Annotated in this window: 38 protein-coding genes; 29 read left to right on the forward strand and 9 right to left on the reverse strand. The window is 56.5% G+C overall.

Annotated elements, in window-relative coordinates:
• The coding region (locus ACW14G_RS11140) for a YebC/PmpR family DNA-binding transcriptional regulator (RefSeq protein ID WP_455648595.1) at positions 1–699 on the forward strand (699 nt) is incomplete at its 5' end.
• Positions 700–831: 132 nt separating this feature from the next.
• Here the strand turns inward: ACW14G_RS11140 and ACW14G_RS11145 are convergent.
• The gene (locus ACW14G_RS11145; protein WP_419057202.1) at positions 832–1236 is read right to left on the reverse strand and encodes a hypothetical protein; all 405 of its coding nucleotides are present in this window, start codon (positions 1234–1236) and stop codon (positions 832–834) included.
• Between the two features lie 330 nt (positions 1237–1566).
• Here ACW14G_RS11145 and atzF point away from each other — a divergent pair, with 330 nt between their 5' ends.
• The 4 genes from atzF to urtA are packed head-to-tail and all read left to right on the forward strand — an operon-like array spanning position 1567 to position 9006.
• Positions 1567–3369 (forward strand): allophanate hydrolase, encoded by a 1803-nt coding sequence (atzF, locus tag ACW14G_RS11150; protein WP_249022270.1) that lies wholly within the window; start codon positions 1567–1569, stop codon positions 3367–3369.
• Positions 3362–6994, forward strand: a complete 3633-nt coding sequence (gene uca, locus ACW14G_RS11155) for an urea carboxylase (RefSeq protein ID WP_249022269.1) — start codon at positions 3362–3364, stop codon at positions 6992–6994. Before atzF ends, uca begins: the two co-directional genes overlap by 8 nt.
• Positions 6991–7689, forward strand: coding sequence for a GntR family transcriptional regulator (locus tag ACW14G_RS11160; RefSeq protein ID WP_249022268.1), 699 nt, complete (start codon positions 6991–6993; stop codon positions 7687–7689). Before uca ends, ACW14G_RS11160 begins: the two co-directional genes overlap by 4 nt.
• A 45-nt stretch (positions 7690–7734) precedes the next feature.
• Positions 7735–9006 carry an urea ABC transporter substrate-binding protein gene (gene urtA, locus ACW14G_RS11165; RefSeq protein ID WP_223803982.1) on the forward strand — a complete coding sequence of 424 codons (1272 nt, stop codon included), beginning with the start codon at positions 7735–7737 and terminating at the stop codon, positions 9004–9006.
• A 234-nt stretch (positions 9007–9240) separates the two neighbouring features.
• On the opposite strand, the gene iutA is transcribed toward urtA, so the two are convergent.
• On the reverse strand, positions 9241–11442 hold the full coding sequence (gene iutA, locus ACW14G_RS11170; protein WP_167577341.1) for a ferric aerobactin receptor IutA: 2202 nt from the start codon (positions 11440–11442) through the stop codon (positions 9241–9243).
• Positions 11443–11915: 473 nt separating this feature from the next.
• Here iutA and urtB point away from each other — a divergent pair, with 473 nt between their 5' ends.
• The 9 genes from urtB to ACW14G_RS11215 all read left to right on the forward strand — a co-directional run bounded on the left by urtB (position 11916) and on the right by ACW14G_RS11215 (position 22103).
• Positions 11916–13445: an urea ABC transporter permease subunit UrtB gene (gene urtB / locus ACW14G_RS11175; RefSeq protein WP_249023361.1), complete on the forward strand. Its 1530-nt coding sequence runs from the start codon at positions 11916–11918 to the stop codon at positions 13443–13445.
• On the forward strand, positions 13445–14521 hold the full coding sequence (urtC, locus tag ACW14G_RS11180) for an urea ABC transporter permease subunit UrtC (protein WP_455648596.1): 1077 nt from the start codon (positions 13445–13447) through the stop codon (positions 14519–14521). The genes urtB and urtC overlap by 1 nt, the downstream gene beginning before the upstream one ends.
• Positions 14514–15305, forward strand: coding sequence for an urea ABC transporter ATP-binding protein UrtD (gene urtD / locus ACW14G_RS11185; RefSeq protein ID WP_163447161.1), 792 nt, complete (start codon positions 14514–14516; stop codon positions 15303–15305). Before urtC ends, urtD begins: the two co-directional genes overlap by 8 nt.
• A 1-nt stretch (position 15306) precedes the next feature.
• On the forward strand, positions 15307–16005 hold the full coding sequence (gene urtE / locus ACW14G_RS11190; RefSeq protein ID WP_271458580.1) for an urea ABC transporter ATP-binding subunit UrtE: 699 nt from the start codon (positions 15307–15309) through the stop codon (positions 16003–16005).
• A 577-nt stretch (positions 16006–16582) separates the two neighbouring features.
• A complete protein-coding gene (locus ACW14G_RS11195; RefSeq protein ID WP_419057204.1) occupies positions 16583–17257 on the forward strand; it encodes a helix-turn-helix transcriptional regulator in 675 nt (224 codons plus the stop codon).
• Between the two features lie 88 nt (positions 17258–17345).
• Entirely contained in the window at positions 17346–17840 is a 495-nt protein-coding gene (locus tag ACW14G_RS11200; protein ID WP_271458578.1) for a fimbrial protein, read from the forward strand.
• A 64-nt stretch (positions 17841–17904) separates the two neighbouring features.
• Positions 17905–18573, forward strand: coding sequence for a fimbrial biogenesis chaperone (locus ACW14G_RS11205; protein ID WP_419057205.1), 669 nt, complete (start codon positions 17905–17907; stop codon positions 18571–18573).
• Between the two features lie 26 nt (positions 18574–18599).
• Positions 18600–21089 carry a fimbria/pilus outer membrane usher protein gene (locus ACW14G_RS11210; RefSeq protein WP_419057206.1) on the forward strand — a complete coding sequence of 830 codons (2490 nt, stop codon included), beginning with the start codon at positions 18600–18602 and terminating at the stop codon, positions 21087–21089.
• Between the two features lie 6 nt (positions 21090–21095).
• Positions 21096–22103: a fimbrial protein gene (locus ACW14G_RS11215; protein WP_419057207.1), complete on the forward strand. Its 1008-nt coding sequence runs from the start codon at positions 21096–21098 to the stop codon at positions 22101–22103.
• An 87-nt stretch (positions 22104–22190) separates the two neighbouring features.
• Here ACW14G_RS11215 and ACW14G_RS11220 read toward each other — a convergent pair whose 3' ends face one another.
• Both ACW14G_RS11220 and ACW14G_RS11225 read right to left on the reverse strand, forming a co-directional pair.
• Positions 22191–22682 carry a winged helix-turn-helix domain-containing protein gene (locus ACW14G_RS11220; RefSeq protein WP_271458574.1) on the reverse strand — a complete coding sequence of 164 codons (492 nt, stop codon included), beginning with the start codon at positions 22680–22682 and terminating at the stop codon, positions 22191–22193.
• Between the two features lie 271 nt (positions 22683–22953).
• Positions 22954–25212, reverse strand: coding sequence for an FAD-dependent oxidoreductase (locus ACW14G_RS11225; protein ID WP_419057208.1), 2259 nt, complete (start codon positions 25210–25212; stop codon positions 22954–22956).
• A 62-nt stretch (positions 25213–25274) separates the two neighbouring features.
• Between ACW14G_RS11225 and ACW14G_RS11230 the strand changes: the two genes are divergently transcribed.
• A complete protein-coding gene (locus ACW14G_RS11230) occupies positions 25275–25967 on the forward strand; it encodes an IclR family transcriptional regulator (protein WP_223803986.1) in 693 nt (230 codons plus the stop codon).
• Here the strand turns inward: ACW14G_RS11230 and ACW14G_RS11235 are convergent.
• The 3 genes from ACW14G_RS11235 to ACW14G_RS11245 all read right to left on the reverse strand — a co-directional run bounded on the left by ACW14G_RS11235 (position 25939) and on the right by ACW14G_RS11245 (position 29621).
• A complete protein-coding gene (locus ACW14G_RS11235; RefSeq protein ID WP_167576613.1) occupies positions 25939–27270 on the reverse strand; it encodes an MFS transporter in 1332 nt (443 codons plus the stop codon). The two genes, ACW14G_RS11230 and ACW14G_RS11235, sit on opposite strands and share 29 nt — an antisense overlap.
• A gap of 449 nt (positions 27271–27719) precedes the next feature.
• Positions 27720–28610, reverse strand: coding sequence for a dihydrodipicolinate synthase family protein (locus tag ACW14G_RS11240; RefSeq protein WP_249022264.1), 891 nt, complete (start codon positions 28608–28610; stop codon positions 27720–27722).
• Positions 28611–28733: 123 nt separating this feature from the next.
• Positions 28734–29621: a MurR/RpiR family transcriptional regulator gene (locus ACW14G_RS11245; protein ID WP_163447182.1), complete on the reverse strand. Its 888-nt coding sequence runs from the start codon at positions 29619–29621 to the stop codon at positions 28734–28736.
• Between the two features lie 321 nt (positions 29622–29942).
• Here ACW14G_RS11245 and ACW14G_RS11250 point away from each other — a divergent pair, with 321 nt between their 5' ends.
• The 5 genes from ACW14G_RS11250 to ACW14G_RS11270 all read left to right on the forward strand — a co-directional run bounded on the left by ACW14G_RS11250 (position 29943) and on the right by ACW14G_RS11270 (position 36288).
• The gene (locus ACW14G_RS11250) at positions 29943–31433 is read left to right on the forward strand and encodes an MFS transporter (RefSeq protein ID WP_167576609.1); all 1491 of its coding nucleotides are present in this window, start codon (positions 29943–29945) and stop codon (positions 31431–31433) included.
• A gap of 50 nt (positions 31434–31483) precedes the next feature.
• Complete coding sequence (locus ACW14G_RS11255) at positions 31484–32173, forward strand: N-acetylmannosamine-6-phosphate 2-epimerase (RefSeq protein WP_163447184.1); 690 nt, start codon at positions 31484–31486, stop codon at positions 32171–32173.
• Complete coding sequence (nanK, locus tag ACW14G_RS11260) at positions 32170–33045, forward strand: N-acetylmannosamine kinase (RefSeq protein ID WP_249022263.1); 876 nt, start codon at positions 32170–32172, stop codon at positions 33043–33045. Before ACW14G_RS11255 ends, nanK begins: the two co-directional genes overlap by 4 nt.
• A complete protein-coding gene (gene nanQ / locus ACW14G_RS11265) occupies positions 33042–33509 on the forward strand; it encodes an N-acetylneuraminate anomerase (protein ID WP_249022262.1) in 468 nt (155 codons plus the stop codon). The genes nanK and nanQ overlap by 4 nt, the downstream gene beginning before the upstream one ends.
• Positions 33510–34062: 553 nt before the next feature.
• On the forward strand, positions 34063–36288 hold the full coding sequence (locus ACW14G_RS11270; protein ID WP_419058229.1) for an inverse autotransporter beta domain-containing protein: 2226 nt from the start codon (positions 34063–34065) through the stop codon (positions 36286–36288).
• 82 nt (positions 36289–36370) lie between these two features.
• Here ACW14G_RS11270 and ACW14G_RS11275 read toward each other — a convergent pair whose 3' ends face one another.
• Together ACW14G_RS11275 and hpaR are read right to left on the reverse strand one after the other, a co-directional pair.
• Complete coding sequence (locus ACW14G_RS11275) at positions 36371–37639, reverse strand: MFS transporter (RefSeq protein ID WP_163447191.1); 1269 nt, start codon at positions 37637–37639, stop codon at positions 36371–36373.
• Between the two features lie 306 nt (positions 37640–37945).
• On the reverse strand, positions 37946–38359 hold the full coding sequence (gene hpaR / locus ACW14G_RS11280) for a homoprotocatechuate degradation operon regulator HpaR (RefSeq protein WP_064547751.1): 414 nt from the start codon (positions 38357–38359) through the stop codon (positions 37946–37948).
• Positions 38360–38623: 264 nt separating this feature from the next.
• On the opposite strand from hpaR, the gene hpaG reads away from it, so the two are divergent.
• The 9 genes from hpaG to ACW14G_RS11325 all read left to right on the forward strand — a co-directional run.
• Positions 38624–39901, forward strand: a complete 1278-nt coding sequence (hpaG, locus tag ACW14G_RS11285; RefSeq protein WP_249022260.1) for a 4-hydroxyphenylacetate degradation bifunctional isomerase/decarboxylase — start codon at positions 38624–38626, stop codon at positions 39899–39901.
• A complete protein-coding gene (gene hpaE, locus ACW14G_RS11290) occupies positions 39898–41364 on the forward strand; it encodes a 5-carboxymethyl-2-hydroxymuconate semialdehyde dehydrogenase (protein WP_163447195.1) in 1467 nt (488 codons plus the stop codon). Before hpaG ends, hpaE begins: the two co-directional genes overlap by 4 nt.
• A gap of 1 nt (position 41365) precedes the next feature.
• Positions 41366–42217 carry a 3,4-dihydroxyphenylacetate 2,3-dioxygenase gene (hpaD, locus tag ACW14G_RS11295; RefSeq protein ID WP_167576595.1) on the forward strand — a complete coding sequence of 284 codons (852 nt, stop codon included), beginning with the start codon at positions 41366–41368 and terminating at the stop codon, positions 42215–42217.
• A gap of 9 nt (positions 42218–42226) precedes the next feature.
• A complete protein-coding gene (locus tag ACW14G_RS11300) occupies positions 42227–42607 on the forward strand; it encodes a 5-carboxymethyl-2-hydroxymuconate Delta-isomerase (protein ID WP_249022259.1) in 381 nt (126 codons plus the stop codon).
• 174 nt (positions 42608–42781) lie between these two features.
• A complete protein-coding gene (gene hpaH, locus ACW14G_RS11305; RefSeq protein WP_163447201.1) occupies positions 42782–43585 on the forward strand; it encodes a 2-oxo-hept-4-ene-1,7-dioate hydratase in 804 nt (267 codons plus the stop codon).
• A 15-nt stretch (positions 43586–43600) separates the two neighbouring features.
• Positions 43601–44392 (forward strand): 4-hydroxy-2-oxoheptanedioate aldolase, encoded by a 792-nt coding sequence (hpaI, locus tag ACW14G_RS11310; RefSeq protein ID WP_163447312.1) that lies wholly within the window; start codon positions 43601–43603, stop codon positions 44390–44392.
• Positions 44393–44494: 102 nt separating this feature from the next.
• Positions 44495–45871, forward strand: a complete 1377-nt coding sequence (hpaX, locus tag ACW14G_RS11315; protein WP_167576591.1) for a 4-hydroxyphenylacetate permease — start codon at positions 44495–44497, stop codon at positions 45869–45871.
• Between the two features lie 12 nt (positions 45872–45883).
• Complete coding sequence (hpaA, locus tag ACW14G_RS11320; RefSeq protein WP_249022258.1) at positions 45884–46774, forward strand: 4-hydroxyphenylacetate catabolism regulatory protein HpaA; 891 nt, start codon at positions 45884–45886, stop codon at positions 46772–46774.
• 263 nt (positions 46775–47037) lie between these two features.
• A partial coding sequence (locus ACW14G_RS11325; protein WP_455648597.1) for a 4-hydroxyphenylacetate 3-hydroxylase N-terminal domain-containing protein occupies positions 47038–48130 on the forward strand: 1093 nt, incomplete at its 3' end.

Genomic DNA, 48130 nt, shown 5'->3' on the forward strand with positions numbered 1-48130 from the left:
AATATTGTTGCTAAAAAAACGGCTAAAGACGGTGCAACGTCTAAAGTATATGCAAAATTCGGTGTGGAAATCTATGCCGCTGCTAAACAAGGTGAACCTGATCCAGAATCAAACTCATCTTTAAAGTTCGTTATTGAACGTGCGAAACAAGCTCAAGTTCCGAAACACGTTATTGATAAAGCAATTGATAAAGCCAAGGGCGGCGGTGATGAAACCTTCGTACAAGGGCGTTATGAAGGCTTTGGTCCAAGTGGTTCGATGATCATCGCTGAGACGCTGACGTCCAATGTTAACCGCACGATTGCCAACGTCCGCACAATTTTCAATAAAAAAGGCGGGAATATCGGAGCGGCAGGTGCTGTCAGCTATATGTTTGACAATACCGGCGTGATTGTATTTAAAGGAACAGACCCTGACCGTATTTTTGAAATTCTGCTTGAAGCGGAAGTTGATGTTCGCGATGTAACCGAAGAAGAAGGGAACATCGTTATTTATACTGAGTCTACAGACCTTCATAAAGGTATTGCAGCGTTAAAAGCCGCTGGGATTACTGAATTCTCAACGACAGAATTAGAAATGATTGCCCAATCAGAAATTGAGCTCTCGCCGGAAGATTTAGAAATCTTTGAAGGACTGGTTGATGCCCTTGAAGATGACGATGATGTTCAGAAAGTATATCATAACGTTGCAAATCTCTAATTTTAAATTAAAAATCTGTCATGTTATGGCAGATTTTTAACTTCTTGTTCTAATAATATTTAGACGAATGTGTTAAACATAAAATAAATATCTCCCAGAAGACATTATTTTAATAGATTTTCTTAGTCTTAATTATTGTGCGGCGGCACACTTTCCCTTCACATCTCCGACAAATGCAGCTACGGCATCCTGCATGATGTTGTTGGTGTTGGTCCGGTTGATGGTCATAAACGCTTTGGTCCGATCCGTGGAAATTTGCCATGTCTGGAGAGTCAGGCACAACTCAGTGGCATATTCTCCAACCATAGCGGTGGGGCTTATTACCGTATAGGTCATCAGGCTGTCGGTTACGGATGGCGATTTTTTATCGATATTGATCGCAAACTCTTTTCCCGCAAAACCATCGTTCTTGATAGTGTACTGGTTATACTGATATGCACCTGTTCCCTGCACGTTAGTGACAACCCAGCATTCCGCACTGGCGCTGGCGCAGGTGAAAAACAGCACGGCACAAGGAAAAAAACGCTTCATTATCATTCTCAACTCCTGTTGTTATTGGCCGACAGTTTACTCTGAAACAGGCATTTTCGCATTGGCGATGTTTTTTTATATTGCAAGCAGACGCCATAACCTTCCGTTAATCCCGGAGCAGTTATTTCATAACTAATTATTTTAGCTGTTTGTTTTTCTATTTGTTTTTGCTATGACCATTGCACCGATAATGTACAAAAATGCGCCTTTACGGTGCGTTGAAATATCAGGTGAATTTCCGGGTTTTATTTTAATTCAATATAAAACAACGCATTAAATTTCTGGCATAGGCCTTGCTAATTGAATTCCATCTTGTATACCAACAGGGATTCAACGATGGCTTTTATGACCGGAAAAACGCTGGCCGGCTGGCGTCAGCATATCAGGCAAAATAGCGATGCGGTGTTCGCATTATTACAGGCGCATATTCAGTCGCTGGCGACCGACGATAACGCATGGTTAATGATTGCCAACGACGCCCAGCTACGAGCGCAGTTAGACGCATTAACGCCTGTTTACCGCAACAATCCTGAAGCGTTGCCGTTATTCGGTATTCCTTTTGCGGTTAAAGATAACGTCGATGTCGCAGGCTGGCCCACCACCGCCGCTTGCCCGGCGTTTGCCTATGTGGCAGAGGAGGATGCCACCGCGGTGGCTCGCCTGAAAGCCGCCGGGGCCATCGTGATTGGCAAAACCAATCTTGACCAGTTTGCTACCGGGCTAGTGGGCACGCGTTCACCATACGGCGCGGTGGTGAACAGTTTTAACGCCGACTACGTCAGCGGTGGATCCAGTTCCGGCTCCGCTTCCGTGGTGGCGCGCGGTCTGGTGCCGTTTGCTTTCGGTACCGATACCGCGGGCTCCGGGCGTGTACCGGCCGGGTTCAACAACATCGTTGGACTAAAGCCGACCAAAGGCTGGCTATCGGCGAAGGGCGTGGTACCTGCCTGCCGCCTGAACGATACGCTGTCGGTGTTTGCCTTGACGGTGGAGGATGCATTCGCCATCGCCACGCTGGCGGGCGGTGACGATGCTCAGGATGCCTATTCCCGTACACATCCGGCGACCACGCCCGCCGCCATGCCGTCCAGTCCGGTGTTTGCTATCCCGGAAGTGCTGAATTTCTTTGGCGATATCGACGCGCAAACGGCCTGGGAGCTGGCGCTGGATGCCCTGCATGACATCGGCGCCACCCTTAAACCGATCGACTTCAGCGCCTTTTCTCAACTGGCGGAACAGTTGTATCAGGGGCCGTGGGTGGCCGAACGCACGGCGGCCGTCGGCGAGATGCTACAGCACCCCGAACAGATGGATCCGACCGTCCACGCGATTATCGCCGCCGGGCTGAACTACAGCGCGGTGGATGCCTTCAGAGCGGAATACCTGCGCGCCGAACTGGCGCAAAAAATTCAACGCGCGTTAGGCGAGGTGGATGCGCTGGTGGTCCCCACGTCGCCGACGATCCATACCCTCGAAGAGATGAAGCAGGAGCCCGTGCGTTTCAACTCGCAGTTTGGCACCTACACCAATTTCACCAATCTGGCGGATCTCAGCGCGCTGGCGCTACCCGCGCCTTTCCGCGCCGACGGCCTGCCTGCGGGCATCACGCTGATTGCCCCCGCGTGGCACGACCGCGCGCTGGCGGATTTTGGCCTGCGCTGGCAGCAACAGCTGGCGCTGCCGCTGGGCGCCACCGGGCAGCCGCTGGCTGCGGAGGCTGGCACGCTGCCGGTCTCTTCCCGGCACGTGCGCGTGGCCGTGGTCGGCGCGCATCTGCGCGGTATGCCGCTCAACTTCCAGCTCACCACTCGCCGGGCGGTATTTGTCGAAGCAACCCATACCGCACCGCGCTACCGCCTGTACGCGCTGGCCAATACCCAGCCGCAAAAACCGGGCATTGCCCGCGCGACCAGCGGCGCGGCGATCGAGGTGGAACTGTGGGATATCCCACTGGCGCGATTCGGGGAGTTTGTCGCTGAAATTCCGGCCCCGCTGGGCATCGGCTCGCTGGAGCTAAGCGATGGTCGTTGGGTGAAAGGCTTTATCTGTGAACCGGCGGCGCTTAACGATGCCACGGACATTACCGAATTTAAGGGCTGGCGCCACTGGATTGCCCGCAAGGAGACCCCCCATGTTTAACACCGTCCTGATTGCTAACCGTGGCGAAATCGCCTGCCGCGCTATCCGCACTTTGAATCGCCTGGGGATCACCAGCGTAGCGGTTTACTCCGACGCTGATAAAAACGCCGAGCACGTCAGGCAGGCCGATATCGCGCTGGCGCTGGGCGGCGAGAAAGCGAGCGACAGCTACCTGAAAATCGACAGCATTATCCAGGCGGCGCGCGACAGCGGCGCACAGGCTATCTGGCCCGGCTATGGCTTTCTCTCTGAAAGCCTGCCGTTCGCCGACGCCTGCGAACAAGCCGGCATTGTCTTTATTGGCCCCACCGCGCAGCAGATTGGCGAGTTTGGCCTAAAACACCGCGCCCGTGAGCTGGCGGCGCAAGCCGGCGTGCCGATGACGCCGGGCACCGGGCTGCTGAATTTGCTCGATGACGCGCTGGAGGCGGCACAGCGGATAGGCTACCCGGTAATGTTAAAAAGCACGGCGGGCGGCGGGGGGATTGGCCTGACGCGCTGCGCCGATGCCGAAGCGCTGGCGCAGGGCTGGGAGAGCGTGCGACGTCTGGGCGAGCAGTTCTTCAGCGACGCGGGGGTGTTTGTTGAACGCTGCATTGACCGTGCGCGCCATATCGAGGTGCAGATTTTTGGTGACGGCAACGGCAACGTGGTGGCGCTTGGCGAGCGCGACTGTTCGCTGCAGCGGCGTAACCAGAAGGTCGTGGAAGAGACGCCCGCGCCGAATCTGCCTGCCGCCACCCGTGCGGCGCTGCTTGATGCCGCCGTGCAGCTCGGCAAGCTGGTTAACTACCGCAGCGCCGGGACGGTGGAGTTTATCTACGATGCCGGGCAAGACGCTTTCTACTTCCTCGAAGTGAATACCCGTTTGCAGGTTGAACATCCGGTGACCGAATGTGTGACCGGGCTGGATCTGGTGGAGTGCATGCTGCGCGTGGCGGCGGGGGAAACGATCGACTGGGCGCGCATGGCGAAAGCGCCACAGGGGGCTGCCATCGAGGTGCGTATTTATGCCGAAAACCCGCTGAAAAACTTCCAGCCAAGCCCCGGCGTGCTGACGGAAGTGGTCTTCCCGGACAACGTACGCATTGATACCGGCGTGGCCACCGGCAGTGAAGTGTCGGCATTTTATGACCCGATGATCGCCAAACTGATCGTCCACGCCGACACCCGCGAAGCCGCGCTGAGCAAACTGCATGCCGCGCTGAACGCCACGCGTCTGCACGGCATCGCCACCAACCTTGACTATCTGCGCCAGATAACCGCCAGCGAAGCCTTTATCAGCGGCACCGCGTGGACGCGGATGCTCGATAACGTGGTCGCGCGCTCATCGGTGATTGAGGTGCTTCAACCCGGCACCTGGAGCAGCGTGCAGGATTATCCCGGCCGCCAGGGCTACTGGGATATCGGCGTACCGCCGTCCGGGCCGATGGACGATTTTGCTTTCCGCCTGGCGAACCGTATTGTCGGCAACCACGAATCGGCGGCGGGGCTGGAATTCACCCTGCAAGGGCCGGTGCTGCAATTTCACAGCGATGCGCTGATTGCGCTGACCGGTGCCGACTGCCAGGCGCTGCTCGATGGTGAAGCGGTCGCGATGTGGCAACCGGTGTCGGTCAAGGCCGGGCAAACGCTGGCGCTGGGGCGTGCGCAGACTGGATGCCGCGCCTATCTGGCGGTACGTAACGGCCTCGACGTGCCGGAGTACCTTGGTAGCCGTTCCACCTTCGCCCTGGGGCAGTTCGGTGGTCACGCCGGGCGGACGCTCAGGGTAGCCGATCAGCTGCCGATCTCGCGCCCGGAACTGGCGGCCTGCACCACGCCTGCGCCCATTAGCGAGGCTAAAACGCTGTCGCCTGCGCTGATTCCTGCCTACGGTGAAGTCTGGCGCATCGGCGTGCTTTACGGGCCGCATGGCGCGCCGGATTTCTTCACCCCGGAATCCATCGACGAATTCTTCGCCAGCGATTGGCAGGTGCACTATAACTCTAACCGCCTCGGCGTGCGGCTGGTAGGGCCGAAACCAAGCTGGACGCGGCCAAACGGCGGTGAAGCGGGGCTGCATCCGTCCAACGTTCATGACTGTGAATATGCCATTGGCGCGATTAACTTCACCGGCGACTTCCCGGTGATCCTCACCCGCGACGGCCCCAGCCTCGGCGGGTTTGTTTGCCCGGTGACGATCGCCAAAGCCGAATTGTGGAAAGTGGGGCAGGTGAAGCCGGGCGACCGCATTCGCTTCTACCCGATGAGCGTGGAAGACGCGGTGGCGCGTGAGAAGGCAATGGATCGCAGCATTGAGACGCTGCAAACCAGCGTGCTGCCGACCTTTGCCATGCCGTCGCTGGCCGACCGCGACGGTGTGTCCGCCGCAAGTCTGGTGTCACTGCCGGCCACCTGCAATATCCCCGCCATCGTTTACCGCCAGGCGGGGGACAATTACATCCTGATTGAGTATGGCGAAAATGTGCTGGATCTGGCGCTACGCCTGCGTGTTCACGTGCTGATGGCCCATCTGCGCGAACGGGCTCACCCCGGTATTAAAGAGCTATCACCCGGCGTACGTTCGCTACAGGTGCGTTACGACAGCCGCGACATCAGTCAGCAGGCGCTGGTGACGCTGCTGCTGGAGCTGGAAACGCGTATTGGCGACGTCAGTCAAATGACGGTGCCGTCACGAATCGTGCACTTGCCGATGGCCTTTGAAGACAGCGCCACGCTCGATGCCGTCAGCCGCTACGCCGATACCGTTCGTGCTAGCGCCCCCTGGCTGCCGAACAACGTGGATTTTATTCAACGTATCAACGGGTTGCCGAACCGCGAAGCGGTAAAAGAGACGATATTCGACGCCAGTTACCTGATCCTCGGGCTGGGAGATGTTTATCTTGGCGCGCCCTGTGCGGTGCCGGTGGATCCACGCCACCGTTTGCTCAGTTCCAAATACAACCCGGCGCGCACCTTCACCGCCGAAGGCACCGTCGGCATCGGCGGTATGTACATGTGCATCTACGGCATGGACTCCCCCGGCGGCTACCAGCTGGTGGGGCGAACGCTGCCTATTTGGAACAAGTTTCTCAAAAACGACCAGTTCAGCGTGGGCGAACCCTGGCTGCTGCGTTTCTTCGATCAGGTGCGCTTCTATCCAGTCAGCGAGAGTGAACTGGACAGCCTGCGCGAAGATTTCCGCGAAGGCCGCGCCGCGATTCGCATTGAAGAGACGGTCTTCGACTTCACGGCGCACCTGCGTTTCCTCGAAGAACATGCCGATGATATCGCCCGCTTCCGTCAGCACCAGTCGACGGCGTTTGACGCCGAGGTTGAGCGCTGGCAGCGCGATGAGCAACAGCCCGTCAGTGAAAGTCTGATGCCAACTGCCGAGGTGGTTGTTGACGAGGAAGCGCTACCCGTCACCGCCGATATGAACGGCAATATCTGGAAAGTGCTGGTTAACCCGGGCGATACGGTGGAAGCGGGGCAGACCTTAATCATCGTCGAGGCCATGAAGATGGAACTGGCGATTCACGCGCCGCAGGCGGGGAGGGTGAAACACATCGGCTGCCAGCCGGGCCGCCCGGTTAGCCCCGGCGATGTGCTGCTGTGGCTGGAAGAGAGGAGCGCCGCATGACGGAAAGCAACGGCAAAAAGCGCCAGGCCGGGCTGGCGGAGCGCATCTACCAGGCGCTGAAAAACGATATTTTTGATTTCCGGCTTATGCCCGGCGAGCACTTCAGCGAAAACGAAATTTCCGAGCGGATGGCGGCCAGCCGTACGCCGGTACGTCAGGCATTGTTCTGGCTGGAGCACGAAGGCTATGTGCAGGTGTACTCGCGCAGCGGCTGGCAGGTGAAACCGTTCGATTTCACCTACTTCGAGGCGCTGTACGACTTTCGCATCGTGCTGGAAATGGAGGCGGTGAAGCGCCTGTGTGCTCTGCCTGCCGAGGCCCGCCACGAGCATCTGGCGCCGCTGCTGGCTTTCTGGTGCGAAGCGCCGCGTATGGCGCCGGGTAAGGCGCTGTCACGGCAGGATGAAGCCTTCCACACCGCGCTGGTACGCGCCACCGGCAACAGCGAGATGGCCCGCGTCCATGTCGAGCTGACCGAGAAAATGCGCATCATCCGCCACCTCGATTTTACCCGCGAGGATCGGGTGGAGGCGACCTACAGCGAGCACGCGCTGGTGCTCCAGGCAATTTCGCAACAACAGACGGAAGAGGCGCAGCGGATCCTCACTGCGCATATTTCCCAGAGTAAAGCCGAGGTCCGAAAAATAACCTTACACCGGCTGCAGCAGGCACGTTTACAACCCGTTTCACCGTAGTAGCGGGCAACATTTATCACTCAATATCATTTAGGGGTTTTGGTCATGAAAAGACGTTCTTTACTGAAAGCATTTGCCCTGTCAGCCACCTTTTTGAGCATGGGCTTCTCTTTGCAGGCATACGCAGCAGACACCATTAAAGTGGGGATCATGCACTCCCTGTCGGGGACCATGGCGATTTCGGAAACGCCGCTGAAAGACGTGGCGCTGATGACCATTGATGAAATTAACGCCAAAGGCGGCGTGCTGGGCAAAAAGCTGGAACCGGTGGTGGTGGATCCGGCCTCCAACTGGCCGCTGTTTGCCGAAAAGGCGCGCCAACTGTTAAGCCAGGACAAGGCCGCGGTGGTGTTTGGCTGCTGGACATCGGTGTCGCGTAAATCGGTGCTGCCGGTATTTGAAGAGCTGAACGGTCTGCTGTTCTACCCGGTACAGTATGAAGGTGAAGAGATGTCGCCGAACGTCTTCTATACCGGCGCGGCGCCAAACCAGCAGGCGATCCCGGCGGTGGAATATATGATGAGTGAAGACGGCGGCAGCGCGAAGCGCTTCTTCCTGCTCGGCACCGACTACGTTTATCCGCGCACCACCAACAAAATTCTGCGTGCCTTCCTGCATTCCAAAGGCGTTCAGGATAAAGACATCGAAGAGGTTTACACCCCGTTTGGCTACAGCGACTATCAGACTATCGTCGCCAACATCAAGAAATTCTCCGCAGGCGGCAAAACGGCGGTGATCTCCACCATCAACGGCGACTCCAACGTGCCGTTCTACAAAGAGCTGGCGAATCAGGGCATTAAGGCAACCGACGTGCCGGTGGTGGCGTTCTCCGTAGGTGAAGAGGAGCTGCGCGGTATTGATACTAAACCGCTGGTGGGTCATCTGGCGGCGTGGAACTACTTTGAGTCCGTCAGCAACCCGGTGAACGAGAAGTTTGTCGCTGACTATCGCGCTTACGCCAAGGCGCACAAGCTGCCGAACGCCGATAGCGTGGTGACCAACGATCCAATGGAGGCCACCTACGTGGGCATTCATATGTGGGCCCAGGCGGTTGAGAAGGCGGGGACCACCGACGTGGATAAAGTGCGTGCCGCGATGGCGGGACAAACCTTCAACGCGCCAGACGGCTTTACGCTGACCATGGATGCGACCAACCACCACCTGCACAAACCGGTGATGATTGGTGAAATTGAAGATAATGGGCAGTTTAACGTGGTGTGGAACACCGATAAGCCGGTGCGCGCGCAGCCGTGGAGTCCGTACATTCCGGGGAATGATAAGAAGCCGGATACGCCGGTGAAAACGGGTGGGAAGTAAGGTTCGCTCGCGGGTAAAGGGGGCTGAGTGCCTGCCCCCTCACCCTGGCCCTCTCCCCAAGGGGGAGAGGGAACCGCACGGCGACACTTTTCCTTACGGTGAATGTTCTTGCGTATTGGCACAATCTACTCCCTCTCCCTTTTTAAGGGAGAGGGTTGGGGTGAGGGTTAACGCACAGTAATTAAAGATATTTCTGCTTTCTCCAGCTAACGCCTTCCCCCTGGGATTTGACTATCAGAACAGCACCGAATAATTCAACCCAAACGTCCGTCCACGACCTTTGTAGTCATACAGTGACGCCGGGCCGTAGCCTGGGCTGTAGTACATTGGCGCGCGCTGTCCCCACACCGTGGTGTAGTCGCGATCGAAGAGGTTTTCAATGCTGAAGCTCAGCTTGCCCACCGGTAACGCGTAGCTGCCGAGCAGGTCGACGGTGGTGTAACCCTCAATCTCATTTCCGGCTTCGTCGCGCAGTTTAAATGACGTCGTGCTCTGTACGCGCAGGCTCCATGGCTCCGGCGCCCAGCCAATATAGGCGGTAGCTTTGGACGGGCTGGCGACCTTCACGTCGTACTTCTCCCAGTTACCGTTCACCTTAGACTCGGTCTTCAGCACGTTGAAGTTACCCCCGGCGCTCCAGTCGGTATCCGGAATAAAGTAATCCACCGCGCCTTCCACGCCATAAATGCGGCGTTTGTCGTCCACCACGCTGATGGTCAGATCGTCATTAACCACGACGTTCTTATCGGACAGGGAATAATAGGCAGCAACCTGCGTCCGCAGATTGTCGCCGGTGTAACGCCAGCCAAGCTCATACGAGTTGACCTTGATCCCTTCCAGTTTGCTGCCGTCGACGCTGACGCTGTTGGTCAACGCGCGATGGCCGTTGACGGCTGTCGCATAATCACCGCGGCCGTAGTATTTCCCCGGATCGGGCAGTTCCACGCCCTGAGAGAAGTTAAACCACGTCTGCTGACGCTCGGTGAGGTGCATAAGTAGCCCGGCGTTAAACAGGAAGTTGTCGTAGTCAGTGGAGCCTCCCGGGATGGCGTCCGCGGATTTCACCGTCCCCGCGGCGATCTGCTGCTGCACAGCATAGCCAACAAAATCATCGACTTTGTTCTCGGTGTACTGATAGCGCACGCCGCCGCTCAGGGTAAAGATGTCGTTGATGTCGTAGCTGGATTGCAGGAAGGCGGCCAGGTTGCTGATGTCGTAATCCGGATAGCGACCGGTGGTGTAAATTTGCTGGTTATTCATCCCGCCTGACGCGCTGGCTTTAGGCAGGTCGAAGAACATCTGGTTGGAGGTAAAGCGTTCATGATCGGCGTCGAGGCCGTAGGTTAACTGCCAGCCGTCCAGCGGCGTACTGTTCAGCGTTAATTTGGCGCCATACTGGTTCGTGTCCTGCTGTGAGGAGGATAAGGCGGTCACTTTCTGCTGCTTGTTCACGCTTGGGAAGGGGTAAAACAGCAGCGACTCATCGCGATAGTAAACCTGGCCAACCATCTCCTGGCCGAGGAAGTCGCTGTTGGAATATTGCAGGCTGATCAGATGACGCTCGGTGCCTGGAATACGGTCGGAGTTCAGCCCGCTGCTGACGTACGGTTTGCTGCTACCGGAAATGGCTGAGAAATTTTTGCCCAGGTTTAGCCCGTAGTCATCGTCGCCCTGGCTCTTGTAGTATTGCGTCACCAGCTGTAGCTGCTGGGTTTCATCGATATTCAGCGTGCCGGTGCCCATCACATCGAGGCGGTCGGAGTACTGCAACCCGGTCTGGGTGTTGTCGAGCAGCGTGGCATCGCCGTTACCGTCATACCAGCCGCCGAATTTCTGATAGGCCACCGACAGACGCCCGGCGATATGATCATTGCCGCCGGAGACGGCGCTGGCGATACGCTCATCGTGATCTTTGCTGCTGTTAAAGCCGCTTTTTGTCCCCGCTTCAAATTCCACCTGGGTTTCCGGCTGGCCTTTTTTGGTCACGATATTGATAAGACCGCCGGTACTGCCGCCGCCGTACAGTGACGTCGCGCCGGAGATAACCTCAATGTGTTCGATATTAAATGGGTCGATAGAATCGAGCTGGCGAGAGTCGGTACGCGATGAATTGAGGCGCACGCCGTCAATGAGCACTACCAGCGGACGACCGCGCACGTTCATGCCGTAGTTGGTGCGGCTCTGGCTGCTGACATCAAGACCGGGAATTAACTGCGCCAGCGCATCTTTGAGCTCTTTGCCGCCCTGAATCTGCTGTTCCAGTTCGGCGTTTTCGATAACCCAGGTGGTTTGCGCCATCTCCGCCACGGTGCGGTTGCTGCGGTTGGCGGAGATCACCATGTTTTCGTCATCGGTGGTTTGCGCCACGGCGGGAGCCATCATGGCGAGAAGCAGAGGGTTGAGCGCCCAGAGGGTAGGCTTTTTAGTCATCATCATCATTCCTGTGCACGGGCTGACAAAGGCCAGCCCAAAAATGCGTTAAGTGAGTGAAAAGCAGCGCAGAGCCGCGAATGCGAATTGTGCGGAGAATGTTTCTTATTATCAATAATTGTTTCTGGTTTTGTTAAAATATTTTTATGCTTTACCGGGTGTTATGAACCGCTGCCATGACGCTGAGATGGGTAGCCATAAGCCAGCCATCTGGAAGGAAAAGGCGGTGATATTCTTTCCTTGTGATGGATTGCGCTAATAACGTGCGCGAATGTGCCGTTTCGGTGCGCGCGCTGACGACCTCTTCAAGTGGATTTACCGTTAAGCCTTTTATAAACAGTCTGTTAAATTTTTGGCACATGCCTTGCTAAATGAATTCCATCTTGTATACCAACAGGAATTCAACGATGACATTTCGCATCAGCACATCGCGGGCGGCGCGATGGTCGGCTTTCGCCATTCTCTTTTTCTGCGCCGCCATGCTCAGCTCCCCGGCGCGGGCTGGCGCGGCGGCCGATTTCGGACAGGCCAGCCGCAGCGAGCAGGCGCTACTGCTCCAGCATTGGGCTGTGGATCCGCAGCCTTCGCGTCTGCCGCTGCTGGAAGCCCTTAGCCATGAATCGGTGGTGAGCGACGCGCAGGGCCATTTGTTCAATGAACAGGGCGGCAAACTGGTGCCGCTCGAAGGCGAGGCCGTACCGGCGGGCAATACCAAAAAAGTGTTTATGAACAACCGCATCCGAGGACTGGTAGCCAGTGCTCTGGCCTCACATCAACTGGTGAGCGAGGACGATAAAGTCCGTCTGAACGCAGCGAAGACGCTGCAAAACAGTGCCCGGCAGGATCAGTTGCCGATGCTGACACAGCGTCTGGCCGCCGAACATGACAGCCGCGTTCATACCGCGCTGGCCATTGCTGTCGCCAACCTCCAGCTATCTGATAGCCGCGCTGAGCAGCGCCTGCAGGCGGTAAAACTGCTGGGCGAGGCCAGCGATCCACAGGTGCAGTCTAGCCTCAGCCGCTTGACGCAAGCGCAAAACGAACCGGATGCGGCGGTGCGCGCGGCGGCGGCGGACAGCCTCAAACACGTACAGCAGCGCCTGAAGTGGGGCGACTGGCTGGGGCAGGCGTTTAGCGGCATTTCGCTGGGCTCAATCCTGCTGCTTGCCGCGCTGGGGCTGGCGATCACCTACGGCCTGCTGGGGGTTATCAATATGGCTCACGGCGAAATGCTGATGCTGGGCGCGTATTCCACGTGGCTGGTGCAAGACGCCTTCCAGCGCCTGGCCCCGGAGTGGCTGGTGCTTTACCCGCTGGTGGCGCTGCCGGTCGCGTTTTTTATCACCGCGGCGGTGGGAATGGCGCTGGAGCGCACCATTATTCGTCACCTTTACGGGCGTCCTCTGGAGACGCTGCTGGCCACCTGGGGCATCAGCCTGATGCTGATCCAACTGGTGCGCGTGTTGTTTGGCACCCAGAACCTGGAAGTGGCGAACCCGGCCTGGCTGTCGGGCGGCTGGAACGCGTTGCCAAATCTGGTGCTGCCGTACAACCGTATTGCGGTGATTGTGTTTGTGGCTGGCGTGCTGGCGCTGACCTGGCTGCTGCTCAATAAAACCCGCCTGGGGATGAACGTACGCGCGGTCACGCAAAATCGTCGCATGGCCGACTGTTGCGGCGTACCGACCGGGCGCGTCGATATGCTGGCTTTTGGTCTGGGGTCCGGCATCGCCGGGCTCGGCGGCGTGGCGCTGTCGCAGCTGGGCAACGTCGGCCCGGAGCTGGGGCAGGGGTACATCATCGACTCTTTCCTGGTGGTGGTGACCGGCGGCGTGGGGCAGCTGGCGGGCACCGTGGCGGCGGCGCTGGGGCTTGGCGTACTCAACAAAGTGCTGGAGCCGCAGATTGGCGCAGTGCTGGGCAAAATAGCCATTCTGGTCTTGATCGTGCTGTTTATTCAGAAACGGCCGCAAGGATTGTTCGCATTCAAAGGGCGGGTAATTGACTGATGAGCCAACCTATTACGTTAACGATCGCCCGTCGCGCGCCGCGTCTTACCGGCTCGCTGGCGGCGTTGGTACTGGCGGCGCTGCTGGTGCTGCCTTTCTTCGCGCTACTGCCTGCGGCGCATCCGCTGGCTATCTCAACCTACACGCTGACGCTCATTGGCAAGATCCTGTGCTACGCGGTGGTGGCGGTGGCGCTCGACCTGGTATGGGGCTACGCCGGATTGCTGTCGCTGGGCCATGGTCTGTTCTTCGCGCTGGGCGGCTATGCAATGGGGATGTACCTGATGCGCCAGGCGGCGGGCGAGGGTCTGCCAGCCTTTATGTCCTTTCTGTCGTGGAGCGAACTACCCTGGTTCTGGGCGGGCACCCAGCATTTCGCGTGGGCGCTGTGCCTGATTATTCTCGTGCCGGGTCTGCTGGCGCTGGTATTTGGCTACTTTGCGTTTCGCTCGCGGATTAAAGATGTCTACTTCTCCATCATGACGCAGGCGCTGACCTACGCCGGGATGCTGCTGTTTTTCCGCAACGAAACCGGGTTTGGCGGCAACAACGGCTTTACCGGTTTTACCACGCTACTGGGCTTCCCGGTCTCCGCCACCGGTACGCGAATCGCGCTGTTTGTCGCCACGGTTCTGCTGCTGGCCGCTTCGCTGGCCATCGGCCTGTTGCTCACCCGCAGCAAGTTTGGCCGCGTGCTCACCGCCGTGCGCGATGCGGAAAACCGCCTGATGTTCTGCGGTTACGACCCGAAAGGCTTCAAGCTGTTTATCTGGACCCTTTCCGCCGTGCTGTGCGGGCTGGTGGGGGCGCTGTACGTGCCGCAGGTGGGGATTATCAACCCCAGTGAAATGTCGCCGACCAACTCGATTGAAGCCGCTATCTGGGTGGCGCTCGGTGGGCGCGGCACGCTGATTGGCCCGATTCTCGGCGCGGGGATCGTCAACGGTGCCAAAAGCTATTTCACCGTCGCCTTCCCGGATTTCTGGCTCTTTTTCCTCGGCCTGATGTTTATCCTCGTCACGCTGTTCCTGCCGCGCGGCGTGATTGGCCTGCTTAAACGGAGGAAGCATGACTGATTCACTGTTTACCCAACCGCATCTTCAGGATCGCTATCGCGATACCACCGATCCGGTGCTGGAGCTGAATAACATCAATGTCACTTTTGACGCTTTTCGCGCGCTGACCAACCTGTCGCTGAAGATTGGCGTCGGCGAGCTGCGCTGCGTGATTGGCCCAAACGGTGCGGGAAAAACCACGCTGATGGACGTGATTACCGGTAAAACGCGGCCCGACAGCGGCACGGTGACCTACGACCAGAATATCGACCTGATGGGGATGTCATCGGTGGAGATTGCCCGCGCCGGAATTGGGCGTAAATTCCAGAAGCCGACGGTATTTGAAGCGCTGAGCGTGACGGAAAACCTCGAAATCGCCCTGAAGATGGATAAGTCAGTGTGGACCTGCCTGCGGGCCAAACTCACCGGCGTCCAGCGGGATCGCATTGACGAAGTGCTGGAGCTGCTGCGGCTGACCGCGCATCGTCATCGCCCGTCCGGGCTGCTTTCTCATGGGCAAAAACAGTTTTTAGAAATCGGCATGCTGCTGGTGCAGGAGCCGCATCTGCTGCTGCTGGACGAGCCTGCCGCCGGGCTGACCGATGCGGAAACCGACTATATCGCCGAGCTATTCCGCACGCTGGCCGGTAAGCACTCGCTGATGGTGGTGGAGCACGACATGGGCTTTGTGGAAACCATTGCCGACCACGTCACCGTTCTGCATCAGGGGCAGGTGCTGGCGGAAGGCTCGCTGCGTGAAGTGCAGGCCAACGAGCAGGTTATCGACGTTTATCTGGGGCGCTGATATGTTACAGGTTAATGATTTAAATCAGTATTACGGCGGCAGCCACATTTTGCGCGGCCTCTCTTTTGACACCACGCCCGGCGAAATCACCTGCCTGCTGGGGCGCAACGGCGTGGGGAAAACCACGCTGCTGAAATGTCTGATGGGGCTGATTCCGGCAAAGTCCGGCACCATCCACTGGCAAGGTAAGCTGATTAACGCCAGTAAACCGCATCAGCGGGTGCAGCAGGGGATTGCCTACGTACCGCAGGGGCGCGAGATTTTCCCGCGTCTGACGGTCGAAGAGAACCTGCTGATGGGGTTATCACGCTTCTCCGGCAGCCAGGCGAAGGGGGTACCGGAAGAGATCTACGCGCTGTTTCCGGTGCTGCGCGAAATGAAGCAGCGACGCGGCGGCGATCTCTCCGGCGGCCAGCAGCAGCAGTTAGCCATTGGCCGTGCGTTGGCCTGTCAGCCGTCATTACTTATTCTCGATGAGCCGACGGAAGGTATTCAGCCTTCCGTGATAAAAGAAATTGGCGCCGTGATCCGCAGTCTCGCCAATCGCGGTGATATGGCGATTCTGCTGGTTGAGCAATTTTATGATTTTGCCGCCGAACTGGCGGACAATTATCTGGTGATGTCGCGTGGCACAATTATTCAACGCGGGCGCGGTGAAGACATGGAGGCGCAGGGCGTCAGACACTTAGTGGCAATTTAAAGCAAGCCAGTGGTCTGCTGTCAGCGGGCCACTTCTTTTCTCTGCAAATCATTTGTCGATTGATTACCTTTCCGCACATATCCACTGTGAAATGTTTTGTTGAAAATATTTGTTGTGAATCGCCGATTCATTGCAGAATTATTCAAAAACTACCTCTTTGGGATTATATCATAATTTGAAAATGGCCACCGATAGCACCGTGGCCCCCTCGCCAAAAAAGAGTAAAACCTGCTAAAAGCGTTGATTAATGGAATCATGAATCAGCATCATTAACGCTTAATAATCTGAAATGGTTGTGATTAACTCATTGATATTTAAAGATTAATATCTTAATTGATATGTTGATAAAATGTCATTGGATTTAATGGTGAGGCCGTTTTATCTTTAAAAAAGGAACTTTCCTTAATGGAGGTCAATAACAACCATCTTTAGGAGTTTTAGTACAAAGAGTGAGGAGTAATCCCAATTGAAAGAGTATGGTTATTTTATTTAAAATTTGTTCATCAATTGTAAGAAATATGGGGTGAAGTGTGAGTGAGGATATTAAATAGAATTTATTAGATGATGGAGCGCCATATTGAGTTCAATACTGATTTTAAGTGACGACTTTATTTTTAGCGAAGCGATAACGCTACTCTTAAGTGAAGTGAAAGCTGACGTTCCCACGTTGATGCAGAAAAATACCGTGACCAATATTTTTCACGCGAATTATCAGCAAAATATTAATCACGTATTAACTATTAACAGCTGCAGCGCACTTATTGTCGATATTCATGATGATCTCAGCGCGCAGACGATTAGCATTCTAAGCAGAATTAAACGTGAGTATCCGACGATTCGTGTGATGGTCATCGTGAATGAATTCTTTGATTATCAAAACCCTTTTACCAGAGTATTAATGTCATTGTGCGACATTTTGGTTAACCGCTATGAAAATATTTCGGGGATAAAGCGTAACCTGGTGCAACTGGGGGCATTGATGCAGCGCCGCTCGACGCTGATGTTAAATCGTTTTTCGCGCTCAAAGCGTTTAATGGTCAACTGTTCTGATTCAATGTTTTCCGGGCTATCGAAAAGAGAGTTGGAAGTGATAAACCATCTGGCGCAGGGGAAAAGCCCGGCAGAAATTGCCGATGAGTTATATATCAGTACAAAAACCGTATACACCCATCGACAAAGAATTTATGCCAAGCTGGGTGTAAAGAATATTATTGAACTGCATAAGATTATGCGTATTTCCTCAATAATTTAAAAAACGGTTATTCAGTTTGCATTATCAACAGCACCTCCATTAGTGGCATAAAAAAGCCAGGGAGGTTTTCATTTAGAAGGATACTTTTATGAAACACATCGCGTCTTTAGCGTTTTTATTATGTAGCGCCAGTGCCTTTGCCAGCGATGGTACCATTACCTTTACCGGTAATATTACCGATACTTCATGCACCATTTCCACCTCTGCCGTCACCGTTGATTTTGGTACCATTGCCGCCAGCTCTTTTGTAGCAAAAGGGGATACGGTTGGCGGCCGTTCCTTCCAACTGACCCTCACGAATTGCCCATACGAAAGTGCCACCGTCCGCTTTGACGGCAATGCCGACCCGGAAGGTAAGCTGTTCCAGATCGATAGCGGGACGGGTAAAGCAAGCGCTGTAGGAATTGCGTTGTATGATGCGAATAATCAGCAGGTGCTGCCAAATACACCGTCCAGCGCATATGTGCTGTCAAAAACTGCGGCAAATACCCTGAATTTCTCGGCCAAACTGCAATCTACTGCGGCCACCGTGACCAGCGGGGATATTTCCGCGACCTCCAACTTTACCATTGTTTATCCATAAGTTATTGCGGGCTGGTGCTGAGCCAGCTCTTTTACTCCGGTTAATCTGCTCTGGAGAATAATAAGTGAAATTATTAACTTCGCTACTGCTGATTATCTGCGGTATGCACCCGGTATGGGCGGGTATTACACTCAGTGCGACCCGTGTCATTTATAACGAATCGGAAAAAGAAGCGGCAATAACCATCAGCACTTCCGGCGAAAATCGGCCGTATCTGGTTCAGTCATGGCTGGAGAATAGTGATCGGGGAACTTCGGCGGCACCTTTCGTTATTACTCCACCGCTTTTTAAATTAATGCCAGATACCACCTGGCAAATTCGTATTACAAAAATTCGTGAAGGGCTGGCGAGCGATCGTGAATCGTTATTCTGGTTGAACGTGAAGGCTATTCCCGCATCGGACAATCGTGAACATAACCGAATGCTGATTGCCACTAAGAGCGTGATGAAACTGATCTGGCGACCATCGTCGCTGAACGCGGCGGCGGCGAGCGACGCGGTGAAGCAGGTTAGTGCTCAGGGAGATGGAAAGGCCATCACGCTGCGCAATCCCACTCCCTATTTTATCAATATCGGCTCGCTGAGAGTGAACGGTCTGCCTGTGAACTCGCCGGGTTATATCGCCCCTTTTGCCACACACGCGATCCCGCACGGCCAGCGACAGGGGCAGCTTGAAATTCAGGCAATCAATGATTATGGCGGGCTAACACCAACTTTCACGCTGAAATTCTGAGCATCAGCAGAATATGGACATTGAAGATGAGAGTAAAAAAGCTGGCGCTTTTGCTGACCTGGGGCTGTACGCCCCTCACCGCGCATGCCGATCTCTATTTTGATACCAACGCCTTAGATCTGTCTGATGAGCAAAAGCAGCAGCTCAATCTTCAGTCATTCAGCGATGCCTCGACCGCATCAGCGGGTAGCTTGAACGTTGAGGTGCTGGTAAACGGCATTTCAGCGGGGCAGCGTAACATTGCCTTCGATGCCTGCGGAAAGACGCTTTGCGCGGTCTATTCCCCCGCGCTGCTCGCCGAGCTCGGTGTGCGCACTGAGCAATTTCCGTCGCTGGCGGCCCTCGGGGCCGATCGGACGTTGACCGATATCGATAACTATATTCCGCAAGCGACGAGCCTCTTTGACCCAGCGCGGCAGCAACTATTGCTCTCGGTTCCTCAGGCAGCGTTGAAGCCACAGATACGCGGCGACGTCTCGCCGGCGCGCTGGGATGACGGTTTGCCGATGCTCTTTACCAGTTACAACCTGAACGGCATGGAGTCACATTACAGCGAGGGGAAGGAGAGTTCGCAGTATCTGAATCTGCGCAGCGGCGCCAACCTGGGGCCCTGGCGGGTGCGTAACTACAGTTATTACAGCCATGATAGCCATGACGGCGATCGCTGGCAGAGTATGCAAACCTGGCTTGAGCGTGATATTCGCACGCTGCGTTCGCGGCTGAAAATCGGCGAAACGGCGACGACGGCGCTGGTGTTCGACAGCTTTAATTTTAGCGGGCTAATGCTGGCTTCCGACGACGGTATGCTGCCGCAGAGCCAGCAGGGGTTCGCACCGATTATCCGCGGTATCGCCATGAGTCACGCACAGATCGAAGTGCGACAGAAAGGCAATATCATCTATCAGTCCTGGGTACCGCCTGGAGCGTTTGAGATAACCGATCTCTATCCCACCTCATCGAGCGGCGACCTTGAGGTAACCGTTCGTGAAGAGGATGGCAGCGTGCGTACGTTTGTGCAGCCGTTTTCCTCGGCGCCGGCGATGGTGCGCGAAGGGCAGTTGAAATATGCCTTCAGCAGCGGTAAGTACCGCAGCGATTCTACTGACGCGATCCTGCAGAATTTTGCGCAGGGTGAGGTGGTCTACGGCCTGCTAAATGCCACTACGCTGTACGGCGGCGTTATGGGCGCGGAACACTATGCGGCGGCGGCAATTGGTGTCGGCCAGGGGCTGGGTGAGCTGGGGGCGGTTTCTCTCGATTTTACCCATGCTAAAAGTCGCTTCGCCGATCGCGATGCGGCGCAGGGTAATTCCGTGCAGTTCCGCTACAGCAAAAATATCACCGCTACCGATACCACCATGACGCTGGCGGGATATCGCTACTCAACCTCGGGCTATTACAGCTTTGAAGAGGCCAGTGAAGCCTGGCGCGATAACGATGCGCGCCAGTACGGCCAGCCAAAGCAGCGTATGCAGGTGATTCTTAACCAAAGCCTTGGCGAGTGGGGCGGGCTGACCTTCTCCGCGTATCAGCAAAACTACTGGCAGGGTAACGGCGGCAAAACGCGTTCGATGACGTTCGGATACAACGTGAATATTGCTGGTGTGGGCGTATCGCTGAGCTACAGCGATAACCAGACCCAGGGGCGCGAGGGCAACGATAGAATTGCCTCGTTAAACCTTTCCTTACCGTTGAGCCGTTGGCTGAGCCCAAATAATACAGCGCTGGTGAGCTACAGCCAGACGCACTCGAAAAGCGGGCGCAGCCAGAGCCAGGCGACGTTGTCGGGGACCGCGTTACGCGATCGCAATCTCAACTATGCCCTGTCGCAAAGCTACAGCCGCGATGACCAATCAGGGCATAGCAACGGCAGCGCCGCCAGCCTGCGCTATACCGGCAGTAAAGGCGTGGCGTCAGCGGGCTATTCCACGGAATACGGTGAAAACCGCCGTTTGAACTACGGCCTACAGGGATCCGTCGTGCTGCATCCTTACGGCCTGACGCTAGGTCAGGAGCTGCCGGAAGGCGGTGCCAGCGCGCTGGTGCATGCGCCGGGCGGCGGCAGCCTTAAAGTGAAAAATACCACCGGCGTCGCCACCGATAGCGCGGGCAACGCCATTGTGCCGTGGCTAACCGTTTACCAGGAAAACATCATACCGATTGACGCGCAAAGCGCCGATGACGACGTGGAGATTGGCAATACCATGCAGCGCGTAGTACCCAGCCGCGAAGCCCTGGTGCTGGCGGAGTTTAAACCGCAGCGCGGAAACCGTCTTTACGCCCGACTACGCTGGCAGGGGAAAAACGTACCTTACGGCGCGATGGTCAATGCCGGAGACGGCCATAGTGGAATCGTCAATGAACATGGCGAGGTCTATCTGAGCGGACTCAACGAGCGCGCGACGCTCAGCGTCGCCTGGGGCAATCACAATCGTTGTCTGGCATCGGTCGACTTTGGCAGTGTGAAAAAGACTAAGGGTATCGCCCTGATGGACCTTGAGTGCCGGACTAATTAAGGAGTGATGATGAGAGGATATGCTGCAACTGCGGCGCTGTTTGCTTTGTTCATGGGCTCGAGCAACGCACTGGCGACTTGCACGCTGCAAAATGGAGGGAAGGCCGGAAGCGTCTCGGTCTCCTTTTCCACCGAAACCTTTGATCCGGGCGTGAGTGCGGGGACACAGAAACAGACGCGCGCGATCAGCGCTGGCACCATGGCGGCGGCGATGGGCATTAACTCATCGCTGCGTATTGCCTCCTGCAACGGAGGAGAGAGTTTTATGATGACGGACAGTTCCTATACGTTGCGGTTGGGATATTCGCCGGGAGGTACCGGTTATATTGAGACCGGTATTCCTAATCTCTACATGTATATTGTGTTCGCCCAAGGGACCGCGACAGGCATCAAATTCCCGACAAACGCGGGCGGCGAATACAGTCGTATCGCGAGCTCGATTAATAGCGGTGCCGGGCGCTGGACTGATATTGGCAATGCTACCGTTTATTTGTATCAGGCGGGCCGAATCTCGCAGGGTGGCGTCGTTCCTGCAGGCATATTAACCCGCTGGCGCACCTCCGATGGCGTGAATATGGTTGATATCATGCTTAACAGCTTTGTCGTCAACGTTAAAAGCTGTCAATTAACCAACAGCACGCCATCAGTTTCCCTGGGGGATGTGCATGTCTCGCATTTTAACGGCGTCGGCAGTAGCGCTGGCAGTACGGGCTTCACGCTCGGAATGAACTGTGACTCCAGCATTAAACCGACGATTACGTTTACCGGGATATCGACAACCTCAGGAAGCGTCTTGCCGTTAAACAATCCTGATGCCACCACCACCGCTAAGGGCGTTGGCCTGGAATTACTCTATGGGCAGAACAAAGTAACGCTTGGAGAGGCGCTGTCGCTGGGCACCACCACCAGCGGGCTCAATAACTACGCCTTTACGGCCCGCTATGTGCAAACAGAAAGCAGCATCCAGGCCGGAGAGGCTAACGCAACGGCAAACTTTACGATCAAATACGAGTGATTATGCTGAGAAAAAATCACGGGTTAGGTACCGTTTTGAGCTTTTCTCATGACAATCGCTTTCAGCCTGTTTCTGTTGACGCCTTCACTAGCTGAATATCATGGCCCCCAGAATGAGGGTTAACAACACGTTCATGATAATCAGCGTGTATAGGATCCAGGATGAAAGCGTCGTGCTATCTATCCCCTTTTCATCGGGTTGCGTAATGAGCGCAATCCCCGCTTTATGATGGGGGGAATCTACGGGCAAAACAGCAAAGTTTGGACAAAGCTGAAACCCTCTGCGTGGGACGGTAATAATTGCTTCTTGTTCAATGCCGACTTTTTTCAGACGGTTACGTAGCTGATAAATATATTGATGGATAGTATTATTACTCATCCATTTTCCACGGTCTCCCCAGATTTGATGGCTTAGATAAGGATAACAACATATTTCACCCTGCTTACTAATCAGCAATTTTAGACAGTGGCTGGCGGGTTTGCTCAGCGCGACTTTGCTGGAGAAACAAGGGGACGGCGAAAGCATGCCGGAAACAGGGTTGAAATAAACGTGGTTGTTCAGTAAGTATAAGTTTTTCATGGTAATACCTTATAATTATTTTAAGTATTAAGTCATGAAATTATATACGCTACGAAAGTTTTAACGGGGCTATTTTAAAAAGTTTACGTTCTCTTATGTTTTATGCCAAAACAGGTGTTATGGGCGAAAAATAAAATTGTTAAAGCCGGTCGTTAATATTTATGATGGCTAATGCGTTGTGCTTAATATATACGATTTAAAGATTAAAACCCCTCGCACTGAAAAGAGCGAGGGGCCGTTAAGGCTATTTTTGACGGTTTAGAATGCGCCGTTATTTCACGTTCAGCGAATAAACCGCGGGCACGCCCCCCGCCGATTTCACCAGCTCAAGGGTGATTTTTGACACTGTGCGCGGTGCTTCCAGCGTGTGCTGGCAAACCGAGTGACGGTTGTCGCTCACTTCGGCAATCAGCGTATCGTCGGCCCACAGCCGATAGTGGGTGGTGCAATGCGGCGTGACCGCCTCTGCGTGGCCCATCTGTACGGTTTCCATCGCGTTATCAAAGTCATTGTCCAGCATCAGCGTCAGCGACTGCACGGTCTGCGGCGTGTCCCACTGCCAGGTCAGGCGCGGCGCGGCGTCGTCCAGCGCGGGTGCCCAGCCATTAATCTGTTGTTCCGGGCGCAGACGGCCGTTCAGCAGGTTTTGCACGTTGTAGCAGCGCAGCGGCGTGGCGAACTGGATCACGGGCATGATCTGGTGTGGGCGGCGGCGCGGCACCCAGAAATCAAACGCCTCGACGCCGTAATCCCCGTCCACCACCTGACGCGGGTGCTTGGCCACGCGGGCGTTCTGGCTGTTGAATACCGTCATGATACCCGGCAGCGCCACGTCGCTTAGCGCCATCTCCACCTCGCTGTTGCGCTCGAAGGCGATAAACAGATAGCGGTCAACGTCGCTCTGCCAGCCAAACTCAACGAGGTATTCCCCGGCTTCCTGCACCGTTAACGTCCGTTCGTCGAGCAAGGTGTCAGCACAATAGTTGGCGGCCTTCTGGCTGCTCAACAGGCTGATGTTCACCGGCTGTGCGCTGGCGGCGCGCAGGGTAAAGCGCAGAGCCGGCAGCGCTTCACCGGCTTTGACCGGCAGCAGCAGCGCCATGCGTTCTTCCAGCGCCATCCAGCGGCCGCTGGCGGGGAGGGCGGTCAGCGCCAGTTCGCTGCTGGCGCTCACTCGCGCGCCGCGCGCCGGGTCGCGCAGATGCTGACGCGGAATGTAACAACCGGTTTGCTGGAGATGCTGCTGGAGTTTGTCGATGTGTTTGGCTTCCGCCAGCTGCGGCGCGCTGAGCTGATGCTGCTGACAGAGCGCGGCCGCGCGGCCCACCACTTCACCCAGCAGACCGCAGGTACACATCACACGGGCGCTGCCGAAGGCGACGTGAGAGGCGGAAATCAGGCGGCCGGTCAGGAACAGGTTATCCAGCGAGCGGCTGTAGAGGCTGCGATACGGAATGGTGTAGGTGCCTTTGCTGTGGAACTGGCGGCAGCCGTCATGTTTGCTATAGACGCCGTCCGCCGGGTGCAGGTCGATAGACCAGCCGCCGTAGCCCACCGCGTCGTAGTGGTCACGCTGCTCGATGATGTCCTGCTGGCACAGCAGATGGTCGCCGATAAAGCGGCGGCTCTCGCGTTTGCCGGGAATTGAACCGACCCACTCGATGGTCAGGTTTTCGGCTTCCGGGAATTCGCCGGAGTTTTTAATGTAGTCCCACACGCCCCAGACAATTTTCCACAGCTCCCATTTGATCTGCTCGCTGTCGTGGATGGTATCAAGACGTCCGCCCCATTCCAGCCACCATAAATCGCAGCCGTTCAGCGTCGAGGTCAGACGCTTGTAGCGCGGAATAGCTTCAATGTCCTGCAAGGCAAAAGAGGGCGGCACGAACTTCACCGGCCCGCTGCTTTTGCGGGTGTAGAAATAGATAGAGTGGCCGAGCTTGTGGCCGAAGTTATCGCCGGGGGCCATTTTTTCGCCCAGTTCTTCAGCGTCTTCCGCGCCGACGCGGTACTCTGCGCCCGCCAGATGGCCCAGCACGCCGTCGCCGGTGGCGTCGCAGAACTGTGCGGCCTGAATGTGATAGAAGGTCTCATTGACGGCGTTAAAGCCGGTGGCTTCGGTAATGCGCTGGCCTTCGCGCTCAACGGCGTAAATGGCGGTGTTCAGCAATAGGGTGAGGTTCTTTTCCCGCTGCGCTAAATCCAGCAGCAGCAGGTCGAACATCATCGGGTTGCCTTCTTTATTGCGCCACAGGTTCTCTTCGAGAATTTCGCCCATAATGCCGCCTTCGCGCGACCAGCGGTTATTGTTACCCATGTGCGACGTTGCGCCGTTGGCCCACAGGCGCACTTCGCTGGAGGCGTTGCCCCCAAGCACCGGTCGGTCCTGCACCAGTACGACCTGCAAACCGTCGCGGGCGGCAGCGAGCGCGGCGCATAGCCCGGCCAGGCCGCCGCCGGCGACCAGCAGATCGGTGCGTAGGGTCTGGTGGGGAAAATCACGTTCATGGGTTTGCTGGAAAATTTGCATAAATTGTAATTCCTGCCTTTCTGGCGATAAAATAATAGTCTTTAAAAAAACGGGATCCCGCTATGTCGTCTCAACCTAATCAAAGCCTTATCGACGGTATTCGCTGCCTGCAGTATCTGGTGTCCAGCGATCGGGCTATCGGTTGTCGCGAGCTGGCGCGGCTGATGGGCATTAACCCCACCCGCGTGAACCGTCTGCTGATGACCATGGCGGCCATCGGCTTGACCACCCAGGACGAGCAGCGTCGCTATCTGCCTGGGCCCGGTATTCACGCGCTGGCCGCACAGGCGATCCGCGGTTCAACGCTGTTTTCAAAAGCCCTCCCGCTGCTGGAAACCTACGCCCCGAAAGATATCGTGGTGGCGATGGGCGTCCTGTGGGAGGACCAGGTTATCTACATCTTCCACTCCCGCCCCGGCAGCCATATCAGCCAGGCGCTGGCGGGTTTTCACATGATGCCGGCCTGTGAGTCGGTCATCGGTATTGCGCTGCTCGCCGCCGAAGACGACGAGATGCTGGCCCAACGCTTTAGCGCGGAAGAGATGGCGCGCATTGCGCCGTACCTTCAGCAGCAGCGTCAGCTGGGCCATGTGGTCTGGCCGCACGACGACGGCGAAGTCTCTCTCGCCAGGCCGATTCAGTTCGGTTCACACAAGGCGGCGCTGGCTTTTGCCGGGATGTATGATCCCATCCCGGAACAGACCGCCGCGCGGCTGGCCGAACTCATCACGCTTTGCGACCGACTGACGGCGTAGCCTTGTCGCTGTCGAGGTCAATCTTGCCGACCACGAACAGATAAGAGCAGATCCCCAGACAGGCCAGTACGGCGATAAAACCGAGCGCTGGGGCGAAGTTATGCCCGTCGATCAGCGCGCCGATAGCGATTGGCACGACGATCGAAGAGAGCGCGCCGGTAAAGTTGAAGACGCCGCCCGCCAGACCAATCAGATGACGCGGCGCGAGGGCTGTCACAAACACCCAGGTAATTGTCGCCAGACCGTTGCCGAAGAAGGCGATGGACATAAACAGGATGATCAGCGTGGGGTCATCGGTGTAGTTGGCGCCAAGGATAAACAGCGTCAACGCCATCCCCAGAATGACCGGTGCTTTACGGGCAAAGCTGGCGGAGACGCCACGACGAATCAGACGGTCTGATACAAACCCTGCCAGCAGCACGCCGACAAACGCCGCGAGGTAAGGAACAGAGGCGACGTAGCCGGACTTAATAAAGTCCATATGGCGATACTGCACCAGATAGGTCGGGAACCAGGTCAGGAAGAACCAGAAGGTGGCCGAGATGGTGAACTGGCCGAAGTAGATGCCAATCAGCTTACGGCTTTTAAACATCAGCCCCAGATCCTGCCAGCTGAACGGACGCTTAGCGGCGTTCTCGCGGCTTTCCATGACCGCGCCGCCGTCGCGCAGGTGATCCAGTTCGGCTTTCGATACGGTTTTGTGATCCAGCGGATCGCGGTAGACGCAGTACCACAACACGCCCCAAATCATCCCCACCACGCCGGTGATCAGAAACAGCCCGCGCCAGCCGAAGAGATCCTGAATATGAAACAGCACCGGGGTCATCAGCGCCATGCCGACAAACTGGGCGGAAGAGTAAATACCGATCGCCGTAGCGCGTTCCTGCTCCGGGAACCAGCTGGAGATCACGCGGTTGTTTGACGGCATCACCGGCGCTTCAAACGCCCCGACGCCCAGACGCAGGCCAACCAGCGCGCCAAAGCTGTTGGCGACGGCGTGCAGCGCGGTAATCAACGACCAGATAAACAGCCCCACGCCGTAGACCAGGCGAGAACCGAGACGGTCGATCAGAAAGCCGCCGGGGATCTGCAATGCGGCGTAGATCCAGCCGAATGCGGAGAAGATAAGCCCCATCTGGAGCGGGGTAAACTGCAGCTCGCCGGACATCTGCGTGGCCGCGACCGAGAGGTTCGTTCGGTCCATGTAGTTGATAATAATATTAATAAACACCAGGCCTAGCACAAAGAAGCGTACCCGACCGGTCGAGCGGGCGGCAGATCTTGTTATCGGTTGTTCTGACATAGAGGTGTTCTCATCATTTTAAGGTTTAAAAGGTAAGAGGCGTCATATGATTGTTGTTAGTGTTTCTTTTATAGAAACACTTAGTCGGATGCAAAGTGAGATGTAAAGAAGTGTGATCTGTCTTGTATTTGTACAGTAATGAAATCGGTTTCAGGTGTTGGGATGGGGGGCCCCCCTCACCCTAACCCTCTCCCCAAAGCGGCGAGGGGACTGTACGGTGCGGTTGGTGGGTTTAATGCAGGGTTTTGCCCTCTCCTGAAAGGGGAGAGGGACTGTACGGTGCGGTTGGTGGGTTTAATGCAGGGTTTTGCCCTCTCCTGAAAGGGGAGAGGGACTGTACGGTAGAGTTGGTGGGCTTAATGCAGGGTTTTCTCCCTCTCCCTTTCAGGGAGAGGGCCGGGGTGAGGGTTCAGCGCGCACGGCCTCCGTACAGGCGGTGACCGTAACCGTTAAATAAACTCAGCCGCACGGAATTTCGCCAGCGCGTCCTGCTTTTGTTCCGCCGTCATCGGGCGGAGCGGACGGCGCGGGTCGCCCACGTCGATACCGTGCAGCTGCATGGCCAGCTTCCCGGCCGCCACGCCGCCGTACTGCACCAGCACGCGAATGATGGCGATCACTTTGTCCATGCAGGCCGCCACGTCCTGGTGGTTGCCCTGATTGAAGCTATCGATCAGGCGAAGATAGAGCGGTGCGGCATAGTTATAGGTACTGCCTACTGCGCCAATCGCTCCGCAGGCGAGCCCCGCCGGTAAAAATTCGTCCACGCCGAAGGGAATATCGAACTGGCCGTTGTTAACGCGCAGGCAACGCTGGAACTCGTACATGTCGCTGGAGTTAAACTTCATACCGGACAGGTTCGGAATTTTATCCGCAGCGGCAATCAGGAACTGTTCCATATCGAGGCTTAGCCCGGACATTCCCGAGTGATAGTAGTAGAACCCCTTCGATGGCGCGGCGGCGGCGTTAAGCCGGCAATATTCCACCAGGTCGTCGACGCTGGACGGTTTAAAGAAGCAGGGGCCAATCACCGAGGTGGCGAAAATATCTAACGTCTCCGCGTGACGGCTTAGATCCAGCGAGTCGGCGATGCTCAGCGCGCCAGTATGGAGCGTAATGCTGAGCTTACCGTGGCTGGCCGCGACCCAGCGCTCGGCGACCTTTTTACGTTCAGCAACGGAGCAGTGGATGCCCTCGCCGGTGGTGCCAAGAACGTACACGCCCTTCACGCCCTGGCCAATAAGATGCTCGGCAATCTGATCAATGACCGGATAGTTTACTTCACCGTGGCTGTCGAAAGGGGTGTGCGGCGCAGCGATAAGACCTGTTAGCTTTTCCATGTAAACCTCAATCGGTGTTTTTCTTCTTAACTAAAAGTTAAAATGAAGCATAACTCCACTTTGCGGACAAATGATACCCATAGAGAAAAACGAGAGTATCAGAGTGTGATCGGCCGCACTAAATTAGGCCTGACGAGGAACCGTTAAGGCGTCCATGGTGCGCAGTTTATTGGCCTTCGCCTGCTCCGGATCTTTCTGCACCAGCAGGGTGTAGATGAGATCCAGCACGAACAGCTGCGCGGTCTTGGTTCCGATGGAGTCACCCTGCAGGCGCCCCTGTCGATTACCATTAATCAGCGTAAAATCAGCGACTTTGCTCAGCGGTGAGCCCAGGTTATGGGTCAGCGCGACGGTGGTCGCGCCCGCTTCTTTGGCAAGGTGCAGCGCATGGGTGGTTTCCGGGGAGTGGCCTGAATGGCTGATGCCGACGGCGACATCGCCCGGTTTGAGCAGGGAAGCCTGCATGTACATAAAGTGATTGTTGGTGAGCGCATCCACGCGCATACCGATACGCATCAGCTTATGCTTCATATCTTCGGCGGTGACGCCAGACGCGCCCACGCCAAAAATATAGGCGCTATTGCAGGCGTGCAGCGCATCGACAACCTGTTCGACCTGGCGCATATCCAGCAGATTCAGCGTTTCGGACAGCACGTTGGCAATCGCGCCTTGCAGCTTAAGACCAATCGTGTGGGCGTCATCGTTTTCCACCACTTCAGCGTCCAGCAGCGTGCTGCTGTCATCGCTGTCGACCATCGCCAGCTCAATGGCCAGCTCCATTTTGAAATTCTGAAAGCCCTTATAGCCCAGCAGGCGGCAGAAACGGATCACCGACGCTTCGCCAGCATTGATCTCCTGTGAAAGATCGGCAATGGAAAGCTGCGTCACCTTATGGGGTGACGTCATGATGTAGTTGGCAATACGCTGCCCGACGCGGGTCAGGCTACTCTGCATCGCCCCCAGAGTATCAAGTATTTTTCCGGCCTTAACCGGTGAGTTCGGACTCTCCATTGCTTCCTGCTCTTCACGCTGACTGAGTGGGTAATGATGGGGCAGCGCCTGCGGTCAGGCAAGAAAATCGGTGTAAAAACCGTGTAATAGCCGCCATTTTGCGCACACCTGTACCGATGACGACGGCATGTTGTGACGCAGATCGATTTTTTATCCTCCGTCATGCTGACCTCTATGATGGTGTTCACACATTTCAGTCTATGCACTTGTGGTGTTTTGCTTCCTGTAAAATTATTAAATGGAGTTTTACTTCATTTGAGTGTGTCGCACTCACTCTTTAGGCACGTAGGTATTGCAATTTGCTCATCACAGGAGAGCAACATGAGTGGAATAACAAAAGCCATTCCATGGTACAAACACCTTAATAAATCCCAGTGGCGGGCTTTCTCAGCCGCATGGCTTGGCTATTTGCTTGATGGTTTTGATTTTGTCTTAATTGCCCTGGTATTAACGGAAGTACAGAGCGAGTTCCAGCTCACCACCGTACAGGCGGCGAGTATTATTTCCGCGGCGTTTATTTCGCGCTGGTTAGGCGGGTTGCTGCTGGGGGCGATGGGCGATCGCTACGGTCGTCGTCTGTCGATGGTCACCAGTATTATTCTTTTCTCGGTCGGTACGCTGGCCTGCGGCCTGGCGCCGGGTTACACCTCGATGTTTATCGCCCGTATGGTTATCGGTATGGGGATGGCGGGGGAGTACGGCTCCAGCGCAACCTATGTGATTGAAAGCTGGCCAAAACATCTCCGCAACAAGGCCAGCGGCTTCCTGATTTCCGGTTTTTCCGTCGGCGCGGTGGTGGCGGCGCAGGTTTACAGTCTGATCGTTCCTCTGTGGGGCTGGCGCGCGCTGTTTTTCATTGGCATTCTGCCGATTATTTTTGCGCTGTGGCTGCGGAAAAATATTCCTGAAACCGAAGACTGGAAAGAGCGTCAGGCGAATAAAAAACCGGTCCGTACGATGGTCGACATTCTTTATCGCGGCAAGCTGCGGCTGCTGAATATCGCGATGAGCTGCGCCGCTATCGCCGCGCTATGGTTCTGTTTTGCGGGCAATCTGCATAACCCGGCGATCGTACTGCTGCTGGCGCTGGTGTGTACGGTGATTTTTGTCAGCTTCATGGTGCAAAGCAGCGGCAAACGCTGGCCAACCGGCGTGATGCTGATGGTCGTAGTGCTGTTTGCTTTCCTCTACTCCTGGCCGATTCAGGCGCTGCTGCCGACCTACCTCAAAAGCGAGCTGGGATACAACCCGGCGACCGTGGCGCAGGTGCTGTTCTTTAGCGGCTTTGGCGCAGCGGTGGGCTGCATTGTCGGCGGCTTCCTCGGCGACTGGCTGGGAACGCGTAAAGCCTACGTTTACAGCCTGTTAGCCTCGCAGATTCTGATTATCCCGGTATTCGCCATCGGCGGTTCCAGTATCTGGGGCCTGGGTATCCTGCTGTTCTTCCAGCAGATGCTAGGCCAGGGCATTGCCGGCATTCTGCCGAAGCTGATCGGCGGCTATTTCGATACCGACCAGCGTGCGGCAGGCCTCGGCTTTACCTACAACGTCGGGGCGCTGGGCGGGGCGGCGGCGCCGGTGATTGGCGCGCTGGTGGCGCAGCATCTCAGCCTTGGCTCTGCGTTGGGTTCGCTCTCCTTTGGTTTAACGTTCGTGGTGATTTTACTGATTGGTCTGGATATGCCGTCTCGCGTGCAGCGCTGGATTCGTCCGGAAGCACTGCGTACGCATGATGCTATCGACGGTAAGCCGTTTAGCGGCGCGCTGACCCGTCAGACAGACAAATCGGTTCCCGTTTGCGGTAAGCATTAATTACAGGCGCCCGGACGCGCCGGGCGCAAATTGAAGTTAAGGATGTACTTATGTCGTTGTTAGAGAATCTGGATACAAGCATTCAACAGCAGGGTGGGCTTATCGTTTCTTGCCAGCCGGTCCCCGGCAGCCCGTTAGATAAACCGGATATCGTGGCGGCGATGGCGCTGGCGGCGGTACAGGCGGGGGCCGTGGCGGTCCGCATCGAAGGAATTGAAAACCTGAAAGCGACGCGCCCGCTGATTAGCGTTCCGATTATCGGCATCGTGAAACGTGATTTGTCGGATTCCCCGGTACGTATTACCCCTTACCTTGACGATGTAGACGCGCTGGCACAGGCCGGTGCCGATATCATTGCTTTTGACGGCACTGACCGCGTGCGTCCGACGGCGGTCGCGGAAATTATTGCCCGGATTCATCATCATCAGCGCCTGGCGATGGCCGACTGTTCCTCGCAGCAGGACGCCGCTGACTGTCACCGCCTCGGCGCGGATATTATCGGCACGACGCTTTCCGGCTATACCACCGATGTGGTGCCGCAGGAGCCCGATCTGGCGCTGGTGTCGGCGTTAAGCGCTAAAGGCTACCGCGTGATTGCCGAAGGCCGCTATAACTCACCGGCGCTGGCCGCACAGGCCATGCGGCACGGCGCCTGGTCGGTCACCGTCGGCTCGGCGATTACGCGCCTTGAGCATATTTGTCAGTGGTATCGTGACGCGATCGTGGAGGAAGCGGTATGAGCACGCTGGCGATTGATATCGGCGGCACCAAGCTCGCTGCGGCACTTATCGATCCCCGACAGCAGATTATCGACCGCCAGATTTTACCGACGCCCGCCAGCCGCACGCCGGAGGCGCTACGTGAGGCGCTGCGCTCGCTGATTGCGCCATTTGCCGGGCAGGCGCAGCGCGTGGCGGTAGCCTCAACCGGCATCATCCGTCACGGCATCCTCACGGCGCTCAACCCGGATAACCTTGGCGGCCTGGCGCAGTTTCCGCTGGTAGATACCCTCGCTCAGCTGACCGGGCTGCCCTGTCTGGCGGTGAATGATGCGCAGGCAGCGGCGTGGGCGGAATATCGCGCGCTGCCGGCCGAGGTTCGCGATATGGCGTTTATCACGGTGTCGACGGGCGTCGGCGGCGGCATCATCAGTCATGGCAAGCTGCTTACCGGTCGTCAGGGGATGGCGGGGCATATCGGACATACGCTGGCCGACCCGCACGGGCCGCTTTGTGGCTGCGGGCGTCGCGGTTGTGTGGAAGCGATTGCCTCTGGACGCGGGATTAGCGCGCAGGCGGTTGACGCTCTCCACGGCATGACCGCAAAGGAAATCTATGTGCTGCACCAGCAGGGGCATCCGCAGGCGACGTGCCTGATTGAGCGCTCGGCCCAAACCGTGGCGCGACTGATTGCCGATCTGAAAGCCGGCTATGACTGCGAATGCGTGGTTCTTGGCGGCAGCGTCGGTCTGGCGGACGGTTATTTATCCCTGGTCGCCGGGTATCTGGCGCGAGAACCGGCGGCCTATCACACGCATCTTGTCGCCGCCCATCATCAGCATGACGCGGGGTTACTTGGCGCGGCAATGCTGGCAGAAGAGGACATCATATGATTTTTGGCGATATTCGTTGCCCTGAGCGTGCCGGGTTACCTTCACCGCTGCTCGCGGCGCTGACCCTGGCCCTGAAGGCGGACCCGCAACGCTGTGAGCCGGGCCGTCACGCTTTGCAGGGGGAAGATATTTTTATGAACGTGATGCAGTTTATGACGCAACCTGCGCACGCTAAACGGGCTGAGCTGCACGCGGAATATATTGATGTGCAGATCCTGCTTGCGGGAGAAGAGCGCATCGAGTTCGGGCTTGCTGACAGTGCCCGTCAGTGTGATGAATGGCACCACGAAGACGATTACCAACTGTGTGATGAGATTGCGGGGCAGCAGTCGGTTACGTTGCAGGCAGGGATGTTTGCTGTGTTTTTCCCCGGCGAGCCGCATAAACCGGGTATTCAGGGAGAGACGCCCGCCGGGATAAAGAAAGCGGTGGTGAAAGTGCATCGAAAGCTGCTTGATAGGTAGGCTTTCGAACCATCCCGGTTCAGTCAGGCGAAGCGCCGCCGGGGTGGTTCATTCAGCTAACCGGGTACGCTTCCAGCTCAGGCTCTGGCGAACGCAGCAGCGCCCACATAATAATCCTCCCAATTACCGCCTTAAGCATCCCTTTCTTTTTTTGCTATACCTTACCGACTGTTCTGCCACATTTTTTTATATTTACACAGGGTGTCCAAAATCGGATACCTAAACATCGAGCCAATTTATTCTTAATTGGATAAAATACCAACCAAATAAGCCTTGCGCCAAATAATATTATTCGATAACAACTATTATATCCTGGTTTGTAACTACAATATTTCTTTCTGTTAACGCATTGCATTTCAAATAAATGGAAATAATTAAATAAAACGCGGAGTATCTCTTGATACTCTATTTTTGTCATTTCTGAAAATTCACATTGTATAAAATGAATAAATTATCTTTATTGTGTCGTTATGGCGTGTCTTATTCTTTAGCTCAATTGAAACAGGTCCCGCGCGTATTGTCTCCGATGCTGCTGTTGATCCCTCTACAATCGATGGCTAACGCACCTGCGACGGAGAATGCTGACGTTAATCCTTATAGTGATACGCTGAGCAGGACAGCTTCCACACTGGCATCAACCGAATCAAATGGGGCGGCAGGAGCAGCGGCGTCCGTCGCATCAAGCTATGCATCTTCCTCCGTGGAAGGTTGGCTCTCGCAGTTCGGTACTGCCCGCGTGCAGTTAAATGTGGATAACAACGGCAACTGGGACGATAGCTCCTTTGATTTTCTGCTGCCGTTTTACGATAACAAAAAAACGGTGATCTTCACTCAATTGGGGATGCGCGCACCGGACGATCGTTTTACTGGAAACCTTGGTTTTGGCGTCAGAACATTTAATGCATCGAACTGGATGTTTGGTATTAACAGCTTTATTGATGATGATTTTACCGGTGGTAACCGTCGCGCCGGATTTGGTGGCGAAGCCTGGACCGATGATTTAAAACTATCGGCAAACGGCTATGTCGGTATTACCGATTGGCACAGTTCACGTGATTTTGATGATTACGATGAAAAGCCTGCAAATGGTTTTGATATTCGTGCTGAAGGCTATTTACCGACTTATCCGCAATTGGGCGCAAAGGTCATGTACGAACAGTATTATGGCGATAATGTTGCGCTATTTGATACCGACCACCTGCAAAAAGATCCTTCTGCGGTCACGGTGGGTCTGAACTATACGCCGATTCCGCTGGTGACCGCAGGCATAGACTATAAACGCGGTCAGGATTCGGTGGATGACACCCAGTTCTCCCTGGCTTTCCACTATGTGCTGGGACAATCTTTGTCATCACAATTGTCGGGCGATCAGGTGGCGTATCGTCGAAGCCTCGCAGGCAGCCGTTACGATCTTGTCGAGCGTAATAATGAAATCGTGCTGGACTACCGCAAGCAGGAAAAACCGACGCCAGACGCGCCTACCACGGATTTAGCGATACAAATTGTGCGTAATGGGGTGGATTCTGACGGTACGACCAAAGATTTCGCCGTGGCGCGGGTCACCGATTCTGACGGTACGCCGATGGCCAACGTCACCGTTAACTGGTCTGTTAGCGGTTCTGCGAAGCTGGCACGAGCGTCCAGCACGACGGACAGCTACGGTCTTGCTACCGTGGGCTTAACCGACGCTGTCGCAGAAACAGTGGACGTGACCGCGACCGTAGAGCAGCAGACGAAGACCTCGAAAGCCACGTTTGTTGAGGGAAGTGGTGGTGATAAGACCAGGCACATCGTGGTCAGCACGGTGAGGGGGGCGGCAAGCGCTGATGGCCAGGATCGCGGAATACTGAAAGCCGTCGTCACCGATGAAAACGGTAAGCCGATGAGCCATAAGACCGTGGCCTGGTCCGATAGCTCGGATACGGCAAAGGGCAATAAAACGGAAACCATCACCAATGATAGCGGCGTGGCGCTTTTTGCCTTAACGGATACCGTTCCGGAGAAAGTGACCGTAACGGCGAAAATGGATGATATCAGCGATTCAGGCAGCGTGACGTTTATTCAGGGCTCGCAGATTATTACTAACGTAGAGATGTCCGCAGTGAAAAATGGCGTCATTGCCGATGGCGTTCACCAGAATATCGTGCAGGTTTCGGTTGAAAATGGTCAGCACGAACCAGCAGCAGGTGAAACAGTGAGTTGGTCTCTGGTATCGCCGTCCTCTAAGGCAGAGATTAAACATTCAACAACGGTGACGGACGCGAAGGGGAATGCGTATATCAGCTTCGCGGATACAGCGGCGGAAGATGTCCAGGTGCAGGCGAAAGTCGGCGAGCACCAGATGAGCTTCACATCGAACTTTATCGCTGAATCTATTGGTCAAGTTGATGGGCCGATTCCTCTGGGGATTGGATCGGATGATGTCGTCAATATCAATGAATCCAGCGGCGGCGTTGATTTCCAGATAACGCCTTATGCGGGTATGAAGGAAGGGGACCAGATTGTGCTGCACTTCCAGGTATACGGCGATGATGGCGGCCCATCCTATAACCCACGCAGCCAGACGTGGACCTCTTCGATCCACACAGTGACCGCGAGCGAAGTAGGGCACCCAATTACCATTAATGCGCCACAAAGCGCATTCTACGACGACAATGGAATTGGCATCACCGACACGGATTACGACACCACCGGCGCCTATGCCGTGGTGAAAAGCGTCAGCGGGCAGACGGTGAAATCTTCCTTCACGCATATGGGTGTCGCGACCATTATGGGGTAGCGGCTCCCATGGAGTCGGCTAGCGCAGGCCGGGCTACATAAACGTTAGCCCGGCCTGGCGAAGCGCCGCAGGGGAGGTTTGCTCAGCTGGCCGGGTTCGCTTCCAGCTCAGGCTCTGGCGAACGCAGCAGCGCCCACAGAATAATCGCCCCAATCACATCAAATACTGCCAGCACGGCAAACAGTGGGCTAAAGCCCAGTGTGTCCGCCAGCGCGCCAACCACCAGGGCGAATAAGGTGCTGGCGGTCCATGCAGCCATGCCGGTAAAACCGTTGGCGGTGGCCACTTCGCCCGGATCGAACATGTCGGAAGAGAGCGTAATCAACGCGCCGGACAGCGACTGGTGGGCAAAACCGCCGACGCACAGCAGCGCAATAGCCACGAACGGGCTGCTGAACAGACCGACCATGCCCGGCAGGATCATCAGCGCTGCGCCCATGGTGACAACCAGCTTACGTGAAACCACAATATTGACGCCAAAGACACGCTGGAAGATCCCCGGCAGATAGCCGCCGATGACGCAGCCCATATCGGCGAACAGCATCGGGATCCAGGCAAACATGGCGATATCTTTCAGGTTGAAGCCGTAGGTGTGCACCATAAACAGCGGGATCCAGGCGTTGAAGGTCCCCCACGCCGGTTCCGCCAGGAAGCGCGGCAGGGCGATGCCCCAGAATTTACGTTGCTTCAGCAGCTGGCCGATGTGTACTTTATCGACCGTTTTTTTCTCTGGCTGGCCTTCGGTGATGTAGTTGTACTCTTCTTTGCTCAGTTTCTTGTACTGGCCCGGGCGGTTATAGACCAGGTACCATCCCAGCGCCCACACAATACTGGCTATCCCGACGATCACGAACGCCAGACGCCAGCTGTGAATATAAATGGCCCATGCCACCATCGGCGGCGCAATGATGGCACCCATCGAAGAACCGACGTTGAAGTAGCCCACGGCGACGGAACGTTCGTGATCCGGGAACCATTCGGTGACCGATTTCAGCCCGGCGGGGATCATCGCGCTCTCGGCAAAACCCCCTAAGCCACGACACAGCGCCAGGCCTTGCCAGCTGTTGGTGAAGGCGGCACCGATGCAGAAGATGCCCCACAGTGCGCCAAACAGGGTATAACCCACTTTGGTGCCCAGCGTATCAAGCACATAACCCGCGATGGGCTGGGCAATGGTGTAGCAGGCGGAAAATGTCGCCACGATCCAGGAATATTGCTGGGTAGTGACATGAAGATCGCTCTGAAGCGTCGGCGCAGCGGCCGAAATAGTATTGCGGGTTAAATAGCATAAAATCGTGCCAAGCGTGACAAGAGCCACCATAAACCAGCGCGTATGACCAGTAGTGCGCATAAAACGTTCCTTTACTTCTTAGGATATGAGACGGCCTGCGGGTGAACAGGCGCAACTGCGGTCATACAGAGAGAAGATAAATCGCCAGCCATACGGCGGCACACAGCGGTCCTTTTATGAGAATTAGTGAATCCGTGTCACATTTTTTCTGAATATTAAACCTGTGTTTCATAAAATTATGTGATCTGATTCAAAATTATTAGGATGGCGTACCACTTAAGTGTATCGGGGTAAGTAATGACGTAATGAACCGTTAAGGGCGGTTTCATTCTGCCCGAATTGCTGTGAAAACAGGCAGATAAGGGGCTATTTGTTGAGGGTAATAAACTCGTGTAGCAACGCCGTCAGCTGTTTCATCTTCTCCGGCGTGAACTTCTGTTCAATTTCCAGGTAGGCTTCTTCCACTTTCGCCTGCGCGCGCTCGTACAGCGCGTACCCCTCTTTGGTGAGCGAGACATAAAGTTTGCGCTGATCGTTGACCGGCTTCAGGCGTAACACCAGCCCATCGCGCTCCATGCGCGTCAGAATCCCGGTCAGGCTGGGGCGCAGAATACAGGTCGCGGCAGCCAGATCGTGGAAGTCCATTGAAGGGTTGTCGACCAGCACGCGAACAATCCGCCACTGCTGCTCCGTCAGATTGTGCTGCTTCACGATAGGCCGAAAATAGGTCATCGCCACTTCCCGCGCCTGCATCAGGGCGATGGTTAAAGAATCGTGCATTCTGCCTCCTGCCACTTCTCATCATTAATATATGAACAATATAGCAATGTTGCTTTTATCAACAGCATATTTTTGATGAAACCCGACATTGCTGAAATGAAACTTCATTAATCTATTGATTGTGAACTACTATTTTTAGTTTGTGTAAAATTATTGTTAATCGAGTCACAAAAAAATTACTTGTGTTTGCTAAATGAGCAGCGGAGGCATAAAACAGATTATTAATATATTAACGAAATAAATGCTGTCTCTGAGGAGCTGTAAATGAAAGGTACCGTTTTCGCCGTGGCGCTCAACCATCGCAGCCAGCTTGATGCCTGGCGCGACGCGTTCGAGCAGGCCCCCTATAAGGCACCGCCTAAAACCGCCGTCTGGTTTATCAAACCGCACAATACCGTCACCGAAGGCGGTCAGCCGATCCCGTACCCGGAGGGAGAGGCGGTATTCAGCGGGGCAACGGTGGCGCTGGTGGTGGGCAAAACGGCGCGTAAAGTTAGCGTTGAAGACGCGGTGGACTATATCGCCGGATACGCGCTGGCGAACGAAGTCAGCCTGCCGGAAGAGAGCTTCTATCGCCCGGCGATTAAAGCCAAATGCCGTGACGGCTTCTGCCCGCTGGGGGAAATGGTGAGCGTTGATAACGTCGACAACCTGACCATCATTACCGAAATCAACGGTCGTCACGCCGACCAGTGGAGCACCGCTGACCTCACGCGCAATGCCGCCGAGTTGCTGAGCGCCCTGAGCGATTTCGCCACGCTGAATCCGGGCGATGCCATTCTGCTGGGCACCCCGCACAACCGCGTGGCGCTGCGTCCCGGCGATCGGGTCCGCGTACTGGCAGAAGGTTTCCCGCCGCTGGAAAACCCGGTAGTCGCCGAAGCGGACGCTCGCCCGGAGCCACGTCCGTACGACCACGGCACCCTGTTTGCGCTGGGGCTGAACTACGCCGACCACGCCAGCGAACTGGACTTCAAGCCGCCGGAAGAACCGCTGGTGTTTATCAAAGCGCCGAACACCCTTACCGGCGATAACCAGACTTCGGTGCGCCCGGACAACGTCGAGTACATGCACTACGAATCGGAGCTGGTGGTGGTGATTGGCAAAACCGCGCGCAAGGTCAGTGAAGCTGAAGCGATGGACTACGTCGAGGGCTACACGGTCTGTAACGACTACGCCATTCGTGACTACCTGGAAAACTACTATCGCCCGAACCTGCGGGTAAAAAGCCGCGACGGGCTGACGCCCGTTTCCCCCAATATCGTGCCGAAAGCGGCAATTCCCGACCCGCATAACTTAACCCTGCGCACTTGGGTCAACGGCGAGCTGCGTCAGGAAGGCACCACCGCCGATCTGATTTTCAGCGTACCGTTCCTGGTCTCTTACCTGAGCCAATTTATGACGTTGCAACCGGGCGACATGATTGCCACCGGCACGCCGAAAGGGCTCTCCGACGTGGTGCCGGGAGATGAAGTGATTGTGGAAGTGGAAGGCGTCGGTCGCCTGGTGAACCGGATTGTCAGCGAGGAGTCTGCAAAATGAAAAAAATTAACCATTGGATCAACGGCAAAAGCGTCGCCAGCGATGACTATTTCCACACCACCAACCCGGCGACCGGCGAGGTGCTGGCGGAAGTCGCCTCCGGCGGCGAAGCGGAAGTGAATCAGGCGGTAGCCGCGGCGAAAGAGGCTTTCCCGAAGTGGGCCAATCTGCCGATGAAAGAGCGCGCACGCCTGATGCGTCGTCTGGGCGACCTGATTGACCAGAACGTGCCGGAAATCGCGGCGATGGAAACCGCCGACACCGGCCTGCCGATTCATCAGACCAAAAACGTGCTGATCCCCCGCGCGTCGCACAACTTCGAGTTTTTCGCCGAAGTGTGCCAGCAGATGAACGGCAAAACCTATCCGGTCGACGACAAGATGCTCAACTACACCCTGGTGCAGCCGGTGGGCGTCTGCGCGCTGGTGTCGCCGTGGAACGTGCCGTTTATGACCGCCACCTGGAAGGTCGCGCCGTGCCTGGCGCTGGGTAACACCGCGGTGCTGAAAATGTCCGAACTGTCGCCGTTAACCGCCGACCGTCTGGGCGAGCTGGCGCTGGAAGCGGGCATTCCACCTGGGGTGCTGAACGTGGTGCAGGGCTATGGCGCGACGGCGGGCGATGCGCTGGTACGCCACCACGACGTGCGCGCGGTCTCTTTTACCGGCGGCACCGCCACCGGGCGCAACATCATGAAAAACGCCGGGTTGAAAAAATACTCGATGGAGTTGGGCGGCAAATCGCCGGTGCTGATTTTTGAGGATGCCGACATTGAACGGGCGCTGGACGCCGCGCTGTTCACCATCTTCTCGATCAACGGCGAACGTTGTACCGCCGGTTCGCGCATCTTTATCCAGCAGAGCATCTACCCGGAATTCGTCAAACGCTTTGCCGAGCGCGCCAACCGCCTGCGCGTCGGCGACCCGAACGACCCGAATACTCAGGTCGGCGCGCTGATTAGCCAGCAGCATTGGGAAAAGGTCTCCGGCTATATCCGCCTTGGTATTGAAGAGGGTGCGACCCTGCTGGCCGGCGGCCCGGAAAAACCCACCGACCTGCCAGCACACCTGCGTGGCGGCAACTTCCTGCGCCCAACGGTGCTGGCGGACGTCGACAACCGGATGCGCGTGGCTCAGGAAGAGATTTTTGGCCCGGTAGCCTGCCTGTTGCCGTTCAAAGACGAGGCGGAAGGGCTGCGTCTGGCCAACGACATTGAGTACGGCCTGGCTTCCTATATCTGGACCCAGGACATCAGCAAAGTGCTGCGTCTGGCACGCGGCATCGAGGCCGGGATGGTGTTCGTCAACACCCAGAACGTGCGTGACCTGCGCCAGCCGTTCGGCGGTGTGAAGGCCTCCGGTACCGGGCGCGAAGGCGGCGAGTACAGCTTTGAAGTGTTCGCGGAGATGAAGAACGTCTGCATCTCAATGGGCGATCACCCGATTCCTAAGTGGGGAGTGTGATATGGGCAAGCTCGCGTTAGCAGCAAAAATTACTCACGTGCCGTCGATGTACCTCTCTGAAATTCCGGGGAAAAACTTTGGCTGCCGTCAGGCGGCCATCGATGGGCATAAAGAGATCGGCAAGCGCTGCCGTGAAATGGGCGTCGACACCATCATCGTGTTCGATACTCACTGGCTGGTGAACAGCGCCTACCACATTAACTGCGCGGAAAGCTTTAAGGGCATCTACACCAGCAACGAGCTGCCGCACTTTATTCGCGACATGACCTACGACTATGACGGTAATCCCGAGCTGGGCCAGCTGATTGCCGACGAAGCCGTAGCGCTGGGCGTGCGCGCCAAAGCGCACAACATTCCAAGCCTGAAGCTGGAATACGGCACGCTGGTGCCGATGCGCTATATGAACGCCGATAAGCACTTCAAGGTGGTCTCCATCTCGGCGTTTTGCACCGTGCATGACTTTGCCGACAGCCGCAGGCTGGGCGAGGCGATCCTGAAAGCCATCGAGAAGTACGACGGCACCGTAGCGGTGTTCGCCAGCGGCTCGCTGTCGCACCGTTTTATCGACGACCAGCGTGCGGAAGAGGGGATGAACAGCTACACCCGCGAGTTTGACCATCAGATGGACGAACGCGTGGTCAAGCTGTGGCGCGAGGGCAAGTTCAAGGAGTTTTGCACCATGCTGCCGGAGTACGCCGACTACTGCTACGGCGAAGGCAACATGCACGACACCGTGATGCTGCTGGGAATGCTGGGCTGGGATAAGTACGACGGCAAGGTGGAGTTTATTACCGATCTGTTCGCCAGCTCCGGCACCGGGCAGGTGAACGCCGTATTCCCGCTGCCTGCGTGAGGATGAACCATGCCGCACTTTATTGCTGAATGCACTACCAACATCCGCGAGCAGGCAGATTTACCGAGCCTGTTCAGCAAGGTGAACGAGGCGCTGGCCGCCACCGGAATTTTCCCCATCGGCGGCATCCGCAGCCGAGCCCACTGGCTGGATACCTGGCAGATGGCTGACGGGAAGCATGACTACGCGTTTGTGCATATGACGTTGAAAATCGGTGCAGGCCGCAGCCTGGAGAGCCGTCAGGAGGTGGGCGAAATGCTGTTCGGGCTGATTAAAGCCCACTTCGCCACGCTGATGGACAGCCGCTATCTGGCGCTGTCGTTTGAGATTGACGAGCTGCACCCGACGCTGAATTACAAACAGAACAACGTGCACGCGTTATTTAAATAAGACCGGCCCGCCCAGTCCTTCGCTTCTTTTGAGGCGGAAGAAAATACGCACTCGGTCAGTCCCCTCGCCCCTTTGGGGAGAGGGTTAGGGTGAGGGGGGACCTCCGCGGCCTGATGCCCTCACCCCGGCCCTCTCCCACAGGGAGAGGGAGAAAACACAGCCACAGGAATCACTATGCTCGATAAACAGACCCGTACCCTGATCGCCCAGCGGCTGAATCAGGCTGAAAAACAGCGTGAGCAGATCCGTGCCGTCTCGCTGGATTACCCGGACATCACCATCGAAGACGCCTACGCCGTGCAGCGTGAATGGGTGGCGATGAAGATTGCCGAAGGGCGCACGCTCAAAGGCCACAAAATCGGCCTGACCTCCAAAGCGATGCAGGCCAGCTCGCAGATTAATGAACCGGACTACGGCGCGCTGCTCGACGACATGTTCTTCCACGACGGCAGCGAGATTCCGACCGACCGCTTTATTGTCCCGCGCATTGAGGTGGAACTGGCGTTCGTACTGGCAAAACCGCTGCGCGGACCGAACTGCACGCTGTTCGATGTCTATAACGCTACCGACTACGTGATCCCAGCGCTGGAGTTGATTGACGCTCGTAGCCACAACGTGGACCCGGAAACCCAGCGCCCGCGCAAGGTATTCGACACCATCTCCGACAACGCCGCCAACGCAGGCGTGATCCTCGGCGGGCGTCCGATTAAGCCTGATGAACTGGATCTGCGTTGGATCTCCGCGCTGCTGTATCGCAACGGCGTGATTGAAGAGACCGGCGTTGCCGCAGGGGTACTTAACCACCCGGCGAACGGCGTGGCGTGGTTGGCGAACAAGCTGGCGCCGTATGACGTTCAGCTGGAAGCGGGGCAGATTATCCTCGGCGGATCGTTCACCCGTCCGGTTCCGGCGCGTAAGGGCGACACCTTCCATGTTGATTACGGCAACATGGGCGCGATTACCTGCCGGTTCGTATAAAAGGAAAAGACGATGATGAAGAACAGCTTCAAAGACGCGCTGAAAGCAGGCCAACCGCAGATTGGCCTGTGGCTCGGACTCTCCAGCAGCTACAGCGCCGAGCTGCTGGCGGGCGCTGGGTTTGACTGGTTGCTGATTGATGGCGAACACGCGCCGAACAACGTCCAGACCGTGCTGACCCAACTACAGGCGATCGCGCCTTATCCAAGCCAGCCGGTGGTGCGGCCGTCGTGGAATGACGCGGTACAGATTAAGCAACTGTTGGACGTTGGCACGCAAACGCTGCTGGTGCCGATGGTGCAAAACGCCGACGAAGCGCGAGCCGCCGTGTCTGCAACCCGCTATCCGCCGCAGGGTATTCGCGGCGTGGGCAGCGCGCTGGCGCGGGCGTCACGCTGGAACCGCATTCCGGATTATCTCCACCAGGCCAACGATGCCATGTGCGTGCTGGTGCAGATTGAAACTCGTGAAGCGCTGAATAATTTGGCGCAGATCCTCGATGTTGACGGCGTAGACGGCGTGTTTATCGGCCCGGCGGACCTCAGCGCCGATATGGGCTTTGCCGGCAATCCGCAGCACCCGGAAGTGCAGGCGGCGATTGAACAGGCCATCGTGCAGATTCGTGCGGCGGGAAAAGCGCCGGGCATTCTGATGGCGAATGAACAGCTGGCGAAACGTTATCTGGAGCTGGGGGCGCTGTTTGTCGCCGTCGGCGTCGATACCACCCTGCTGGCGCGCGGCGCGGAGGCGTTGGCGGCACGCTTTGGCGCGGAGAAAACCTCGCTCGGGTCGTCCGGCGTGTATTAACGCGTGCCGGGGAGACCCATCGACATGTCGGCCCGGCAAGCGAAGCGCGCCGGGCAACAACACTGCTTCACCCTACGCAAATTCCCATCAGAGGAAAGGACAATGAGCGACACATCACCTGCAATTCCGGAGCAACTCAACCCGGCCGACCAGCACAAGCGGCTGACGGCAGGCCAACAATCGGTTATCAACAAACTGTTTCGTCGTCTGGTTCTGTTTTTGTTCGTGCTGTTTATCTTCTCATTCTTAGATCGTATCAATATCGGCTTTGCCGGGCTGACGATGGGGGCGGATCTCGGCCTCAACGCCACCATGTTCGGCCTCGCCACCACGCTGTTCTACGCCACCTACGTGATTTTCGGCATTCCCAGCAACATTATGCTGAGCATTGTTGGCGCGCGGCGCTGGATTGCCACCATTATGGTGCTGTGGGGTATCGCCTCCACCGCCACCATGTTCGCCGTCGGGCCGAAAAGCCTCTACGTGCTGCGCATGCTGGTGGGCATCACCGAAGCCGGATTCCTGCCGGGGATTCTGCTGTACTTAACCTACTGGTTCCCGGCGTTTTTCCGCGCCCGCGCCAACGCCCTGTTTATGATTGCCATGCCGGTAACCACCGCGCTGGGCTCGATTGTCTCAGGCTATATTCTGTCGATGGACGGTCTGCTGAATATGCACGGCTGGCAGTGGCTGTTCCTGCTGGAAGGTTTCCCGGCGGTGCTGCTCGGAGTGATGGTCTGGTACTGGCTCGACGACTCCCCGGCGAAGGCCAAATGGCTGACCGACGAGGATAAAAAGTGCTTACAGGAAATGATGGATAACGATCGCCTGACGCTGGTGCAGCCGGAAGGGGCGATTAGCCATACCGCGATGCAGCAGCGCAGCCTGTGGCGCGAAGTGTTTACGCCGATCGTCCTGATGTACACGCTGGCCTACTTTTGCCTGACGAATACGCTCAGCGCCATCAGTATCTGGACGCCGCAGATCCTCAAGAGCTTTAACGAGGGCAGCAGCAACATCACCATCGGCCTGCTGGCGGCAATCCCGCAGATTTGTACCATTCTTGGCATGATCTACTGGAGCCGCCATTCGGACAAGTACCAGGAGCGTAAGCACCACACGGCGCTGCCGTTCCTGTTTGCCGCCGCCGGTTGGTTGCTGGCCTCGGCGACCAACCATAGCCTGATCCAACTGTTGGGGATCGTGATGGCCTCGACCGGATCGTTTAGCGCGATGGCGATTTTCTGGACCACGCCGGATCAATCCATCAGCCTGCGCGCCAGGGCGATCGGTATTGCGGTGATCAACGCTACCGGCAACATTGGGTCGGCGCTGAGTCCGTTTATGATTGGCTGGCTGAAAGATGTGACCGGCAGCTTTAACAGCGGATTATGGTTTGTCGCGGCGCTGCTGGTGCTGGGAGCGGCCATTATCTGGGTGATACCGATGAAATCTTCCCGCCCACGCGCCACGCCGTAAGGAGCCGACGTTATGTGCCAGCGTGTGATTACCAATATCGACATCAGTACCGAGTATGAAGAGAGTCTGGGCACCAGGGATGTGCACTATCAGTCGTTTGCCCGCATGGCGGAGTTTTTTGGCCGCGATATGCAGGCGCATCGCCACGATCAGTTCTTCCAGATGCACTTTCTCGATACCGGGCAGATTGAGCTGCAGCTCGACGATCACCGCTACTCGGTGCAGGCACCGCTGTTTGTGCTGACGCCGCCGTCGGTCCCGCACGCCTTTATCACCGAGTCGGACAGCGACGGTCACGTGTTGACGGTGCGGGAAGAGTTAATCTGGCCGCTGCTGGAGGTGCTATACCCCGGCACCCGTGAGGCGTTCGGCTTGCCGGGAATGTGCCTGTCGCTGGCGGACAAACCCGACGAACTGGCGGCGCTGGCGCACTACTGGCGGCTGATTCAGCGCGAGTCGACCTCTGAGCTGCCGGGGCGCGAGCATACCCTGGTGTTGCTGGCGCAGGCGGTGTTCACGTTGCTGCTGCGCAACGCGCCGCTCGACGACCACGCGGCCAGCGGTGTGCGCGGCGAACTGAAGCTGTTCCAGCGCTTTAACCAGATGATTGATAACCACTATCACCGCCACTGGACGGTGCCGGACTACGCCAGCGAGCTGCATCTGACCGAATCCAGGCTAACGGATATCTGCCGCCGCTTCGCTAATCGCCCGCCGAAAAGGCTGATTTTTGACAGACAGCTGCGTGAGGCCAAGCGTCTGTTGCTGTTTTCCGACAGCGCGGTGAGCGAGATTGCCTGGCAGCTTGGCTTTAAGGACCCGGCCTATTTTGCGCGCTTTTTTAATCGCTTAGTGGGGTGTTCGCCGAGCGCGTTTCGCGCGCAGAAAGTCCCGGTGTCGTAGGTTCCCCCCTCACCCTAACCCTCTCCCCATAGGGGAGAGGGGACCGACCGTGCGGGTTTTCTCCCTCGCCCTTTGGGGAGAGGGCCGGGGTGAGGGGCAAACACGCGCCAAACCCTACCCAGATCACAGAACCGCCCCCCGCCCGAAAAGTACCAGCTGTTGACCCAAAAGTCTCTTCACCGTCTGCGTTTTAAACGCTTCAATTACAAAACAAGAACAAAACATAAATTTAACAAATCCGATGAATACTGGAGTGTACCCGAATGAAACCTGAAGATTTCCGCGCAGACACCAAACGTCCGTTAACCGGTGAAGAGTACCTGAAAAGCCTCCAGGATGGCCGTGAGATCTACATCTACGGCGAGCGCGTCAAGGATGTCACTACCCATCCCGCCTTCCGCAACGCGGCAGCCTCTGTCGGCCAGCTGTACGATGCGCTGCACAAGCCGGAAATGCAGGACAAGCTGTGCTGGAGCACTGATACCGGCAGCGGCGGCTACACCCATAAATTTTTCCGCGTGGCGAAAAGCGCCGACGACCTGCGTCAGCAGCGCGACGCCATTGCCGAGTGGTCACGTCTCTCCTACGGTTGGATGGGGCGAACTCCGGACTACAAAGCGGCCTTCGGCAGCGCGTTGGGGGCGAACCCGGCGTTCTACGGCCAGTTTGAGCAGAACGCCCGCCACTGGTACTCGCGCATTCAGGAAACCGGTCTGTACTTCAACCACGCGATCGTTAACCCGCCCATCGACCGCCACAAACCGGCTGATGAAGTGAAAGACGTTTACATCAAGCTGGAAAAAGAGACCGACGCCGGGATTATTGTGAGCGGCGCGAAGGTGGTGGCGACCAACTCGGCGCTGACCCATTACAACATGATTGGCTTCGGCTCCGCGCAGGTGATGGGCGAAAACCCGGACTTCGCGCTGATGTTCGTCGCACCGATGGATGCCGAGGGCGTGAAGCTGATTTCTCGCGCCTCCTACGAGATGGTGGCGGGTGCAACTGGCTCTCCGTACGACTATCCGCTCTCCAGCCGCTTTGACGAGAACGATGCGATTCTGGTGATGGATAACGTACTGATCCCCTGGGAGAACGTCCTGATCTACCGCGATTTCGATCGCTGCCGTCGCTGGACGATGGAAGGTGGTTTTGCCCGTATGTACCCATTACAGGCGTGCGTGCGTCTGGCGGTGAAGCTCGACTTTATTACCGGCCTGCTGAAGAAATCGCTGGAGTGCACCGGTACTTCGGAGTTCCGCGGCGTGCAGGCGGATCTCGGCGAAGTGGTGGCGTGGCGTAACATGTTCTGGGCGCTGAGCGACTCCATGTGTTCTGAAGCGACCCCGTGGGTCA

It is taken from the genome of Kluyvera sp. (genome assembly GCF_965301105.1).

Bases quoted from the DNA above. Each gene is read 5' to 3' on its own strand.
- ACW14G_RS11200 (WP_271458578.1), top strand. From the start codon at position 17,346: ATGAAACACATCGCGTCTTTAGCGTTTTTATTATGTAGCGCCAGTGCC.
- ACW14G_RS11160 (WP_249022268.1), top strand. From the start codon at position 6,991: ATGACGGAAAGCAACGGCAAAAAGCGCCAGGCCGGGCTGGCGGAGCGC.
- uca (WP_249022269.1), top strand. From the start codon at position 3,362: ATGTTTAACACCGTCCTGATTGCTAACCGTGGCGAAATCGCCTGCCGC.
- ACW14G_RS11300 (WP_249022259.1), top strand. From the start codon at position 42,227: ATGCCGCACTTTATTGCTGAATGCACTACCAACATCCGCGAGCAGGCA.
- hpaR (WP_064547751.1), bottom strand. From the start codon at position 38,359: ATGCACGATTCTTTAACCATCGCCCTGATGCAGGCGCGGGAAGTGGCG.
- hpaA (WP_249022258.1), top strand. From the start codon at position 45,884: ATGTGCCAGCGTGTGATTACCAATATCGACATCAGTACCGAGTATGAA.
- urtC (WP_455648596.1), top strand. From the start codon at position 13,445: ATGAGCCAACCTATTACGTTAACGATCGCCCGTCGCGCGCCGCGTCTT.
- hpaI (WP_163447312.1), top strand. From the start codon at position 43,601: ATGAAGAACAGCTTCAAAGACGCGCTGAAAGCAGGCCAACCGCAGATT.
- ACW14G_RS11245 (WP_163447182.1), bottom strand. From the start codon at position 29,621: ATGGAGAGTCCGAACTCACCGGTTAAGGCCGGAAAAATACTTGATACT.
- ACW14G_RS11270 (WP_419058229.1), top strand. From the start codon at position 34,063: ATGGCTAACGCACCTGCGACGGAGAATGCTGACGTTAATCCTTATAGT.
- hpaD (WP_167576595.1), top strand. From the start codon at position 41,366: ATGGGCAAGCTCGCGTTAGCAGCAAAAATTACTCACGTGCCGTCGATG.
- ACW14G_RS11250 (WP_167576609.1), top strand. From the start codon at position 29,943: ATGAGTGGAATAACAAAAGCCATTCCATGGTACAAACACCTTAATAAA.
- ACW14G_RS11225 (WP_419057208.1), bottom strand. From the start codon at position 25,212: ATGCAAATTTTCCAGCAAACCCATGAACGTGATTTTCCCCACCAGACC.
- ACW14G_RS11230 (WP_223803986.1), top strand. From the start codon at position 25,275: ATGTCGTCTCAACCTAATCAAAGCCTTATCGACGGTATTCGCTGCCTG.
- iutA (WP_167577341.1), bottom strand. From the start codon at position 11,442: ATGATGATGACTAAAAAGCCTACCCTCTGGGCGCTCAACCCTCTGCTT.
- urtE (WP_271458580.1), top strand. From the start codon at position 15,307: ATGTTACAGGTTAATGATTTAAATCAGTATTACGGCGGCAGCCACATT.
- ACW14G_RS11240 (WP_249022264.1), bottom strand. From the start codon at position 28,610: ATGGAAAAGCTAACAGGTCTTATCGCTGCGCCGCACACCCCTTTCGAC.
- ACW14G_RS11145 (WP_419057202.1), bottom strand. From the start codon at position 1,236: ATGATAATGAAGCGTTTTTTTCCTTGTGCCGTGCTGTTTTTCACCTGC.
- ACW14G_RS11275 (WP_163447191.1), bottom strand. From the start codon at position 37,639: ATGCGCACTACTGGTCATACGCGCTGGTTTATGGTGGCTCTTGTCACG.
- urtD (WP_163447161.1), top strand. From the start codon at position 14,514: ATGACTGATTCACTGTTTACCCAACCGCATCTTCAGGATCGCTATCGC.
- nanQ (WP_249022262.1), top strand. From the start codon at position 33,042: ATGATTTTTGGCGATATTCGTTGCCCTGAGCGTGCCGGGTTACCTTCA.
- hpaX (WP_167576591.1), top strand. From the start codon at position 44,495: ATGAGCGACACATCACCTGCAATTCCGGAGCAACTCAACCCGGCCGAC.
- ACW14G_RS11215 (WP_419057207.1), top strand. From the start codon at position 21,096: ATGATGAGAGGATATGCTGCAACTGCGGCGCTGTTTGCTTTGTTCATG.
- ACW14G_RS11210 (WP_419057206.1), top strand. From the start codon at position 18,600: ATGAGAGTAAAAAAGCTGGCGCTTTTGCTGACCTGGGGCTGTACGCCC.
- hpaG (WP_249022260.1), top strand. From the start codon at position 38,624: ATGAAAGGTACCGTTTTCGCCGTGGCGCTCAACCATCGCAGCCAGCTT.
- ACW14G_RS11255 (WP_163447184.1), top strand. From the start codon at position 31,484: ATGTCGTTGTTAGAGAATCTGGATACAAGCATTCAACAGCAGGGTGGG.
- nanK (WP_249022263.1), top strand. From the start codon at position 32,170: ATGAGCACGCTGGCGATTGATATCGGCGGCACCAAGCTCGCTGCGGCA.
- urtA (WP_223803982.1), top strand. From the start codon at position 7,735: ATGAAAAGACGTTCTTTACTGAAAGCATTTGCCCTGTCAGCCACCTTT.
- ACW14G_RS11220 (WP_271458574.1), bottom strand. From the start codon at position 22,682: ATGAAAAACTTATACTTACTGAACAACCACGTTTATTTCAACCCTGTT.
- ACW14G_RS11235 (WP_167576613.1), bottom strand. From the start codon at position 27,270: ATGTCAGAACAACCGATAACAAGATCTGCCGCCCGCTCGACCGGTCGG.
- urtB (WP_249023361.1), top strand. From the start codon at position 11,916: ATGCTCAGCTCCCCGGCGCGGGCTGGCGCGGCGGCCGATTTCGGACAG.
- hpaH (WP_163447201.1), top strand. From the start codon at position 42,782: ATGCTCGATAAACAGACCCGTACCCTGATCGCCCAGCGGCTGAATCAG.
- hpaE (WP_163447195.1), top strand. From the start codon at position 39,898: ATGAAAAAAATTAACCATTGGATCAACGGCAAAAGCGTCGCCAGCGAT.
- atzF (WP_249022270.1), top strand. From the start codon at position 1,567: ATGGCTTTTATGACCGGAAAAACGCTGGCCGGCTGGCGTCAGCATATC.